This is a genomic window from Pseudoalteromonas sp. APC 3250 (assembly GCF_030407915.1).
GTDB classification, from domain to species: Bacteria; Pseudomonadota; Gammaproteobacteria; order Enterobacterales; family Alteromonadaceae; genus Pseudoalteromonas; species Pseudoalteromonas tetraodonis.
On record NZ_JASDCM010000012.1, the window covers coordinates 57,672 to 115,342 of the forward strand.

Annotated in this window: 46 protein-coding genes (2 of these 46 cut by a window edge); 17 read left to right on the forward strand and 29 right to left on the reverse strand. The window is 40.7% G+C overall.

Annotated features, from left to right (window positions below; all coding sequences use genetic code 11):
* On the reverse strand, positions 1–193 hold the beginning of the coding sequence (locus tag QL986_RS12950) for a Dps family protein (RefSeq protein WP_008112861.1). 281 nt of this gene lie to the left of the window's left edge; 193 of the gene's 474 nt are visible here — the first part of the coding sequence; the start codon lies at positions 191–193; its stop codon lies beyond the left edge, outside the window.
* 399 nt (positions 194–592) lie between these two features.
* Here QL986_RS12950 and QL986_RS12955 point away from each other — a divergent pair, with 399 nt between their 5' ends.
* A complete protein-coding gene (locus tag QL986_RS12955; protein WP_016899028.1) occupies positions 593–802 on the forward strand; it encodes a hypothetical protein in 210 nt (69 codons plus the stop codon).
* On the opposite strand, the gene QL986_RS12960 is transcribed toward QL986_RS12955, so the two are convergent.
* Both QL986_RS12960 and QL986_RS12965 read right to left on the reverse strand, forming a co-directional pair.
* Positions 799–1,404, reverse strand: a complete 606-nt coding sequence (locus QL986_RS12960) for an alpha/beta hydrolase (protein ID WP_028834704.1) — start codon at positions 1,402–1,404, stop codon at positions 799–801. The genes QL986_RS12955 and QL986_RS12960 overlap by 4 nt on opposite strands.
* A gap of 184 nt (positions 1,405–1,588) precedes the next feature.
* Positions 1,589–2,125 (reverse strand): YaeQ family protein, encoded by a 537-nt coding sequence (locus tag QL986_RS12965; protein ID WP_090495108.1) that lies wholly within the window; start codon positions 2,123–2,125, stop codon positions 1,589–1,591.
* A gap of 91 nt (positions 2,126–2,216) precedes the next feature.
* On the opposite strand from QL986_RS12965, the gene ylqF reads away from it, so the two are divergent.
* On the forward strand, positions 2,217–3,161 hold the full coding sequence (gene ylqF / locus QL986_RS12970) for a ribosome biogenesis GTPase YlqF (RefSeq protein ID WP_008465001.1): 945 nt from the start codon (positions 2,217–2,219) through the stop codon (positions 3,159–3,161).
* Positions 3,162–3,586: 425 nt separating this feature from the next.
* The gene (locus QL986_RS12975; RefSeq protein WP_138686759.1) at positions 3,587–7,042 is read left to right on the forward strand and encodes a PAS domain-containing hybrid sensor histidine kinase/response regulator; all 3,456 of its coding nucleotides are present in this window, start codon (positions 3,587–3,589) and stop codon (positions 7,040–7,042) included.
* A gap of 104 nt (positions 7,043–7,146) precedes the next feature.
* On the opposite strand, the gene QL986_RS12980 is transcribed toward QL986_RS12975, so the two are convergent.
* The 4 genes from QL986_RS12980 to QL986_RS12995 form a co-directional block, all read right to left on the reverse strand.
* Entirely contained in the window at positions 7,147–8,691 is a 1,545-nt protein-coding gene (locus tag QL986_RS12980) for a sulfotransferase (RefSeq protein ID WP_138686760.1), read from the reverse strand.
* Positions 8,692–8,762: 71 nt separating this feature from the next.
* Positions 8,763–11,159 carry a TonB-dependent receptor gene (locus QL986_RS12985; protein ID WP_138686761.1) on the reverse strand — a complete coding sequence of 799 codons (2,397 nt, stop codon included), beginning with the start codon at positions 11,157–11,159 and terminating at the stop codon, positions 8,763–8,765.
* Between the two features lie 370 nt (positions 11,160–11,529).
* A complete protein-coding gene (locus tag QL986_RS12990; protein WP_010392247.1) occupies positions 11,530–12,192 on the reverse strand; it encodes a response regulator transcription factor in 663 nt (220 codons plus the stop codon).
* Positions 12,193–12,558: 366 nt separating this feature from the next.
* Entirely contained in the window at positions 12,559–14,847 is a 2,289-nt protein-coding gene (locus QL986_RS12995) for a TonB-dependent receptor (protein ID WP_290191615.1), read from the reverse strand.
* A 256-nt stretch (positions 14,848–15,103) separates the two neighbouring features.
* On the opposite strand from QL986_RS12995, the gene QL986_RS13000 reads away from it, so the two are divergent.
* From QL986_RS13000 to fusA, 6 genes are all read left to right on the forward strand, one after another.
* The gene (locus QL986_RS13000) at positions 15,104–16,405 is read left to right on the forward strand and encodes a GntP family permease (protein WP_024602249.1); all 1,302 of its coding nucleotides are present in this window, start codon (positions 15,104–15,106) and stop codon (positions 16,403–16,405) included.
* A gap of 9 nt (positions 16,406–16,414) precedes the next feature.
* The gene (locus QL986_RS13005) at positions 16,415–17,596 is read left to right on the forward strand and encodes a homoserine O-acetyltransferase (RefSeq protein ID WP_013466215.1); all 1,182 of its coding nucleotides are present in this window, start codon (positions 16,415–16,417) and stop codon (positions 17,594–17,596) included.
* Between the two features lie 4 nt (positions 17,597–17,600).
* On the forward strand, positions 17,601–18,362 hold the full coding sequence (locus QL986_RS13010) for a 3-hydroxybutyrate dehydrogenase (RefSeq protein ID WP_024602248.1): 762 nt from the start codon (positions 17,601–17,603) through the stop codon (positions 18,360–18,362).
* Positions 18,363–18,372: 10 nt separating this feature from the next.
* Positions 18,373–19,080 (forward strand): CoA transferase subunit A, encoded by a 708-nt coding sequence (locus tag QL986_RS13015; protein WP_024602247.1) that lies wholly within the window; start codon positions 18,373–18,375, stop codon positions 19,078–19,080.
* Positions 19,081–19,090: 10 nt separating this feature from the next.
* Positions 19,091–19,750 carry a CoA transferase subunit B gene (locus tag QL986_RS13020; protein WP_024602246.1) on the forward strand — a complete coding sequence of 220 codons (660 nt, stop codon included), beginning with the start codon at positions 19,091–19,093 and terminating at the stop codon, positions 19,748–19,750.
* A gap of 278 nt (positions 19,751–20,028) precedes the next feature.
* Entirely contained in the window at positions 20,029–22,113 is a 2,085-nt protein-coding gene (gene fusA, locus QL986_RS13025; protein WP_013466210.1) for an elongation factor G, read from the forward strand.
* 182 nt (positions 22,114–22,295) lie between these two features.
* Here the strand turns inward: fusA and mdoH are convergent, their stop codons facing one another.
* The 14 genes from mdoH to QL986_RS13095 form a co-directional block, all read right to left on the reverse strand.
* Positions 22,296–24,260, reverse strand: a complete 1,965-nt coding sequence (gene mdoH, locus QL986_RS13030) for a glucans biosynthesis glucosyltransferase MdoH (protein WP_013466208.1) — start codon at positions 24,258–24,260, stop codon at positions 22,296–22,298.
* Positions 24,232–25,851: a glucan biosynthesis protein G gene (locus QL986_RS13035; RefSeq protein ID WP_016899060.1), complete on the reverse strand. Its 1,620-nt coding sequence runs from the start codon at positions 25,849–25,851 to the stop codon at positions 24,232–24,234. Before QL986_RS13035 ends, mdoH begins: the two co-directional genes overlap by 29 nt.
* A gap of 323 nt (positions 25,852–26,174) precedes the next feature.
* A complete protein-coding gene (locus QL986_RS13040) occupies positions 26,175–28,838 on the reverse strand; it encodes an ExeM/NucH family extracellular endonuclease (RefSeq protein WP_013466206.1) in 2,664 nt (887 codons plus the stop codon).
* Positions 28,839–29,111: 273 nt separating this feature from the next.
* Positions 29,112–30,119 carry a porphobilinogen synthase gene (hemB, locus tag QL986_RS13045; protein WP_008108557.1) on the reverse strand — a complete coding sequence of 336 codons (1,008 nt, stop codon included), beginning with the start codon at positions 30,117–30,119 and terminating at the stop codon, positions 29,112–29,114.
* Between the two features lie 13 nt (positions 30,120–30,132).
* On the reverse strand, positions 30,133–31,992 hold the full coding sequence (locus QL986_RS13050) for a diguanylate cyclase (protein WP_290191616.1): 1,860 nt from the start codon (positions 31,990–31,992) through the stop codon (positions 30,133–30,135).
* Positions 31,992–32,777 (reverse strand): TatD family hydrolase, encoded by a 786-nt coding sequence (locus QL986_RS13055; RefSeq protein WP_013466204.1) that lies wholly within the window; start codon positions 32,775–32,777, stop codon positions 31,992–31,994. The genes QL986_RS13050 and QL986_RS13055 overlap by 1 nt, the downstream gene beginning before the upstream one ends.
* A complete protein-coding gene (locus QL986_RS13060) occupies positions 32,777–33,286 on the reverse strand; it encodes a hypothetical protein (protein WP_028834691.1) in 510 nt (169 codons plus the stop codon). The genes QL986_RS13055 and QL986_RS13060 overlap by 1 nt, the downstream gene beginning before the upstream one ends.
* Before the next feature lies 1 nt (position 33,287).
* Positions 33,288–34,028 carry a twin-arginine translocase subunit TatC gene (tatC, locus tag QL986_RS13065; RefSeq protein ID WP_028834690.1) on the reverse strand — a complete coding sequence of 247 codons (741 nt, stop codon included), beginning with the start codon at positions 34,026–34,028 and terminating at the stop codon, positions 33,288–33,290.
* Positions 34,029–34,077: 49 nt separating this feature from the next.
* Positions 34,078–34,410: a Sec-independent protein translocase protein TatB gene (gene tatB / locus QL986_RS13070; protein ID WP_028834689.1), complete on the reverse strand. Its 333-nt coding sequence runs from the start codon at positions 34,408–34,410 to the stop codon at positions 34,078–34,080.
* A gap of 5 nt (positions 34,411–34,415) precedes the next feature.
* Complete coding sequence (gene tatA / locus QL986_RS13075) at positions 34,416–34,676, reverse strand: Sec-independent protein translocase subunit TatA (protein WP_290191617.1); 261 nt, start codon at positions 34,674–34,676, stop codon at positions 34,416–34,418.
* A gap of 79 nt (positions 34,677–34,755) precedes the next feature.
* A complete protein-coding gene (gene ubiB, locus QL986_RS13080; protein WP_290191618.1) occupies positions 34,756–36,357 on the reverse strand; it encodes a ubiquinone biosynthesis regulatory protein kinase UbiB in 1,602 nt (533 codons plus the stop codon).
* 17 nt (positions 36,358–36,374) lie between these two features.
* Positions 36,375–37,034: an SCP2 sterol-binding domain-containing protein gene (locus tag QL986_RS13085; RefSeq protein ID WP_290191619.1), complete on the reverse strand. Its 660-nt coding sequence runs from the start codon at positions 37,032–37,034 to the stop codon at positions 36,375–36,377.
* Positions 37,035–37,046: 12 nt separating this feature from the next.
* Entirely contained in the window at positions 37,047–37,802 is a 756-nt protein-coding gene (ubiE, locus tag QL986_RS13090; RefSeq protein ID WP_008108541.1) for a bifunctional demethylmenaquinone methyltransferase/2-methoxy-6-polyprenyl-1,4-benzoquinol methylase UbiE, read from the reverse strand.
* Positions 37,803–37,910: 108 nt separating this feature from the next.
* Entirely contained in the window at positions 37,911–38,870 is a 960-nt protein-coding gene (locus QL986_RS13095; protein ID WP_064662687.1) for a diguanylate cyclase, read from the reverse strand.
* A gap of 334 nt (positions 38,871–39,204) precedes the next feature.
* Between QL986_RS13095 and QL986_RS13100 the strand changes: the two genes are divergently transcribed.
* Both QL986_RS13100 and QL986_RS13105 read left to right on the forward strand, forming a co-directional pair.
* On the forward strand, positions 39,205–40,983 hold the full coding sequence (locus QL986_RS13100; protein WP_290191620.1) for a DUF885 domain-containing protein: 1,779 nt from the start codon (positions 39,205–39,207) through the stop codon (positions 40,981–40,983).
* A gap of 77 nt (positions 40,984–41,060) precedes the next feature.
* The gene (locus tag QL986_RS13105) at positions 41,061–42,542 is read left to right on the forward strand and encodes an FMN-binding glutamate synthase family protein (RefSeq protein ID WP_016899068.1); all 1,482 of its coding nucleotides are present in this window, start codon (positions 41,061–41,063) and stop codon (positions 42,540–42,542) included.
* Between the two features lie 70 nt (positions 42,543–42,612).
* Here QL986_RS13105 and mtnK read toward each other — a convergent pair whose 3' ends face one another.
* Positions 42,613–43,830: an S-methyl-5-thioribose kinase gene (mtnK, locus tag QL986_RS13110; RefSeq protein ID WP_290191621.1), complete on the reverse strand. Its 1,218-nt coding sequence runs from the start codon at positions 43,828–43,830 to the stop codon at positions 42,613–42,615.
* 130 nt (positions 43,831–43,960) lie between these two features.
* Between mtnK and mtnA the strand changes: the two genes are divergently transcribed.
* Positions 43,961–44,986, forward strand: a complete 1,026-nt coding sequence (gene mtnA, locus QL986_RS13115) for an S-methyl-5-thioribose-1-phosphate isomerase (RefSeq protein WP_290191622.1) — start codon at positions 43,961–43,963, stop codon at positions 44,984–44,986.
* 63 nt (positions 44,987–45,049) lie between these two features.
* On the opposite strand, the gene QL986_RS13120 is transcribed toward mtnA, so the two are convergent.
* From QL986_RS13120 to QL986_RS13130, 3 genes are read right to left on the reverse strand one after another with little or no spacing between them, the layout of a single operon-like run.
* Complete coding sequence (locus QL986_RS13120; RefSeq protein WP_290191623.1) at positions 45,050–45,592, reverse strand: acireductone dioxygenase; 543 nt, start codon at positions 45,590–45,592, stop codon at positions 45,050–45,052.
* Complete coding sequence (mtnC, locus tag QL986_RS13125) at positions 45,589–46,275, reverse strand: acireductone synthase (protein WP_290191624.1); 687 nt, start codon at positions 46,273–46,275, stop codon at positions 45,589–45,591. Before mtnC ends, QL986_RS13120 begins: the two co-directional genes overlap by 4 nt.
* The gene (locus QL986_RS13130) at positions 46,272–46,889 is read right to left on the reverse strand and encodes a methylthioribulose 1-phosphate dehydratase (protein ID WP_013466190.1); all 618 of its coding nucleotides are present in this window, start codon (positions 46,887–46,889) and stop codon (positions 46,272–46,274) included. Before QL986_RS13130 ends, mtnC begins: the two co-directional genes overlap by 4 nt.
* A 107-nt stretch (positions 46,890–46,996) precedes the next feature.
* Between QL986_RS13130 and QL986_RS13135 the strand changes: the two genes are divergently transcribed.
* Genes QL986_RS13135 through QL986_RS13145 form a run of 3 tightly spaced genes read left to right on the forward strand, consistent with a single transcriptional unit; the run spans position 46,997 to position 50,383 of the window.
* Entirely contained in the window at positions 46,997–48,139 is a 1,143-nt protein-coding gene (locus QL986_RS13135) for a methionine aminotransferase (RefSeq protein ID WP_290191625.1), read from the forward strand.
* A complete protein-coding gene (locus QL986_RS13140) occupies positions 48,127–48,900 on the forward strand; it encodes an amidohydrolase (RefSeq protein ID WP_290191626.1) in 774 nt (257 codons plus the stop codon). The genes QL986_RS13135 and QL986_RS13140 overlap by 13 nt, the downstream gene beginning before the upstream one ends.
* A gap of 58 nt (positions 48,901–48,958) precedes the next feature.
* Positions 48,959–50,383 (forward strand): mannose-1-phosphate guanylyltransferase/mannose-6-phosphate isomerase, encoded by a 1,425-nt coding sequence (locus QL986_RS13145; protein ID WP_090495071.1) that lies wholly within the window; start codon positions 48,959–48,961, stop codon positions 50,381–50,383.
* A gap of 96 nt (positions 50,384–50,479) precedes the next feature.
* Here QL986_RS13145 and QL986_RS13150 read toward each other — a convergent pair whose 3' ends face one another.
* The 3 genes from QL986_RS13150 to QL986_RS13160 form a co-directional block, all read right to left on the reverse strand.
* Positions 50,480–52,636: a response regulator gene (locus QL986_RS13150; protein ID WP_013466186.1), complete on the reverse strand. Its 2,157-nt coding sequence runs from the start codon at positions 52,634–52,636 to the stop codon at positions 50,480–50,482.
* A gap of 80 nt (positions 52,637–52,716) precedes the next feature.
* Entirely contained in the window at positions 52,717–53,373 is a 657-nt protein-coding gene (locus QL986_RS13155) for a response regulator transcription factor (protein WP_008108518.1), read from the reverse strand.
* Between the two features lie 213 nt (positions 53,374–53,586).
* Positions 53,587–53,958, reverse strand: a complete 372-nt coding sequence (locus QL986_RS13160; RefSeq protein WP_013466185.1) for a histidine triad nucleotide-binding protein — start codon at positions 53,956–53,958, stop codon at positions 53,587–53,589.
* A gap of 92 nt (positions 53,959–54,050) precedes the next feature.
* Here QL986_RS13160 and QL986_RS13165 point away from each other — a divergent pair, with 92 nt between their 5' ends.
* Positions 54,051–54,653: a DUF2057 domain-containing protein gene (locus tag QL986_RS13165; RefSeq protein ID WP_013466184.1), complete on the forward strand. Its 603-nt coding sequence runs from the start codon at positions 54,051–54,053 to the stop codon at positions 54,651–54,653.
* A gap of 57 nt (positions 54,654–54,710) precedes the next feature.
* On the opposite strand, the gene QL986_RS13170 is transcribed toward QL986_RS13165, so the two are convergent.
* On the reverse strand, positions 54,711–56,552 hold the full coding sequence (locus tag QL986_RS13170) for a M1 family metallopeptidase (RefSeq protein ID WP_290191627.1): 1,842 nt from the start codon (positions 56,550–56,552) through the stop codon (positions 54,711–54,713).
* Between the two features lie 142 nt (positions 56,553–56,694).
* Between QL986_RS13170 and murB the strand changes: the two genes are divergently transcribed.
* Positions 56,695–57,671 carry the 5' portion of a UDP-N-acetylmuramate dehydrogenase gene (murB, locus tag QL986_RS13175; protein ID WP_096038835.1) on the forward strand. Its footprint extends 34 nt past the window's final position, so the window shows 977 of its 1,011 coding nt (coding positions 1–977); it begins with the start codon at positions 56,695–56,697; its stop codon lies beyond the right edge, outside the window.

Sequence of the window (57,671 nt, forward strand, 5' to 3'; positions counted from 1 at the left end):
CTTTTAACAGTAGTAAGTTATAAATTTCTTCAAACTTTAAATGTAATTCAAAAAAGTTTCGGCCTTTAATATTCCAGTGAAAACCACGCGCATTCATATATTGAATTTGATAGCTGCTTAAAAGCGTATTCAGTGACTTAATAATATCTTCACTTTTTGTACTGTTTAAACCAATTGCATTTACTTGCGACATACTTTGCTCCTTAAATAACCGTTTTATGAATTTGTTTACACCTTGTTCAATACAGTCAGTATTACCTAAGATGGTGTATTAATAAAATCGTTTATACATATTGGTGTCATAGCTAAAAGCTATCACCGTAGCTCGACTTTTTAAATAAGTTAGCTAACGCTGTTCAATAGATATGGGTTGTGTTTATAAAAATACTACCTTGAGCAGCGAAATTGTTTATTTTGTGAGTACAAAATATGATCTAAAACAAGCTTTTGACAGGCGCAGCGCACACTTATTTTATTTATTGATGTAGGTCAAAAAACGCTCATAAGTAAAGCGCATAATCACTATAACCCAACTTGATAGGGATCACTTTATTGAGTTAAGGGGCTACTTGATTAGATGCGGAGAGAAATTATGGAAGCTAAAACACGTAAAGAAAATAAAGCTGAACTCATCGTTATTGGTATTGCTTTGCTAGGGTTTGTATTAGGGTTAGTTGCGCACTTAGCGGGTGCGAGTTTTGCAAACTCTGATGCCTTTGGCTATATTGCTGCACCAATGCCCTTAGTGCTAGGTATTATATTTTTGATCAGCTACAAAGTGGCGGCTGCAGCCGAGGACTAAATGTCCTCATTCAAGCGCTCAAGAATATAATTAACGACTTGGCGTGAGTAAATCATACTGGTATGGCTTAAGTGAAATACCTTATGTTCGGCCATACCCTTTAGCTTGGTTTCATCTAGTAATACGGTGCCATCAGAGCGGCTGCCTTTTACAATGAGTGGCATTAAGCCAATCGGTAAGTCGCCGGCAATGCTATATAGCTTGGCTTTAAAAGGCCAATCACCATTCTTAGAGAGTAAAAACTCAACGCTATTTTTTAATAATAGCTCGAACCCTTTTTGCTGCATTTTTTCAGCAATATGGCTGCCAGTATGTGGCGTTCCTAAGGTGATTACCTTTTCAACATGATGACTTGGCGCTGAGTTTGCCTCTAAATAGGCGCGAGCAACTAAGCCCCCCATAGAGTGACACACTAAAGCAGAAGGCTCGTTGCCAATAAATTCATCTATTTGCGAAAAAATAGCATCCCGATTAGGGTCACGCGTATTGTAGGTAAGGTTTAAAACTTTCACCCCCGACTCCTCCAAGCGTGAGCACAACGGGCGCATAACCAAGCCAGACATATATAAGCCATGTAAAACAATCACGTGTTTAACTTTCATACGCCCCCTAATACCAATTTTATTAAAAACATGATCATTCTAGCGTATTAAATAATCCGCTACCTACGTTAAAAATTATTTATATAGAACAACTATATGTCACAATTTTCGCCTTGTTACCGACTTATTTACTTGTCGCTATAATAGATAACTAATTTAATGCAATTGGTATAACCTATTCTAGTTACATTAATTGCTGAGGTTTTATCTCAATGTTAGTGGTGTCGGTATTAACCCAAACTTCACCATCTTGAATGGTAATTGCCAATTTAATATTACGATCAATCAACGCAGCTAATAGCTGAGTAGCAGCATAATCAAGACTAAAGATGCTTAAGTTTTTAAACTCATACAATTTAGGCTGATGCTTTTGCCACCAAATAGCTTGGTTATTCTCGCCATAGGTATATAAAATTACTTTTTTAGCTTTATTACAGGCTTTTTTAAGGCGCTTTTCATCTGGTAACCCCAGCTCAATCCACAGCTCTATTTCTTCACTGTAATTGACATGCCAAAGCTCCGGCTCATCATCAGCGCTTAACCCTTTGGTAAACTCTAAACCATCACAGCTATTAAGTGCAAAAGCGAGTAAGCGGATCATCAACCGCTGATCTGTTTCTGATGGGTGTTGTGCCAAGGTCAGGTTAAAGTCTTGGTATACGTGACGGTCCATATCGCTAAGCGATAACTGCGCCTTCATGATGGTAGATTTGAGAGCCATAGTGTCTTATATGAAAAAATTTGCGTCAGTATAGCGCAATTAAATGAATTGCCAGTTAAAATAGCTACAAATTATATGTTAGGAGTTAAAAATGGCTATCCAGTGGTTCCCTGGGCACATGAATAAAGCCCGAAATGAAATTAAAGAAATAATGCCACAAATGGATGTGATCATTGAAGTGCTAGATGCGCGCATTCCTTACAGTAGCGAAAACCCGATGGTGGCTACCTTACGAGAAGGTAAGCCGGTCATCAAAATTCTCAATAAAGCCGATTTAGCTGATCCTAAAATGACGCAAACCTGGAAAGACTATTTTGAGCAAGAAAATGGCGTAAAAGCCATTGCATTTGGTAACGATAAAGCCGCAGAAGTGCATCGTATTAATGAGCTGTGTAAAAAGTTAGTGCCGCATAAAGTCGGTGCCGATAAGCAAATTAAAGCCATGATCATGGGTATTCCTAACGTAGGTAAATCGACGCTCATAAATGTGCTTGCTGGGCGTATAGTGGCTAAAACGGGTAACGAGCCTGCAGTTACTAAGGCGCAGCAACGTATTAAACTTGATGATGGCATTATGCTTTACGATACGCCAGGGATGCTGTGGCCAAAAGTAGAGAACGAAAACTCAGGTTATCGTTTAGGCGCAACCGGTGCGATACGTGATACCGCTATTGAGTACGAAGAAGTGGCAAGTTACACCGCTGAGTATTTATTGCATGCTTATCCTGAGCTTTTAAAAGCGCGCTATAAATTAGATGAACTGCCAGAAAGCGATTGGGAGTTTGTTGAAATGGCGGGTAAAAAGCGCGGCTGTATTCGCGGTGGTAACCAAATCGATACGTATAAAATGTCGGAAATTCTAATTAATGAATTACGAGATGGCATTATCGGTCGTATTACCATGGAAACACCTGCCATGCGTGAAGAAGAAGAAATAATGGTGGCTGGATTGCGCGCGGCAGCAGAGGCGAAAAAGCAAGCCAAAGAAGAAGAGAAAAAACAACGCCGAGCACGTGCACGAAAAAACCGTCGTTAATTTATAAAAGCGCAGGTTAAGGCCTTACGCACTAAATTACAGACATAAAAAAAGCCCGTAAGGGCTTTTTTAGTTTCATATCTACCGTCACCGATATGAGCAATGTAGCAAGTAAATGAGTAGGGCGGAAACAGGTCATAAACAGCAAGGGGCGTTGTGGTTTATAACAGGTTTCCATAGCTGTTAACGTGCGCCACACGTTGTTTCAGGGTCGAGAAACAAATGAACTTTTCCGTCACAAGAAGTATGCTTCGTCTTGTTGATAGTGATTATCAATTAGATTTAAATAACTGTCAACACCTAAATGCAAATAATTCTTATTTTACCTTTTTGTTTATTTATAGCACTAAAGTAAGGGCTGCTTTTTGCTACACATCCCCTTATGCTAAGTTAAGTATTATAAAAATAATAACAAGAACAAAAATATGTTTTCAATTTGGTTTATTAGCCTTATTACTGTGGTGTATCTAGGGATATTATTTGCAGTTGCGGGCTGGGCGGATAGGCGTAAGGTACTTCCTTTCAAAGGTTTAACCTACGGGCTGTCATTGGGTGTTTATTGTACCTCATGGGCTTTTTACGGCACCACAGCACAAGCGGCTAGTAATGGCTGGTGGTTGGCGCCTACCTATGCGGGCACGATTATATTATTTATTTTTGGCTGGCAGTTGTATTGTCGTATTGCGCATATTTGTCGACAGCAAAAGCTTACTTCTATGGCTGACTTTATTGCCACTCGTTATGGGCAGTCGTCGAGTTTGTCAGGACTTATTTCACTTATTTCAGTGATAGCAATTGTACCGTATATTTCTTTACAACTTAGTGCGACCGCACAAAGTATTAATTTACTCACCGACCGAGCCCCCACTCAAAGTAACCAAGTATGGGCAGATAGTACGTTTTATATTACGTTATTGCTGGCTTTATTTGCTATTTTATTTGGCGCTCGCAGGCTTAAGCCTAGTGAGCATAACCCCGGGTTAATTGCCAGTATTGCCTTTGAATCAATTGTTAAGTTACTTGCCTTTATTGCGGTGGGCTTGTATGTGTGTTTTTCTATATTTGATAGCCCTATTGCTTTGTATGAACAGGCGCAAGCGCTAAATATACCAACACACGTTGCCGCGACTCAAAGCCCCGTTTATGTCTATGTTGCACATACCTTGTTGGGGATACTAGCAACGTTATGTTTGCCGCGTCAGTTTCATATGAGCTTTATTGAAAACAATAACAATAATGAACTGGCAACTGCTCGCTGGTTATTTCCGTTGTATTTATTACTGATCAACTTATTTATTTTACCTATAGCTTACGCTGGGCTGGTTTATTTTAGTGATAGTAGCGTTGGTCAAGATACCTTCGTATTAGCGCTGCCAATGGCGACAGATAATAGCGGGGTAACCTTACTGGCCTTTTTAGGTGGCTTTTCAGCGGCCACAAGTATGGTGATTGTGTCGGCAATTGTGCTGTCGGTGATGATCACTAATGATTTTATTAATCAGTTTATTTTGCGTCGCTCACAGTTAACGTCAAGCAGCCGAGGATTGGATAAAAACAACTTATTGCATGCGCGTAAAATTGTAATTGTACTTATTTTATTACTCAGCTATTTCACTCATAGAGTGCTGGCAGAAACCACCACTCTTGCAACCGTTGGGCTTATGTCGTTTACCTTAGTTGCGCAATTTGCTCCTGCGATGATTATTGGTTTATGGTGGCGCCACGCATCGTGTCGTGGTGCACAGCTCGGTATTTTAAGTGGCTTTGTAATTTGGGGTTACACTTTACTGCTACCTAATTTAGCCAGTGGTTTTGGCAGCCAAAGTAGTTGGTTAATAGAAGGGCCATGGCAAGTTGCTTGGTTAGCGCCCACTAATTTACTTTCATTGAATTTAGAAAGTATTAGCCAATCATTACTGTTGTCGTTAGGGGTTAATACGTTAGTGTATTTGCTTGTACCACTATTTAGTCGTGCAACACTTGCTGAGCGCCTGCAAAGCAATAAGTTCATATCTCAATTAAACGACTCGCGATTAAACACCACATTTCAGCCACTCAATTATGAAGATTTAGGGGCATTACTACAGCGTTTTGCTGAAAAAGACGCGAGCCATTCTTTAGTGCAGCAGTATTTTCCGCATGACAAAAGCCAATGGAAACGTATCGCTAATGTTGAGCTTGAGTTATTAGTTGAGCGTGAAATGTCAGCGGTTATTGGTGGTGCATCAGCACGGCTAATTTTAGATGTAGCGAAAAATGAGCAGCGCCAGCCTTTAGAGCAAGTTGCTGAGTTTGTAGATGAAGCTAGCCAAGTGCTTAAATTTAATCGTGATTTACTGCAATCTACCATTGAAAACATTCAACAAGGTATTAGCGTAGTAGATAGTGAGTTGCGTTTGGTCGCTTGGAATCAGGGCTATAAGCACATGTTTAATTACCCCGATAGTGCTTTATATATAGGCCGACCCGTTGCCGATATTATTCGCTTTAACGCTGAGCGAGGCTTATTTCGTGGTGAGGATATTAATACAGAAGTCGATAAGCGTTTAGCCTATTTAAAACAAGGCAGCGCGTATAAATATCAACGCGCACATAGTGATGGCCGAGTATTTGAAATGCAAGGTAACCCTTTACCTGGCGGTGGGTTTGTAACGACCTACACCGACATAAGTGAGTTTGTAAAACAACAAAAAGCACTCACCGAAGCGAATGTTAGTCTTGAAGAAAAAGTGGCTACGCGCACTGCCGCATTAACACAGGCTAACCAAGCGCTTTCTAAAGCTAAGCAAGTAGCAGAGCAGGCAACAGTAAGTAAAACACGTTTTTTTGCCGCAGCGAGTCACGATTTATTGCAGCCATTTAATGCTGCAAGTTTATTTTGTTCGCTAATGAACGAAAAAGCCCAAGATACTGAGCTTAAAGATCTAGCTATGAATATTAAAAATTCCTTAGCAAGTGCAGAAGAGCTACTTTCGAGTATTTTAGAGTTAACTAAACTCGATTCAGGTTCGTTTAAAGTACAGTTAACGGAATTTAATGTGAGTAGTTTAATAGAGCCACTGCGTAATGATTATTTAGCACTAGCCCAAGAAAAAGGCCTCGGTTTTATCGTTGAGTCGTGCGATGCGCGAATTTATACCGACAAAGCATTACTTAAGCGTGTACTAAGAAACTTACTTAGTAATGCTATACGCTACACAGAGTATGGTGAAGTACGTTTAAAAGTTTTACTTGATGAACATCATGTATCGTTTGTGATTGAAGATACAGGCATAGGCATTGCTACCAGTGATCAGCAGAGTATTTATCAAGAATTTAAGCAGCTGGGCGATAAACCTAACGCCGAGGGATTAGGATTGGGGCTTTCTATCACCAAACGTATTTGCGATTTATTAAATATTCCTTTGGTAATGGGCTCTCAGCTTAATAAAGGCACTCAATTTACTTTAACCATGCCATGCAAACCTAGTTTAAAAACACCAGCCACTGCGCATGTACCTGCCAATTCAGAAACTGAATTGGGTCGTTTATGTATTTGGCTTGTGGATAACGATCGTAATGTACTTGAAGCGCTGAAACAGTTGCTAGAAAACTGGGGCTGTGAAATTGCCACCGCCACTAACTTAATTGAACTTGAGCAACTCAAAGCAGAAAATACACTACCACAACTACTTATTGTTGATTATCAATTGGATGATGGTGTAACGGGGCTTGAGGTGATTGAACAAGCAGGATTAATGACGTTGCCTGCCATTGTTAATACTGCAAACCATGATGAGCAAATACGCGAGCGCGTACTCGATGCAGGTTATCCTTTATTGTACAAACCACTTAAAGCACCGGCATTAAAAAGAATGATAAAACGACTGACTTTACTTTAAGGCAAGTGGGTTAATAACACACCAGAGCCTTGTTTTTCATGATTTTTAGCTATGTTTAAATCACTAATTGCGGGTGAAAGGCATGACTTGCTAATTATTATCGATTAATTAAACTTATTCGATAACATATCACAGGTTTGCTGATAATGTTGCCAGTAGCCAATACTCTTGCTATTGAGTGGTTGGCGAATTTGCACTTTGCTAGCAGTAGCCGAGGCGCTGTTGCTTTTATAAAACGCTAAGCAGCTGGGCTGCCATTGTAAATTACAAAAATTAAATAATGTTTGAGTTTGCAAGGTGGCATCTGTTACTAGCTCTTCATAGTGTTGAATCATTACATTATTAGGATACTTTTTCTGAAAGTGGTTGATAAGTAACTTATAATCTTGATAAAAATGAGCAATATCTTGTAAGTCATAGCTGTAATGATGAAATGCACTGTGCGGGCTATATAGCTGCCTGTAATTTGCAATACAGCTATCCACAGGGTCGCGCAGCATACAGACTATTTTTGCCTCTGGAAACGCAGTTAAAATAAAATCAATAAAGTAAAAATTAAAGGGTTGCTTGTCACAGCTCCTAGATGAAGTCATCATGCCTTCGCAGCGCGATTGGTAGCCATTTAAGGGGTTATCAAGCGTAAACTTTTGAAATGCCTGCTCAATCATACGGATATCTAAAACATGTTTTGACGCCGCAGTGCTTTGAAGTAGCTGTGCAATGTCATTTAGCTCCCCAAGGCCGGTCACCTCGGTACTTTGATTAATAATTTTTTCTACTAATGTGGTACCAGAACGAGGCATACCCATGACAAATATGGGTGAGAAGTCAGCGTTTTTTGCTGTTAATTGAATCTTTTCACTTAATGCTATTAATTGTTGGCAAAATATTTGGTGTTTGCTGGCTTCATAGTTTATCTGATGTTTTATAGCCAATTTACTATCACGAAAGTAACTAAAAGCTTGTTCATAATCACCAATATGTTCGTGATTTAGTGCCAAACTGTGATAAATCATTTGCTGTTCTGTTGCAGCTAAGCTACTACTAAGTCGTTTTTTTAGCTCGGTAATATGTGTTTTTGCTTCAGTTGAGGTATTTAGTTCTGCAAGAGAGTAATGTGCTTGTAAGTAACTTGGCTCGCGTTTTATAAGCGCTAATAATAGCGTTTTTGCGTGATCTAATTGGCCATTTATTTTATAGGCAATGGCTAAGTTGTAATTAATTTTGGGGTGTGTAGGTGCGGCTTCATAAGCTATTTTTTGCCATGCTAAAGCATGTTTATAGTCACCAAGTCGAGTCGCTATATTAGCTAAGGTATCCCACTCTAGAGGCCCATAACCTTGATACTTGATAGCTTCCTGATAGTAACTGGTCGCCAATGTTACGTCACCCTTTAGTATCATTAGCTTAGATAAATGCAGCACATATAAAGGATGGTTATTGATTGTTAAGGCTTTTTCTATCAGTTGTATGGCTTTGTAGCTGTCGCCTGCAGCAATATTCACTTCGGCTAGTAGGTAATAGCAAAAATGGTCTGTCGCATCGTACTGTAATTGCTTAACTAGCAGTTGGTGAGCGGCGGATAACTGGTTATTGTTTATTGCTGTAAATACCTGTTTTTTTAACTGATGTTGATGTGCTGTTAGCATAAATAACCTTAACGAGAGGTAATAATAAAGCCTTGCTGATTATCAACAAGGCTTTTAACTATCGCTCAGTTTTATAGTTCAAAGTTATAAGTAAACTTCATACCAATAGTGCGAGGAGTTGTTGTATAGTGAGCGTATACGCGTTGTAATTCAGGTAACGCTTTATTAGCGCCAGAGGTCGACATACCAGCCCATGACTTATCACGGCGTACCGAAGTAAAAGCATACTTATCGAACAAGTTGTCGATATATAATGTAGCTGACCACATATCACCTGTTAACTTAGCTGATAAGTTGCTTAATGAATAGCCAGCTAATGTCTCACCATCGTCTCTTAAGCCCACTTTGGTAATCATATCGCTTTGTGCAGTCATACCGTAGTTAACGCTCAGTAGTTTATCGTCTAGCACATCTTGCTCATAACGAAGGCCGAATGAAAACTGATGCTCAGGGGCGCCGGGTAATCGATCCCCATTCATAGCGCCAATGCCAATACCAAATAAATCTGGTGCATCTTCAGTTAGTTCTGCTTTTGCATAAGCGTAAGTCGCGTAAGCTGTCCAGTGATCGCCAATGATTGCACGAGATGAAATTTCTACGCCTTTTGAGTTTGCTGAGCCTGCATTTGATGTAATAAGCTCTTGGCCATTAACAGTAGAGCTACCCACTTGGGCGTCATTCCAGTCAACATTAAAGAGTGCAGCATTAAAGTGCAATCGATTTCTGAGCCAGGTTGATTTAAAGCCAAGTTCATAGTTTACCGTAGTATCAGCCTTATAGTCTTCTTCACTTGGAAGAGCACAAACAATTTGCTGTTCTGGTAACATATCTGGACACGGCGCAATACCATTACCGCCACCAATTCGAAACCCTTCACTGACAGTAAAGTAAGCGAGTACACCAGAATCAAACGTATAGTTTGCATTAAATTTAAATAGATTACCGTTATCATTGGCGCTAACATTTTCCATCTCAATTTGGTCAAGAGACGAGAAATTGCCAGAATAAAGTGGTGTAGCTGACCCTGCATTGGTGGAGATATCATATTCATATAAACGCGCGCCCAAAGTGATATCAAACTGATCAGTAAAGCTATAGCCAGCCTCACCAAATAATGCTTTTTCTGTTATTTCTGAATTACTAAGGGCGATATATTCTAGATCTTTTTGTACGTTCGCAATACCACCGCCCCAAAAGTCAGTTAAGCCTGGGGTATATTCGCGGTCATCTGATAAGTTTTCTTGCTTATTATAGTAGCCGCCTACAATCCAACTTAATGGGCCCTCTGAAGCCGATACTAAACGCAATTCTTGAGTGAAGTTATCTTGATCTGAAGTATCTAAAGTTTGACCAACAAATGCAGGAAAATCAGCGTAACCAGTCCAAATATCATAAAGTAAGTCGGTTTGATCTCGCTGCCCAGACTGCTCATAGCTTGACCAACCAGAGGCTGATACAAGTTCAGCAAAGCCTAAATCAGCTTTGATTTCTAAGCTAAGTAAATCGTTTTCTTGCTCGCCCGGTTCAAGCACGCGAGCTGCGTTTTCATATTTACCTACAGTACCTTGAAGTGCGCTGCTATTTGCTAATGCGCCATATTGTGACGTTGAGTTGCCGCCATTTTCTTGTTTTTGATAAAAGTAATTGAGTGTTGCATCAATTGATGAGTTTGGCTGCCAACGAACAGAAAAGCGTCCCGTAGTGATTTGCTCATCGTTAACGTCATTAACGCGTTGTAAGTTTTCATCAATATCATCTTGGTTTGTAAAATCTGGATTAGGGTTTGAGACCCCTGGGTTTCGTACTACGTATTTATAATCAATATAACCAGGTCTGTCATAATGATTAACGCTGGCACGAACGGCTAATACGTCATCGATAAGCGGGGTATTAAATACCAGGCCAAACTCACCCCCAGTATCATCGCTTTCATTAATTGCGAATAAATCGCCACTCACGCTACCTTCAGTAATGTCTAATTGTGGTTGCTTTAATAAATAGCGTATAGCACCACCTAAAGTACCAGCACCATATAAGGTACCTTGCGGGCCAATTAATACTTCGACTCGATCAATATCAGTCAAGCGAAGATTAATATTAAGCGGTATTTCACCAACATAAGTAGCTACAGTGCCCCCATCAGAGCCACGATCTGACGAGTTAGTATTTAAACCTCGAACAATAATTGGAGAACCTTCACGACCACCTTGATCTGAAACTGTTAGGCCTGGGACCCAACGAGCTACATCTTCTAAATCACCAATGTTTTGATCCTTTATGACATCACTATTAAGCGCTGTAATATTTAAAGGAGCCTCTTGAATTGAACCTGAGCGACGTGTAGCAGTAACCTCAATCTGTTCAATTTCTTTATCAACTTTAGGCTTTTCTTCTGCTGAGGCATGATAAGAGGTGATTAATTGAGTTGTAATTGCGCAAGCAAGAATTTTTCTTTTAAACTTTTTCATTTTGACCCTGTGAATGTTTGTTTGATTATTGTTTTATATCAAGAAAGCATGTTAATGAGGTGTAATCAAGTGCGGTGGGTGTGGCTTTAAAATCAATATTCATTAATCTAGGGAGGTTATTCATTAAAAAGGTTTTTTTCGGTGTTTTTTAGTTTTTTATTGCATAAAAATATCAACATGAAATTTTTTAAATTTGGTTTGTTTTTTGCAATTTTACATCATTTGTTAACTTTTTGGTTGGCGCGTTTGGTGGGTAGTACAGTCCGCGTATGAGCCAGCTAGTTGCAGGTGCTAATGTATGTATTAACAATTTCAGCTAGACAGCCTTAAAAAAGATTATAAAGAAATACTTAAAGTGTATTAATTCATATTAGCTCGCCTCTAACTTACCAACTTGAGATAGCTGGTTAAACAAAATGCCTGCTTGGGTACGGTTATACACATTCAGCTTTCGCAAAATGGCCGATACATGTTGTTTTATGGTGGTTTCTTGAATCGACATTTCAAAGGCAATTTGTTTGTTCAAAAGCCCGTCGGCTATCATCGCGAGTACACGGTATTGCTGTGGAGTGAGTTTTTCTAGGTTGCGGGCAAAATTGCTCTGTTCGTCATTAACAACCACATCAGTTAAGTCAATATCTGTTGGCAACCAGGAGTCTCCATTGAGTACATGTTCAATGGCTTCACTGATCACATCAAGGGATGATGACTTTGGAATATAGCCTGCAGCACCTAAGCTCATGGCTTGTTTTATGATAGTGGGGGTTTCGTTAGCCGATACCATAATAATTAATATATCAGGGTATTGATTTCTTAGTTGCGAGAGCGCTTGTAAACCATTGGCGCCAGGAATTGTTAAATCTAAAAATATCAGCTCTATCTCGGGGTGTGATTTTAATAAGCTAAATAACCCATCGATATCGCTGGTTTCTTTTATATATTGTTCTGGTACAGAAGTCGCTGCTGCTTGACGTAGCGCACTTCTGAATAAAGGGTGATCATCAGCAATTATGGTATTCACAGCACAAGCCATTTCAAATAGTCTCCAATGCAATAAGTTATATGTGATTTTGCGATGTGAAACAAGGTTTGTCTGTGGGGATATACAGACAAACCCTAGGGTCTGTTCACCTTTCAAGATTGAATTTGCAGCAGTCTGTTTGATATTTAGGCAAGGTAGAGCCTATGTCATGTGGTTATTCCACATAAATAGGCGATAACGCAGCATCAATGCCAAACAGGCGCTGCCCTTCGGGTTCTTCCGAGGGGCGATTTACTCTTTGTTGCTCGGTTTTTACTTAGCCCACTAGGTTACAAACCTCGCGCCGCGATTAAAATAGCCCCTAGTTTGAACAAATTTCAATCCGCAAAGGTCAACAGGCCCTAGTGATATTAAATTTTAAAAACGATAGCCCACAGTGAGTGATATTGTGCGGGGGTCACCGTAATAACCAATTAAGGTATTATCGCCACCAAGACCGGGTGTGTATTTGCTGGTATCAGTTGGATCTAATGGGTCAGGAGCCACAAACTGATAACCACCAATCATGTATTCTTCATCGGTTAGATTTTTACCATAAATACCCGCAGTCCAATGGCCATCTGCGCTATACCAAGTAACACCAATATTTAATAATCCGTAGGCGTCTTGTGTTAAGAGGCTATCTTCTTCGAACAGTGCGTAATCACCTCGGTGATAATAATTACCGTTTATAACGAAGTCGCCCATATCAGTGTATAAACGATAGGTAGCACCTAAGTTGAAAGTTAGATCTGGGGTGTTTGAAACACTAAAACGGTTTGATTTATCAAATGTTTCACCGGTATCAGGATTGGTATCAATTACATTTTCAAAACTACTGTCGATGTAACCTATTGACGCGTCAATAGTTAGTGCATCGTTTGCAACATAGCTAAGTTCTAATTCAACGCCATCAGACTTAGACTCGCCAATATTACCTAAGCGCTGGTTTAAATCGGCGGCGCTGTCACCGGGTAATACCGATATGTATTGACGGTCTTTATGATCAAGTGTGAATACAGTTAAATTTGCGCGTAAATTATCATTCCATTCGCTTTTCATGCCTAACTCAATAGAGTCAACTACTTCGGGCCTTGCTGCAGGTTCTGCTGTTGTAGCTCGTGGATTAAATGTCCCTGACTTAAACCCTTGCGAGTAACTAGCAAAAAACATGACGTCGTTATTATATTGATATTCAACACCCGCACGAGGCGTAAAGCGTGACCAATCTTCGCTGTCATCTAGTACCGTAGGCACGAGTTGTCCTTCTGGGCGAACATAACCCGGGATCCAACCTGATTCAGGGTAAACAATGTCAAAAATAAGACCATTATTTACAATCGCTTCTTTGCTGTCTTTGGTATAGCGAGCGCCAAGTGTCATTGACCATTTTTCATCAAAGTCGTAGCTTCCTTGTATATAAGCCGCTTTACTGGTGGAATTGCTGCAACCGCTTACTTCACGCGTAAGTCCTGGGGCACCTAAACTTTGACCAAGCACACCTAATATTGCTTCAAACTGGCCACACGATTCGCCATCATAGTAATAAAGCCCTGAGACCATTTTATAGTTATCGCCACTGTGATTTAGCTGCAACTCATGCGTGGTTTGTTCATCGTCATAAATGGCTGGAACATCAAAAATAGGTAAAGAGGTATTATCAAAGTCGATGTTAGTTGGTGAATAGCTCTCTCTTGTTGCTGCAACGTATTTAATACTCGTGTTTGCACTCATATCCCAACGAGCAGTTAAGCTCATACCTTCAAGCTCTACTTTGTTCCATGTAGGTAAACTAGTATAAGAGTCATACACGCTATCGGGTACAGGCGCATTCGTTAACAAGCTTGGAAGTAAGCGATACCCGCCTTTCGCGTTGGAGTCATCATCAGTTTTATCCCACGCGAAACGAAAGAATAAGTCATCGGTAGGGGTGTACTCTAACGTAACCCGTGCTGCGGTAACATCTTTGTTATAGTTTTCGCGGTCTTGATTATCAAGCGCTGACGTTAAAAATTCACCATAGCCATCACGGTTCAATGTGGCAAAACCAAAACCAACATAGAGTTTTTCGTCAATAAGCGGGAGCTGCCCAGTGACTTTTAAATCTTTTTGGCTGTAGCTGCCTACGGTGCCTTGAATATTTAGCGTTGCATCTCCGCTCATTTCTTTGGTGACATACTTAACTGCACCACCAATAGTGTTTTTGCCATATAGCGTACCTTGTGGGCCACGTAACACCTCAATTTGTTGTACATCAAGTAAGTCGAGCACGGCACCTTGCGGGCGGGCGATGTATACATCATCAATGTAAATACCTACGCCAGGTTCATAGCCCCAAAGCGGATCTTGCTGACCTACACCGCGAATAAACGCAGTGATGGTAGAGTTAGTGCCTCGGCTTGATTGTAGCGTAGTGTTGGGTGAAAACTGCTGTACTTCAGTCATTACGCTGATGCCGTTTTCTGCTAATTCTTGTGCGCCAATTGAGGTTACGGCAACCGGAACTTCTTGTAAGTTTTCAACGGTTTTGCGAGCGGTTACTTCTATTCGCTCTAACTCTGCTTTTTTTACTTTAGGCGCTTGTTCAGCTGCCACACTTGTTGCACTTAATAAGGCGAGTGAAACAGCGAGTGTAACGGGTGTGATATTTTGTTTGAGCTTTATCATGGTGTGTTCCTGTTGTTATTAGTTGATTATTTGTTTGCTCATGTCACCTGCACTTAATGTAGAAGATAGTGTTAAAAAATGAATTAGTACCATAGTGCTATAAAAGCTTAACACCTTGACTTATATGATTTTTGTGTAAGTTTTATAACGTATAGTACCTTAGTGCTATGTCTTTATTTGCGCTGAGCGATAAAACTAACAACAGTTACTGCGATGTCACCTCATCTGGGTAATAACAATAATTATAGGAATGTCTATGCTGAGCATGATAGGGCTGTTAGGCGGTTTAATACTGCTAATAATTTTAACTTTGCGCGGGGTCAATTTATTTATTGCCGCGCCAATATGTGCATTGTTGGTGGCACTAACAAGCGGGATGGCTATATTCCCGGTGACTGCCGACAGTAATTTTATTAACGCGTACATGGATGGCTTTGCTGGATTTTTAAGTGCATGGTTTTTTATGTTTTTACTGGGCTCGTTGTTCGGTAAGTTTATGGAAGATACTGGTGCAGCAGATAGTGTAGCCAGTTACATTGTTGGCAAGTTAGGTATGAAGCATGCGGTGCTGGCGGTGGTGATTGCTTGTGCCGTGCTGACTTATGGCGGAGTCAGTGTATTTATTGTGGCGTTTTCGGTTTACCCGATGGCGCTCAGTTTATTTAAAGATGCAGATTTGCCGCGGCGCTTTATACCCGCAACATTAGCGTTTGGCTCAGTGACATTCACTATGACCTCTGCGGGCTCGCCTGAAATTCAAAATTGGATACCCGTAAAGCATTTAGGTACCTCACCCTATGCGGCATGGGAAGTAAGCTTAGTAGTGGCCATTTTTATGGCAACAGTCGGTTACTTTTGGCTAAATAAAATGATTAAAAAGGCGGTTGCCAAAGGTGAGCGTTTTGCTGCAAGAGACGATGACCCAATTATTTTAGAGCGTGAACGCCCTCATCCAATCACCGGCGTAATTCCTTTGCTGGTGGTGCTACTCTTATCATTTATGTTGCATGATGTTTTACAACAAACCGCACTAATTGTGGCGTTGCTTGGTGGTGTTTTAAGTATTGTGGTCATCAATTACAAGTATTTTCATAACATGGCAAATGCCATCAATATGGGTACCACTGGCGCCTTAGTTGCTATAGGTAACACTGCTGCTGTAGTAGGGTTTGGCGCAGTGGCTAAAGTATCACCGGCGTTTATTGCTGCTGTTGATGCTATGACTCATATGCCAGGTAATGAGTTAGTGGGGGCTGCTGTTGCCGTGAGCGTAATAGCCGGATTAACGGGTTCAGCATCCGGCGGGCAAGCGATTGCACTACCGCTTGTGGCTCCTGGATATTTGGATATGGGGGTTAATCCAGAGCAATTACACAGAGTGGTTGCTATTAGTTCTGGTGCATTAGACAGCCTGCCACATAATGGTTACGTGGTCACAACTATACGTGCCATTTGTAAAGAAACACATCAACGCGCTTATTGGCCATTAGCCGCATTGACGGTGGTTATCCCATTGGTTGGGGTGGCTCTTGCGCTGAGCTTATTCATCACTTTTTAAGGAATTGCAATGAAAACAATATTAATAATAGGGTTGCTGTTTTTATTTAGTAGTACGGTGTCTGGCGCTGATAAAGCCGAGCCGTTACTAGTAGAAAAGCAACATTTCAGCACAGAAAACTTCACAACGGTTTCTGGCACAACGTTGCCACAGGTTGATATTGGTTGGGAAAGTTATGGTGAGCTTAACAAAGCCAAAGATAATGTAATCTTGATCACTCATTATTTTTCAGGAACCTCTCATGCAGCAGGTAAATATTCAGCCGACGACGCCGCAGCAGGATACTGGGATGCGTTAATTGGCCCAGGAAAAGCCATAGATACTAACAAGTATTTTGTGATCAGCTCTGACACCTTAGTCAATGCTAATTGGCATGACCCACACGTAATCACTACGGGTCCTGCATCAATTAACCCTGCGACAGGTAAACCTTATGGCTTGGATTTTCCAGTGGTTACTATTACTGATTTTGTTAACGTACAAAAACGCTTATTAGAGAGTTTGGGCATTACTAAATTACATGCCGTGATGGGCGCATCTATGGGCTCTTTTCAGGCGCTAGAGTGGGCAACGCGTTATCCAGATCAGGTTGAACGCCTAATCCATGTTATTGGTGCAGCAACCATGGATGCATGGACTGTCGCTGCGCTTGAAAAATGGGCACTCCCCATTCGTTTAGATAAAAACTGGCAGCAAGGTAATTACTACGACAAGGAGCGCCCATTAGATGGACTTGCCGCAACCATGTTAAATATTACCCAAGATGCGATGCATCCAATTATTTATAACGCTAGCTTCCCTGACTTTAACGTACTTGATGAAGGTGCGTTAAAAGACATTCGTACCTTACCTAAGTTAAACCAAGTACTAGCACAGCGTGCAATGGCGCGTGCAAAAACCCAAGATGCAAATCATGTATTGTATTTGGTACGGGCATCACAACTGTTTACTGCCGGTATGGAAGGGAACTTAAGCGCAGCACTTAAAAAAATTAGCGCTAAAACACTGTTATTGCCTGCAACCAATGATTTACTGCTACGCCCTGAAAATATGCGCACTGTATATGAGTCAATGAAGTCGCTGGGGAAAGAGGTTCAGCTTTCTGAAATTGAAGGCGGCTGGGGGCATCTCGATGGAATTTTTTCAATCTCGCCTAAAGCGCAGCTGATCAGTGAATTTTTAGAGGAGTAGCAGTATGAGTAAAAACGTATTAATCACCGGCGCGGCTAGTGGTATAGGGCTACACATTGCTGAGCAGCTAGCCCGAGCTGGGCATAGCATTATTGTGACCGATCTTAATGAACAGGTAGCTCAACAAGCCGCGCAAAAAATAGTTAATCAGGGCGGTAACGCTCAGGGCTATGCATTGAATGTGGCAGATAGCCAAGCGATTGAAGATTTTTTTAGCACTTTTACGCTACCTGTGGATGTATTAATTAATAATGCAGGAATACAGCATGTAGCGAAATTAGAAGACTTTCCTGCAGATAAGTGGCTGCTTTTACAGCAAGTGATGTTGGTAGGTCCCGCAATGATGAGTAAAGCGGTACTGCCACGCATGCGTGAGCAAGATTTTGGCCGCATCATTAATATAGGTTCTATTCACGCCATGGTGGCCTCTAAGTATAAATCTGCTTATATCGCCGCGAAGCATGGCTTAATTGGCTTTGCTAAAACCATGGCATTAGAAACAGGTGATGCCAATATTACTATTAATACAGTGTGCCCAGCGTATGTAAAAACGCCATTAGTGGAGCAGCAAATTGCCGCACAAGCCAGAGAGCATGGTATTTCTGAGCAGCAAGTAATTGACACCATTATGCTGGCACCCATGCCGAAAAAGGCATTTATCGGCTTAGACGAAATCTTGCATACCGTGAGTTTTTTAATGGCAGATGCTGCACGCAACATTACCGCTCAAGCAATCGCCATTGATGGCGGTTGGACTGCACAATAAGGGGGAGCCAATGGCAGGTTTTGATAAAGTAGTAACAAGCTACAGTGACGCTATGACTGGGCTTGAAGATGGCATGACCGTGATTGCTGGTGGTTTTGGTTTGTGTGGTATTCCTGAAGGCTTGATTGCACAAATTAAACGCCAAGGGACACGTAATTTAACCGTAGTATCTAATAATTGTGGTGTTGATGGTTTTGGGCTTGGATTACTACTTGAAGATAAACAAATTAGTAAAATGGTCGCTTCTTACGTCGGTGAAAACGCACTTTTCGAGCAACAATTACTTAGTGGCGAGTTAGATGTTGAACTAACGCCACAAGGGACGCTAGCCGAAAAAATGCGCGCAGGCGGCGCCGGAATTCCAGCGTTTTATACCGCAACGGGTGTCGGTACGCCTGTGGCTGAAGGTAAAGAAACCCGTTCAATCAAGGGGCGCGAATATTTATTAGAGCCCAGTATAATCGGTGACTTTGCCATTGTTAAAGCATGGAAAGCGGATCGCTACGGTAATTGTATTTATCGTCATACAGCGATGAACTTTAATCCTATGGCAGCCACCGCTGGTAAAATTACCGTATTAGAGGTTGAAGAAATTGTCGAGCCCGGAGAGCTTGAGCCAAGCCAAATTCATACGCCAGGTATTTATATCGATCGCGTTATTAAAGGTGAGTTTGAAAAGCGTATTGAAAAAACCACTACTCGAGCGGCAAAGTCCTAAGGAGCACATAATGGCATTAACACGAGAGCAAATAGCAAAACGCGTGGCAATGGAATTACAAGATGGCTACTACGTTAACTTAGGAATAGGGATACCTACATTGGTGGCCAATTATGTGCCTAAGGGCATTGAGGTAATGCTGCAATCAGAAAATGGGTTACTGGGCATGGGGCCCTATCCTAGCGCTGAAAATGTAGATGCCGATATGATCAACGCAGGAAAAGAAACAGTAACCGCAGCTACGGGTGCCGCTATTTTTAGCTCTGCTGAAAGCTTTGCCATGATCCGTGGTGGCCACGTTGATTTAACCGTGCTGGGTGCGTTTGAAGTGGACCAAAACGGCAACATTGCCAGTTGGATGATCCCTAATAAATTGGTCAAAGGTATGGGCGGGGCGATGGATTTAGTGGCTGGGGCAAAAAACATTATTTGCACTATGACCCATGCTAATAAACACGGTGAATCAAAGCTACTGAATGAATGCAACCTACCGTTAACCGGTGTTGGGTGTATTAATAAAGTAATTACTGATTTGGCTCTATTAGAAATAAAAGATGGCGCTTTTCATTTATTAGAATGCGCACCCGGTGTGACTATTGATGAAATCAAAGCCAAAACTGCGGGTAATTTAGTTATTAGCGACAAAGTCAAAACTATGAGTTTTGAGTGATTTTACTAACGATTTACATGGAGCAAAATAATTGTGTTTGCTTCATGTCATCATCCGATTGCGCTTTTGATGTTCAACAATGACGCTGATAAAGACTTAAGTCGTTAAAATACAGTTTATAATATGCCTCTTTTAAGCCCATCTCATACCTCAAAATATCTTTAAAGCAAGTTTTTTATAAATTGATTGCATTTTAAGCGACTTCTATGGTGATGTTCGCTTTAAGTAATGCTATACTCCCGCCGAATAATTTATCGACTTTATTAAGAGTAAAATTAATGGCAGATTTATCGAAGTACAGAAACATTGGTATTTTCGCGCACGTTGATGCGGGTAAAACCACAACTACTGAGCGTATCCTAAAGCTTACAGGTACTATCCACAAAACAGGTGAGGTTCATGATGGTGAATCGACTACCGATTTCATGGATCAAGAAGCTGAGCGCGGTATTACTATCCAGTCTGCGGCAGTAAGCTGTTTCTGGAAAGATCACCGTTTTAACGTTATCGATACTCCTGGACACGTTGACTTCACCGTTGAAGTTTACCGTTCACTTAAAGTATTAGATGGCGGTGTGGGTGTATTCTGTGGTTCTGGTGGTGTTGAGCCACAATCAGAAACTAACTGGCGCTACGCGAATGAGTCAGGTGTTGCACGTATCATCTTCGTAAACAAATTAGACCGTATGGGTGCTGATTTTTTCCGTGTAACAGCGCAAGTACAAAAAGTACTTGGTGCTACTCCACTTATCATGACTTTACCAATCGGTATCGAAGATGAGTTCTGTGGTGTTGTTGATGTTTTAAACAAAAAAGCATACATCTGGGATGAGACAGGTCTTCCAGAAAACTACACTATTGAAGACGTTCCTGCAGACATGGTAGAGAAAACTGATGAATACCATGAAATGCTTATCGAAACTGCTGTAGAGCAAGACGATGACCTAATGGAAGCGTACATGGAAGGTGAAATCCCTTCAATCGAAGACATCAAGCGTTGTATCCGTAAAGGTACTCGTGACCTTGCGTTCTTCCCTACATTCTGTGGTTCTGCATTCAAAAACAAAGGTATGCAACTTGTACTTGACGCAGTAGTAGATTACCTACCTGCTCCTACAGAAGTTGATCCTCAACCTCTTATGGATGAAGAAGGTAACGAAAACGGCGAGCATGCAATCGTATCTGCTGACGAACCTTTCAAAGCGTTAGCATTTAAGATCATGGATGACCGTTTCGGTGCATTAACATTCGTACGTATCTACTCTGGTGTGCTTAACAAGGGTGACACTATCCTTAATGCATTTACTGGTAAAACTGAGCGTGTTGGCCGTATGGTTGAGATGCAAGCAGATGAGCGTAAAGAGCTTACTTCAGCGCAAGCGGGCGATATCATCGCTATCGTTGGTATGAAGAACGTGCAAACTGGTCACACTCTTTGTGATCCTAAGCACCCAGTAACACTTGAGCCAATGGTATTCCCAACTCCAGTAATCTCGATTGCTGTACAGCCTAAAGATAAAGGCGGTAATGAGAAAATGGGTGTTGCTATCGGTAAAATGGTTGCAGAAGATCCATCTTTCCAAGTTGAAACTGATGAAGATTCAGGTGAAACTATCCTTAAAGGTATGGGTGAGCTTCACTTAGATATCAAAGTAGATATCCTTAAGCGTACTTACGGTGTAGACCTTATCGTTGGTCAACCACAGGTTGCTTACCGTGAAACTATCACTCGTGAAATCGAAGATAGCTACACGCATAAGAAACAATCTGGTGGTTCTGGTCAATTCGGTAAAATCGATTACCGTATCAAGCCTGGCGAAGTGGGTTCTGGTTTCACGTTCACATCTTCAGTTGTTGGTGGTAACGTACCTAAAGAATTCTGGCCTGCAGTTGAGAAAGGCTTTAAGTCAATGATGAACGAAGGTGTTCTAGCTGGCTTCCCAGTACTTGACGTTGAAGTTGAACTTTTCGACGGTGGCTTCCACGCCGTGGATTCATCAGCAATCGCATTCGAAATCGCAGCTAAAGGCGCTTTCCGTCAGTCTATCCCTAAAGCGGGTGCACAACTTCTTGAGCCAATCATGAAAGTTGACGTGTTCACGCCAGAAGATCACGTAGGTGACGTAATCGGTGACCTTAACCGTCGTCGTGGTATGTTAAGCGACCAAGAAGCTGGTTTAACTGGCGTTCGCATTAAAGCAGACGTACCGTTATCAGAAATGTTCGGTTACATCGGTTCACTACGTACAATGACATCAGGTCGTGGTCAGTTCTCTATGGAGTTCTCACACTACGCACCATGTCCACAAAACGTAGCTGACACAGTAATCGCTGCAGAAAAAGAGAAAAAAGCAGCTAAGTAATTAGCACTTTAACTCTTTAAAAAAACCCGCACTTGTTGCGGGTTTTTTATTGTCTGAAGGTTATTAAGCTCGAAAATTAAAGCGTGCGGTCATAAAAAAGGAGCAACAGTTAGTTGCTCCTTTTTTATTTATTATGACTATACCAATCTTCAAAATAGCTGACTTAATTAAGCGAATTGGTATTAATTTAGCTTATTAGCTGTTTTTGTAATGAGTGCTTTAAACTTCTTACGATGTGATTCACTACTAAAGCTCTGAATAGGCATGGTTACTTTGTGTTCTTGTGGTAACAGCGGTATTGCTGTTGAATAACGCCCTGCAGGTGGAACGGTTATCTCTTTGAGGTGTACTTTAAGTGCCGCTAATGTTACATCATTATCGACTTCACTCGGGCAGAGAAAAATCCCCCATTGTCTGAGCTTAACGCCTAGCTTGATACTACTTGAATAGCGCACAATAGGTGCAGCGAGTATGAGTCCTAATAAAATAGGAGATAACCACCAAAAAAAGACTGGCGTAAAGTAATAAGCAACGCTACCCCATACAATGGCAATCAGCGAAGAAAGCAATGTATAACTAAACGCTTCTTTCCATGGCACCATTCTGCCTTCACGCGGTTGAGCGTCCCATTTTACTTTTTTACCTAAAAATACACAGACTACAAAATATGCATGAAAAACCATCATTAATGGTGCCACAATAATGGCAAATACGGTTTCAATTATAGACCCTAAAGTAAGTTTTAATGCACCACCAAAGCGCTGCTTACGGTGTACTAAGGTAACAATCACGCCCATGAGTTTAGGCAATAATAAAATAATGATAGTTAGGTAAAGTAATGAGTCAATGAGTTCTGTTTTGGCTATTTGCCAAGTTGGAAATAGTTGATAGGCGCGATTAAAATAGACATCACTATTTAAAGCGCGTGTTACCGCATCTATGGTACTTAACGCCAGCATAGATAACCAAATGAGTGATGATATATACGCGGTTGCACCCAGTAAAAAATGCAGCTTACTCATTAGCTTTAATTTTGCTGATGATAATAAGCCAAGGTGTTGAATATTACCTTGAACCCAGCGTCTATCGCGTACAGCATAATCTAATATGTTGCTCGGAACTTCCTCGTAACTGCCTTCAATATCGGCAAGTAATAATACGTCCCAATTCGCGCTATGTAATAAAGAGGCTTCCACAAAATCATGACTTAAAATTTCACCACCAAAAGGCGCTTTACCTTTTAGTGTTGGCAAGCCACAGCAATCAATAAATGCTTTGACGCGAATAATGGCATTATGGCCCCAGTAATTGGCTTTGTCGGTCTGCCAAAAAGCAGAGCCGGTAGCTAACATTGGACTATAAAGAATTGAAGCGAACTGTAAAAAGCGTCCAAAAAAGGTATCTTGGCGCACAGGAATAGGGATAGTCTGAATCAATCCCGCTTGTGGATTATTTAGCATACTGGTAGTGAGCTCTAGCATGCATTGGCCAGTCATTACACTATCGGCATCCAATACAATCATATGCTCGTATTGGCTACCCCAGCGCTCACAAAAGTCGGTTAAGTTACCCACTTTACGATGTTTGTTATCTTCACGGCGACGATAAAATACCTGCTTTGCAGTATCACCTAAGCGCTCACATAACGCATGCCATGCACTTAATTCATTACTAGCAATAGTTGCGTCTTGTGTATCGCTTAGTAAATAAAAATCAAAGTGTTTTAATTGCCCTGTCGCTTTTAATGATTGTAAGCTGACTTCAAAGCCTGCAATCACTCTGTGCGTATCTTCGTTATATATAGGCATAACCACAGCTGTTTTTTGCTGTGATAGTGCTTCACTGTTAATAGAGACCGGCTTTATTTTTTTAAGTGTGAGTGGATCTATCCGAAATAGCTGCAGTATAAAACCAATACAACCACTACAAAATGCGGTGACTATCCACGCAAAAGTAATAGAAAATAAAGCAAGAAGTGCATACTCAAGCAAGGTCATGCCATTTGAGTTTAAAATTTCAAACATAATTGAAATGCCATAGCCTGAAAGACCAATAGCAGCGATAGCAAATAACCACACACGAAGTGTTTTAAAAGGCATCGGCGTGCCTGCGCTTTGTTTACTTGATGTCATTTGGATACCAAACATAGCTCCATACCTCGCTCACTTCTTTATTACGTAGCTTTAGCGATAAACGCATATCTACAGGATCACTACCTTGGGGAGCGACTTTAAAAGCAACACGCCAACCTAATGATTTTGGTAATTTTTGCACTGTAATATCGCGGGCTTCACCGGTAGTAAGCTGAAGATCTGCGCTAAGTGCTAATTTTGCTGATAACTGATTGATATCAGGGCCGGTAAAGTCAACAGTAAATTGACGATGGCTTTTTGGCGGTGGATTATCTTCACCAGGTAATGCGGCACTACCAATACGCGTTCTAGCTACTTTGGCCAAATTATTTTGGCTTAGATAATCATTAAACGTCGTCATCTTATAGCTAAACTTTAATGCCTCTCCTGCTTTGAACGGCTTTTCAGGAACCCAATAACTTACAATATTATCGTTTGTTTCAGTATCTGTTGGAATTTCTACTAGCTCAACACGGCCATTGCCCCATTCACCTTGTGGTTCTATCCAAAGGCTAGGGCGGTCATGGTAATGCGCTTCTATATCAAAGTAGTTATTAAAGTCACGGTCACGCTGCACAAGGCCAAAGCCTTTTGGATTCTCATATGAAAAAGAGGTTACACTGAGTTGGGATGGATTATTAAGCGGACGCCATACCCAATTACTCTCTTGTGACTGCGTGAGCAAACCATCTGAATCATGTACTTCAGGGCGGTAATCATCAAAAAACTTAGTGCTATTTTCACCGTGATAAAACATGCTCGTTAATGGCGCTATACCTAGCTTTTTAACATCTTTACGCGCAAAAATTTGCATGTCGACGTTAACTCGTGTCTGTGTGTTTGGGTCTATTTCAAACTTGTAGGCTCCGGCTACCGATGGGCTATCGAGTAAAGCAAAAATAGTAATATTAGTTTGCTCTGGTGTTGGTTTTACTAACCAAAACTCTTTGAATGAAGGAAACTCTTCACCAGATGTTTGTGCGGTATCAATTGCCAATCCGCGTGCTGATAAGCCATAAACTTGATTAGGTCCAACTAGGCGAAAATAAGAAGCGCCCTGAAACACCACAATTTCATCTTTATAGTCATCGTTATTTAGTGGGTAATGCAATCTAAAACCAGCATGCCCTAACTGTGTACCTTCAACACTTTTTGCTATTTCATCTTTTAGGTGTGCTGCTGTTCCATCATATTGATAAAAGTCTGTGCTAAATGGGAGACGGCTAAGCTTGGCATCTTGATCAACGATATTGATTTTGACTGGGGTTTTATATAAAAAACCTGGGTGAAACAGTTGCAGCTCATAAAGCCCTTCATCTTTCCATACCGATTGATCGTGTTTGAAGCGGATTGAGCGGTAGTCTTGATAATCAATACTATTGAGCGCTTCTATTTGTATGTTTTTAGGTGCAATGTAATCTTGCTCAGCAAGCTTTTTAGCACGCGCACTTATCACATCAAATAAGCTGCCTTGTGGTATTGCCGCTTCTAATGAGGTTGCTGCAATGGCGTTGTTCGTTCCCCACAGTGAAAAAACTATCAACATCCCTACCAAAGGTTTAAAAGCCCTTTGACAAGTTGATATAAGGTGAATGCGTTCTTTCATTTTGAATCCTTTATAAAAATATATTTACAGCGAGAGTAACGTCTATCTCAATGGTTTTTATATGGGTTAGCAGGACTGGGCAATTATCGTTTTAGCGCAGGTGTAGTAACGCAGCTTCACACTTTGTATTTATTAAACAATAAATGAAAGGTGTGAAATTTGATAAAGGCCATATCAAGGTTTGCATAGATAGTAAGCAATGTTTGCTGAAGCTTGTCTGAATTACATTTGTATAAAAAATAAAAAAGCCGCGAAAGCGGCTTTTGAGTAACTATATAGATATTTTAGGTCACAATACCTAATTGTTAACCGACTAATTAAGCTTAATCAGCATACTTTGTTGCTTTGTACGTTAATTTAACATTACCAAAAGGAATGGCGCCGTTTACACGCACTCGCCACTTACCTTCTTTAGGGTTGGTAAATGAACAGCTTTCACTATTACCGAAGCTTATTGAGGCGCAATCTTTTCTGAAAAGAGTCGGGTTTCTTTTATGGCGTACAAATAAGTTTGCATCACCCCAGCCACCGTCAAGGCTAACCGTTAGCTCGTCATAACCTTGTGGGATTTCAAAGCTGTAGCTTTTCCACCAAAACCACCCGCCAATATTATTAATTTCGCCAATAATTACTTCAGGTTCTGGCTCAGGTGGCGCGATAATGGTCGAGCGAATATCGACAATAACAGGGTCATGATCTGACGCTCTGTAAGGACCTTGAGCATATAAGGTTGATTGTTGTGCGTCAGATTTAAACTCAACGTTATAATCAAGCGAGATAGGCTCATCGGCATTAATGTGCCAATCGGTTGCACTGACTACTTTATTTAATAAGCTTGGACTGACTAGGGCGTGATCTAAACTACCCGCTCGGCCAGAAAAGCTATAAGAGTAACCTAAAGTGTTGCCATCTAGCTCAGCAACCACATTTTTAAGGCCTTTATCAGCAAATGCACGGATAGGATCTTCCATTGCATAGGCGTTCATGTCGCCAACAAGAATGATATCTTCATCATCAACCCCTGTTGGTTTGCTATTTAACCAATCAGCAAATGCATTGGCGCCAGCAGTTCGAATTTCGTTCCAACATGCTTGGCCGTCATTTTGATCAGCGTTTCCACCAGTTGCACTTCCACAACCACCTTTAGATTTTAAGTGAGCAACGGCAACAGTAAAGACTTCTTCTGTCTCTAAAGACTTAAAGCTTTGCGCAATAGGTGCGCGATTGCTGTAGTCAAAAGGCGCGTCAGTTGTAATCGCTGCTGTTCCTACTTGCTGTACTTTATCAGCACGATAAATAAGCGCGGTAGTAATAGCGTCGGTGCCGATTTTATCAACGCCAAAGTCCACAAATGCATATTGATTTTGACTGTCGGCATCATTAAGTGCATTTACTAAGCTTGCAACTGCGCTAAATTCGCCAAAGCCGTCATTTTCAATTTCCATTAAGCCAATCACATCAGCTTGCATAGCACTGATAGCACTAACTAGTTTGGCCTGTTGACGAATTAATTCTACTTCTGAGTCAGCGCCTCGGCTAGTTGGGAAACCGCTGCCTTGGCCGTCGCCATTAAAGTAGTTAAGTACGTTAAAGCTGGCAACACGTAAATCAGCGTCAGGGTTTAACTCTGGTGCATCGGTACGCGGATTCGTTGCTATAAACTGAGGTGTGACCGTTGGGTGAATACGGTAAGTGCTAAAACTGTACGCTAGGGCGCCAGTAACGGTATTTACTGTATCGCCAGTACGCAGCGTATTCTCTGCTGATAATCCAGGTACAGGGTAAGCAATAGGGTCGCGATTTTGACGAGTTGAGCCATCATCTACGAGTATTTTTTTAGTTAGATTTTGCGCTTCAACCGCATTTGCTGCCGCACCAGGAAGTGCAACTTGTGTCCCTTGATATAAACGTTCGGTGGCAAGCTCTAATTCACCGTAACGACCTAAACCATAGTTATTCGTGACAACTAATGGCTGCTCTAGGGTCACCAACATACCTTCAAATGCTTCTAACTCACTTTGATCGATAACGGGTAAAGTGATTTTAGTCGGATAAGCTGAAAGGCCGGTATCACAAATAGCAACTTGGCTAACATTACCAATTTGGGTGGCATCAAAGTACTCTTCAACAGTACCTTGTACGCGAACATGGTCGCCAACATTAACATCAGTATTGGTAAAGTAAACAAATACACCTTCAGAAGTAAGGGGATTTGCATCTTCATCACTATTAAGTGAATTTACAAAAAAGCCTTTGAGCTGATCATCTGCTTGGAAATCAGCTGTCACAACGCCTTCAAATTCAACCACAGTGTTAACCAGTGGACTGCTTGCGCCTTCACCTTGAATACTGCTAATTAATGTTTTATCAGCGCCACATAGTAAAGGATTTTCAGGTTCTGGCTCAGGATCTGGATTAGGTGAAGAATTCCCTGCAAAGATACCTAGATCACTAAAATCATCTTGATCAAATTGCAGCCATAGCTCACTTGGATTAAAAGCGCCATCGGCATCAGTGCGTCCGTTTAATTGAGTTTCTTTACGGCGCAGTGTTTTATTTTGTGTTTGTACGCCACCTTCAGACCAAAATGAACCTGGATCTACGCCGCGTTGACCAAAGCTATCAATAACGGTTGAGCCTTGCGTAAGTACCAGTGCGTCATCACCATTAAAGTTAGTGACGGCGCTGAGTTGATCCGCTTTTTCTTTTAATTCAACTGAAGCATTACCATTAACAATGACATAAGTGCTATTAGCAGCAAGTTCACCGGTTAAATCGAGCGTATTGTTTGCCTCTGTATTGCCATTTGAATAGAGACTTAGGGTGTAGCCATCCAATGACAGTGGGGTTGTCGAATTATTAAATAGTTCTACTGCTTTATTATAGCTACTGCCCTCTACGTATTCTGATATAACGAGGTTAGCGGTAGCGGGTGCACTGAGGCTTGCTAACACAAGCGCCAATGGCGTTATTTTTGTTTTCAACATTATTATTTTTTCCCGTGTTTTTGTTTCCCCAAATGGGACGCTTAGTGTAATGAAAAATGATTACAAATAGAATACAGAATGTTAACAATATTAGGTTTTGTTATTTTTTGAGGTAGAACGTACAGTTGTGTGTTTAGTTTTAGGTAAGACAGAGCCTGTGTAGTGTGATTACTATCTATAAAAATAGGGGGTAACGCTGCATAAATGCCAACTATGTGTTGTTCTTAAACATAAAAAAGGGCAATAAAGCCCTTTTATATCAATATGCTTTTATTACTTATTTAAATAGCGGGCTGCCTGCTTTGCAAAGTAAGTCAGAATGCCATCAGCACCTGCACGTTTAAATGCTAATAAAGATTCCATAATAGTGGCTTCCTCACTCAGCCAGCCGTTATCAATAGCGGCTTTATGCATCGCGTACTCACCACTTACCTGATAAGCAAATGTTGGTACACCAAATTCATCTTTAACGCGGCGTACAATGTCTAAATAAGGCATACCTGGCTTAACCATTACCATATCGGCGCCTTCTTGCAAATCAAGAGCCACTTCGCGAATAGCTTCATCAGAGTTGGCAGGATCCATTTGGTAAGTTTTTTTATCAGCGCCTTTTAAGTTTCCTGCTGAACCGACAGCATCTCTAAATGGGCCATAGTAGCTTGATGCATACTTTGCTGAATAGGCCATAATGCGAGTGTGAATAAAGCCATCGGCTTCAAGGGCTTCACGAATTGCACCAATACGCCCGTCCATCATGTCTGATGGGGCAACAACATCAGCACCTGCATGTGCGTGTGATAGCGCCTGCTTAACTAAAATTTCGGTAGTGACGTCATTAATTACATAACCTGCATCATCAATAATGCCGTCTTGACCATGCACAGTAAATGGGTCAAGTGCAACATCGGTGATCACGCCAAGCTCTGGAAAGGTTTCTTTTAATGCGCGTACAGTTCTTTGTGCTAAGCCATCATCGTTATACGCTTCTTCAGCGAGTAGAGACTTTTTATCTGCAGGGGTAACAGGGAAAATAGCAAGCGCAGGGACGCCTAAATCAACTAATTCTTTAGCTTCTTCTAGCAGTAAATCAATTGATAAACGTTCAATGCCGGGCATCGATTCAATGCTTTCACGACGGTTTTTACCTTCAAGCACAAAAACAGGATAAATAAGATCATTAACACTCAGCTGGTTTTCAGCCATAAGGCGACGAGAGAAATCATTACGGCGCATTCTACGCATGCGAGTATATGGGAAAAGGTCTAGTCCAGATTGGGCCATAAGTTATACGCTCCTACTGTGAGATTGGAAAATTAACCACTTGATTGCGGCCATGTTGTTTTGCTAGATAGAGTGCCTTATCGGCACACTCAGTAAATGTTTCAGGGTTATGAACATCATCGGCAATATGAGTATAAACACCGGCACTAATGGTGTATTTAATCGTAGTACCTGCAACACTGACAGTGTTTTTTTCTATTGCGCACCGTATTTGCTCGGCAATAGCTAACGCACCTTGATTATTAGTATTGGGTAGCAGGACGACAAATTCTTCACCACCATAACGCGCCACTTCATCAAGAGGACGTTTTAATTGTTGTTTAATAACATCACAGACTGCTCGAATTACCTGATCGCCGGTTAAGTGGCCATACGTATCGTTGATTGCTTTAAACTTATCTATATCAAGCATAATGATGCTCAAGGGTGTTTGCTCACGGCGTGAACGGCGAATTTCCATGATTATTTTTTTATCAAAAAAGCGTCTATTTTTTACCCCTGTTAGAGCATCTTCCATATTGAGTTGTTCAAGCTCGCGGTTTTTATCTTCAAGTTCCCTAAGTGTGACTTGTAACTCAAAGGTGCGCTCATCAACTTGGTTTTCAAGTTCATGACGAGTGCGCTCTTGTAATTCAATCCGCTCATTTAAGAGCGCATCTTGCGCTGCACTTTTTGCAATCAATGCCTGTTGCGTTGTGACTTGCTCATCGCGTTGTAATATAAATAATTTTATGACGGTGTAGCTTAAACAAAATGAGCAGCTTAATGAGGCCGCGAAGGTGAGTATTAAGCTGGATCTAGTGACTGTATACAGGCCTGTTAACGCAACGGAAAAATGAATGACTACAATTAAAAAGAACCCGAGTGCCATTAATAGAGATTTATTGGGGCTCGTGGGGTTTTTTCGTAGATAAAATAATGTTGTGACAACATGATAACTTAAAATGACAGGAATGCTTAAAATAGCAAACAAAGCCACGCTTGGAGTAGGCAGCAACCCTATAAGTACAATAACCAATGCATATAAGGTGGTAATTATTGTTTGCCCTTTAACTAAGTTGGATTTAATGGGTATGCAAACATGGCGCTGTAAAGGAAGAAACAATACCGTGATCAGCATTAGCAAAATAGGCAGCATTAATTGCTGTAAGGCTGCTATGCTTGGAGGGGCATAACGAAACCCAAATCCGCCTAAATATGCTAAAAATAGGCTAAGCATCAGTGTAATCACACCGGCATAGGCAAAATAATGTTTACGTGAAAAAGCAAATAAAACCAAGCTACTGATAGCCAAAGAAAAAATAAATCCAATCAGTAATCCATAGTGCAAGTTAAGCATACTTTTATGGGCTAATAATGCATCTTGTTGCCATAAGGTGAGGGGGACGCGAAGCCCGATTCCCGCATTATTATTAACGTTAAGATAAACGGTGGTTTCGCTGTTAGCGGGAAGTGTTAATTTAACCAACAAAGACTCACTTTTAATCGCTCTATCAGATAAAGGAAGAGCATCACCAAGATGTTCCGATTTTAGTTGCTTCTCACCCATAAAGTGGTACAGGTATACATTGTTTAGAAGTGGGTTATCTAACGATAAAATTGGCTCTGTTGGCTTATTAAGATAATTATTTAGTTGAAATTGAATCCACACAGGGCGAGTTTCTAGGCCTAAATTAAGCGGTTTATTATTAAGTGACTGCCATTGTTGTAAGTTGCTTTGTTGTGCATCTTCTAATGAATTTGGGGTAAATGAATAATGAATAGACTCTATTTTTTTTGAACTAAATTCGCTATTTATATCGATTGCAGTTGCAGGGAAACAGGATGTAAAAAACACCATGATGAATGCCAGCAAGGTGCTAAAGATGCGCATTATTTTTTCTCTAATCCAAATAAGCGATTAAAGTTTTCACGAGTATGTTTTGCCACTTCAGATGCTGGAATGCCATAAAGCTGAGCAAGCGTGTCACACACATAATGCAGCAATGCTGGCTCGTTTCGTCTTGATTTTGGCTTTGGTTTAACTGTACGAGGAATTAAAAAAGGCGAATCGGTTTCTATTAATAAACGTTCAATAGGAATACTCGGTATAAGTTGTTGTAACTCCTCGCCACGTCTTTCGTCACATACCCAGCCGGTAATACCAATATAAAGTCCTAAGTTTAAGTAACCTGAGAGTGCTTGTGCATTACCTGTAAAGCAGTGCAGTACACCGCGAACAGTAAATTCTTTTAAAATAGTGAGCATATCTTCACTGGCATCACGTTCATGCAAATAAACAGGCAAGTTGAGTTTTTCAGCTAATGCGAGCTGACGACGCAAAACAGCACGTTGTATATCTCTAGGGGAAAAGTCGCGATTGTAATCTAGTCCGCATTCACCTATGGCAATAACCTGCTCATTTTGAGCGAGCTGAGTAAGTTGTTGCTCAAGCTCAGGGGTTGCTGTTTTAGCGTCATGAGGGTGAATACCAGCGGTAGCATATTGATTATAGTGCGCAGCAAGTGCTAATGATTCTTCACTGGAGCTGATATCACAGCCAATAATCAGCATTTGGTTTACGCCCGCATCTTTTGCTCTGGCGAGCACCTCTTGATGCTGACCATCAAATTGATGATTAGTTAAATTTACGCCAGCATCAATTAACGTGTATTGCATTACTGAGTACGTTTTACACGAATTGAACGGTTTTGATCTGCTTTTTTAAGTAAAAAAGAGTTGAATACGCCACGGCTAATAATAACGGTATCACCTTCGTCTAATCTTAAGCTATCTGAACCAATTTGACGCCATTGCTGGTTATTTTCTAAGGTAATGATTAGCTCACCATAAGGTGCTTTTTTAACAGATGAAATCTTTGAAGTAATAGACTCTTCACCATTTTCCGCAATTTCTTTATGCTCTAAACCAAACTCTTTTGCTTTAGTGGCCACAGGCGCTGTTGCAGCGGGAGCCTCAGCTTTTACATTTGTTTGTGCCGATTTGCTTAGCTGGCTTTGTGCTGGTTGTGTTAATGACTTTCCGGCAATGGTGTTGTCGTAGCATAGTAAACGATTAAAGTCGTTTTCAATAAAACTACAGGCTTGCAAAGCTTGCTCATTAATAGGAGTAGCGGCTAAAACCGGTACGCTGACTAAAGCGAGTAAAGAAAGTAAATGCTTGTTCATATTATTCCTCAGATTCTTGTTGTGGTTTTGCGGTATAAAATTTAGCTAAAATTAAACCAAGCTCAAATAAAAGCAGCATAGGTAGTGCCAATAGGGTTTGTGAGAGCACATCAGGTGGCGTTAAAAACATTGCCACTACAAATACGCCAACCACTATATAGGGACGCTTTTCTTTTAGACTTTGTGTGGTTGTTGCACCGCTCCAGCAGAGCAACATAATTGCAACTGGGATTTCAAATGCGATCCCAAAAGCAAAAAACAGCTTGAGCACAAAGCCTAAATAACTACTTATATCGGGCGCAAGCGTCATCATTTGCGGCCCTACACTGGTGAAAAACCCTAAAATTATAGGTAGCACCACAAAGTAACAAAAAGCAATGCCACTATAAAATAAGATAATACTGGAAGCCAATATGGGCATCAGCATTTTCTTTTCATGTTGATATAAACCCGGGGCTATAAACCCCCAAATTTGATGCAAAATCCAAGGAATGGCAGCAAATAAAGCAACAAACAACGTCAGCTTAAAAGGGGCAAAAAACGGTGCAGTAACATCCGTTGCAATCATAGTGGCTGTACTAGGTAAATGAGCAACTAACGGAGCGGCTACAAAGGTATAAATATCGTTTGCAAAGTAAATTAAGCCAATAAAAATCACTAAAATACTTAATAACGATTTAATTAGCCGGTCACGCAATTCAATTAAATGAGCGACAAACCCTGATTTTACTTCCTCAGTCATTGTGTTTTATACCGTGTATTAAGTGCATGAAAAAAAGAGAGTGCTATGTTCACTTTGAGTCATCTGTTTGTTGGCTATTTGATGCTGGCGTTTGATTTTTTTTATAGCTATGGGTGACTGATTGCGCCGCTTGTTGTAGCTCAGAAACAGAGTTTTGTAGGTCAGGACTTAAATCTTTAAGGCCTTGTTGCTCTGCTTTTTTTAGATTTTCGTGTAGTTCATGCACACGAAGCTCCTCGCTCACCTCCGCTTTTACGGAATTGGCCATTGCTTTAGCTGTTTTAACCCAACGGCTCACAGTTCTAATAGCGACAGGTAAACGCTCAGGACCAAGCACCACCAAACCGACAATAAATACAACAACAAGCTCCCACATTCCCATGCTGGTTAAACCTTGTCGTTGTCTTTAGTTTTGCTAGTTGTACTTGAATCGATTGGTGTTGATTCTGATGATTTTTCAATGTGTTCTGTTTTATCTTCGCTAGCTTGTTTTTCAGCATTTTGGTCATCAGACATAGCTTTTTTAAAGCCTTTAACTGCGCCACCTAAATCACCACCCATACCGCGTAGTTTTTTTGTACCAAATAAAAGTACAATGATTGCAAGTACAATTAATAATTGCCAAATACTAATACCACCAAAACCCATGGTTTTCTCCTGCTTTTAAGCCATAAAATAATAAGGTTAAGTGCTGATTATACGCCCAAAGTGGCAAATAGCACTTAGTTTATGAGCGGCGCCAAGCCGCTATAAAGCCAATAACAGCACAGCTTAAGACAACGCCAGCAGCGATTAAGTTGTGTTGTAAATAAAATAAAGCTGAGACAATCATCGCAGCACTACTAAACAGTCCTAAAACCAATGGTTTATGTGAAACCTTAATTTCAGGTGCGTGAGAGTGTGGTGCTCGCTTTAAATTTTGATAAATTAAATCGGGTAGTTCAGGCATTTTTTCTGCCCAAAACGGTAAGTTTGCATACATTTGCTTTAGCACAGACAGCGGGCCCACTTGTTGTTTAACCCAGTCTTCTAAAAATGGTTTTGCTGTTTTCCACAAGTCCAGTTGTGGGTATAGCTGACGACCTAAGCCCTCAACATACAACAAGGTTTTTTGTAATAATACGAGTTGCGGTTGAACCTGCATATTAAAACGACGTGCGGTATTAAATAAGTTAACCAATACATGACCAAATGATATTTCAGCTAGTGGTTTATTAAAAATAGGCTCGCACACGGTGCGAATAGCAAATTCAAACTCTTCAATGCTGGTATCAGGTGGTACCCAGCCTGAATCAACATGTAGCTGTGCTACTTGGCGGTAGTCGCGGTTAAAAAAGGCAATGAAATTTTCAGCTAAATAGCGTTTATCTTCTTTGTTAAGAGTTCCAACAATACCGCAATCTATACCAATATATTTAGGATTATGCGGGTTTTCGCGTGACACAAAAATATTACCCGGGTGCATGTCAGCATGAAAAAAACTGTCGCGGAATACTTGAGTAAAAAACACTTCCACTCCGCGTTCTGCTAATAACTTCATGTTGGTGTTTTGTGCCATCAACGCTTCAGTGTCCGAAACCGGAATACCGTAAATACGCTCCATAACCAGTACATTACTGCGGCTATAATCACTATATACTGTTGGAATGTATAACGATTCTGAACCTTCAAAGTTACGCTTTAATTGAATACCATTAGCGCCCTCACGCATTAAGTCGAGCTCATCGAGCAATGTTTTTTTATACTCTTTAACCACTTCCACTGGGCGTAATCGCTTGGCTTCGTTAATTAACTTACCGACAACCTTAGCCAATTTTTCCATTAGTGCTAAGTCAGCGTTGATTTGTTGCTCAATATTAGGGCGAATAACTTTAATAACAACATCTTGCGATTCACCTTGAGGATCAACAAGGGTAGCAGTATGCACTTGAGCAATTGAGGCCGATGCCAAAGGTATTTGTGAAAATTCACTAAATAGCTGGCTAATATCATCTATTTCTAATGCTTTTTCGATGATTCTCTGGGCTAGTTCACCTTCGAACGGTTCTACCTGATCTTGTAAAAAGGCTAATTCTAAGGCGATATCATGAGGCAGTAAATCGCGCCGAGTTGAAAGCATTTGGCCAAACTTTATCCACACAGGGCCAAGTTGTTGTAGTGCTAAACGAAGTCTTAAGCCAGGAGGTTTATTTTTGTGTTGGTTGCGCAACCAAAACAAACTGCCACGAGCAAGTTTAGCAAACCAAGGTACTTTATGTTTGGGTACAAGCTCATCAAGTCCGTAGCTAAGCAGGGTTTTAGTTATGTAATACAGTCGGGCAGTTGACACAAAAAATCCTTAGCGCGTTAAAGTGCTTTAATTAGGGCGTTAATGCGTTGCTCAATGGCAGCAACTTGGCTTTTTAGTGCTCTATTTTGTTGTTTAAATTGCGCAAGCTCTAATGGGTGAATTGTAATTGCCAATTCATCTTGGAACAGGCTAATCAAGATGCTATCGAGCTGTGATTTTGCTTTTTTACCTTGCTGCTTAAACGACTGAAAGTGCAAATAAAGTTGCTGTGCAGGTGCATCCCCAACATACTTTGCTAGTTGCTCTGGCCAATCAATGTCTAAACTTGAAAAGGCGGAACTATAATTTTGAGCTATGTTTAAATCCCCTTGCAAATCAAGTTTGTCTTGACGTATAAGCTGGGTAAGCATGGCTGGATTTTTAAGAGCTAACAAAGTGTTTATATTGGCACTGATCATACAGTCAGCGTCAGCATGTGCTAATGCAGTGTAAAGATGTAGCTGCTGATTGGCATAAGTAATGGCTATTTTTTGCTGCCAATCTCTAACTTCAACTAATAAACGCTGATGTTCTACCGCTTTTAGCTTATCGATTAAGCTCGGGTCGAGTTTAAGCGCTTGATTTAATACTTGTTCAATAAGCGAAAGCACAAAGCTCGGTAGCATAAAAAAACTGCTTTCAGCCGATTGTTCTTTATTGTTTTCTTCAAGCGCCATAAATTACTAACCTTAGTATTTAAACCCACGGTGAAGTGCAACAATGCCGCCTGTAAGGTTTTGATAAGTTGCTTGTTCAAATCCTGCTTCGACCATCATCGCTTTTAGCGTTTCTTGATCTGGATGCATACGAATTGACTCAGCTAAATATTGGTATGATTCACTGTCGTTAGCAACCAACTTACCCATAGTAGGTAAAATGTTGAAAGAGTAAAAATCATACGCTTTGCTCAACAATTCTTGCTCTGGTTTTGAAAACTCAAGAATGAGTAAACGACCACCTGGCTTTAAAATACGATACATAGAGCGCAGCGCTTTATTTTGATCCGTCACATTACGTAAACCAAAAGCAATCGTAATTAAATCAAAGCTATTATCAGGGAAAGGCAAGGCTTCGGCATTCATTTGTACGTAATCAATGTTGCCTACAAGGCCTAAGTTATGCAGCTTTTCGCGGCCTACTTTTAACATTGAAGAGTTTATATCACCTAAAACAACCTGACCGGTTTCGCCAACAAGCTGGCTAAACTTTGCAGTTAAATCGCCAGTACCACCGGCTAAATCTAATACATGATGACCTTTACGAATACCTGAGCTGGCAATTGTTTGACGTTTCCATAAACGATGAATACCAAAAGACATGAGATCATTCATAACATCGTACTTTGTCGCAACAGAATGAAATACATCAGCAACCATAGAAGCTTTTTCGGTTTCGGCAACAGTTTTATAGCCAAAATGCGTGGTCTTTTCAGGGTTCTCGTTCATGATTAATCTCTATCGTGGTAATAAAGACTAGTGTACTTGATTGTGCACCAAGGGTGCAATTTGAATATGATTTATCAGTTAATTTTATTGTTTGAACAGTGTACTGGGTTATTGAGAAGAGCGTGACTTAAAAGCGGCGTTTGAGGCACTTTTAACCAGCTGGTTAAAGTCGCCTTGTTGTTGCTCAGTGATCCCTAGTGAGAGAGAAATGGGGGGTAGTTTTAGATCGCTTTTTGAACTAATAAAACGTAGCTTTTCAACTCCGCTTATAACTTTTTGTGCAATAAGGTTAGCGGTTTCGGGCTCTATGTTAGCAAGTAAAACGATGAATTGATCTTTTGCAGAGCGCCCAGCTAAGCCACTTTGCGAAACATATTTTTGCACTTGCTTAGCCACTTTATTTAAAATCACTTCGCCAATGGCATCGCCAAAATTATTAATAAAATGCTCTAAATTATCAATTTGAATGGCAATAGCTGAGATTGATTTGTCTTGTTTTAACCATAACTGTGTTTGTTTGGTTAAATAATGGCGTTTATATAAGCCAGTTTGTGGGTCAATCACATGTTGTTTGCGTAAGGTATTAAGTTGTTTTTTAGTTGCTTCGTGTAGTTTTTTGGCCTGACTTAGTTGGTGTTTAAATTGTGCTTGTTGCGTTAATAAAAGCTGAGTTTGTTCATTAAGCCTTTCTAAAGCAATACGGCTGTTGCCAATATTATTTTCATCTAGAGAGTGCATACAGTCATTAACATGACCTGCAAAGTCATTTAGCTTTTTTTCGGTCTGTTGAGCATTTTGCGATAGTGAATTGATCACGCCATTGACGTTTTCAATCATTGCTACTTCGGTTTTATGCCCTTGATTTAAATATTCAAAATAGAGTTGTTCAATAAACAGCTCATCAATATTTTGATGGGCATCTATGGCATCATCAATGGCATTATTAAGCGCAAAATGGATTTTACTAATGTATGTATACACAACTTGAAAATTTAAGGGGGTAGGAGGCAAAACATGATGCTCTAAAAACATACATACTTTTGTCATTTTTTCTTGTGCTAAAGCCATGGAATCATGGAACATCATTTGCAATTACCAACCAAATACGCATAAATGCTGATTTATAAAACTCGTCCAATGAGGCAATTTGCTTCCAAGCAACGATACAATAATCATTATATCCGTTATTTAAAAGTAAAATGAGTCGTAGTTGGCTAAAATAGCACTATAATTTCAATAACCGTTGTTTTTCTGAGCAATTACTCTAATTGTTAAGTATTAACTTAAGTTAATACAATGTCTCACGGGCGTATATTTTGCGCAGTTGGTCGTATATCTATTTGCTATTTATCTAGGCTACGATAGGTTTATCACATCTGTAATATTACTAAGATCAATCACTATGAATTTATCTCTTTCAAAACAAATGCGTCTTTCCTTATTAAGTGTCACTTTAATGTGCTCACTAAGCGCGTGTCAGCTCACCGCAATTAATGCGGATCAACAATTTACGCAAGCGGCTGAAAATATAGTACAGCATCGCCAAAATGTTAGCCCGTATAGTAACCCCGAAGGAGTTGATGGCTACTTATTACCTAATTTGTCAGCTGAATTTTTAGCGCAGCAATATCAAAAAAACACGCAGCTATTAGCAGATTTAGATGCCATAGATATAAGTAAGCTCAGTGATGAAAACCAAATTAACTACAGTATTATTCGAGCGCAAGTGCAAAATAGTGTTGATGAATATGTATTTAACGCACATTACATGCCTTTAACGTCAGAGTATGGCTTTCATTCAAGCCTATCGTTTATTGTTAATAGCTCTGATTATAAAACTGCACAAGATTATCAACACTATTTAAAGCGATTACAGCAAGTGCCGCGCTTTTTTGAGCAAAACATAGCATGGATGCGTAAAGGATTAGAGGTTGGTTTAACTCAACCCAAAGCGGTGTTAATTGGTTATCAAGACTCGATTACTGCTTACATTGTTGATGACGTTACACAATCTGAATTTTATAAGCCATTTTTAAACAATACCGCGGGTTTAAGTGATAGTGAATTTGCAGATTTGCAACAACAAGCTAAAGCAATTATCAGTAGCCAAGTTATTAATGCCTACAAAGACTACTTAACTTTTTTTAATAACGAATACTTACCAGGCGCACGTAGTGATATTGGTATTTCGTCAACACCGAATGGTGAGGCCTTTTATGCAAATCGTGCTAAATATTACACCACCACACAAATGACCCCAAAAGAAATACATGAGCTGGGTTTAGCGGAGGTTGCGCGCATTCGTAGTGAAATGGAAGCGGTTATTAAAGAAGTAGGTTTTAAAGGCACGTTTGCAGAATTTATCCACTTTTTACGAACAGATCCGCAGTTTTACGCCACAACGCCTGAGCAATTATTAAAAGAGGCCGCGTATATTGCCAAAAAAATGGATGCGCAGTTGCCTAAATTATTTCATACCTTACCGCGCAAACCTTATGGCGTAGCGCCGGTGCCTGCCAATATTGCTCCTAAGTACACTACTGGGCGCTATTCAGGTTCGAGCCGTGATGATCAAGCCGGCTTTTATTGGGTGAATACCTACGCTTTAGATAAACGACCACTCTATGCTTTAGAAGCATTAACTTTGCACGAAGCTGTTCCGGGTCATCATTTACAAATATCACTCAATGCAGAACTTGAAAGTTTACCTAGCTATCGCCGTGATGCGTATTTATCAGCGTTTGGTGAGGGCTGGGGACTGTATTCAGAGTACTTAGGCGTTGAAGCGGGTTTTTATCAAGACCCGTACAGCAACTTTGGTCGTTTAACCTACGAAATGTGGCGTGCTGCACGTTTAGTGGTTGATACGGGTATGCACATGTACGGCTGGAGTCGTGAGCGTGCAATGAATTTTATGGCCGATAATACGGCGCTTTCATTACATAATGTAAAAACAGAAACCGATCGTTATATTTCATGGCCAGCTCAAGCGTTGTCATACAAAATTGGTGAGTTAACAATTAAACGTCTGCGTGCAGAGGCCGAGCAATCATTAGGTCAGCAGTTTGATATTCGTGAGTTTCATCATCAAATATTGCGCCATGGTTCAGTGCCTTTGTCGGTGCTTGAGCAGCAAATACGTTTGTATATACAAGCAGAATTAGCAAAAACAGATAGCTAATAGCGCATTATTTTGAAACTATAAAAGCGTGGTGTTATTTAATGACATCACGCTTTTTTAGCATTTAAGGATAAGTAATGAGTCAATTTATAATGTTCAGTATCGATGTGTTTGCCAGCTTATTTATTGTTGTATTTGGATTGCTGGTTATATTAATTGCTATTTTTTATGTTCGAGATGTTACCCAAACAAAGCATGCTATTAGGCGTAATTATCCAGTAATTGGACGTTTTCGGTACTTTTTTGAACGCCAAGGTGAGTTTTTTCGTCAGTATTTTTTTGCTCTCGACCGTGAAGAAATGCCCTTTAATCGCGCCGAACGCAGTTGGGTATATCGGGCTGCTAAAGATGTTGATCATACGGCTGCTTTTGGTTCAACCCAAAGCTTAGAAACGACAGGCACCGTAATGTTTATGAACTGCGCATTTCCTACCTTAGATGAAGAAGCCCTAGCGCCTAGCAACGTAACGCTTGGGCCTTATTGTAAATTTCCTTACACCACAAATTCGTTATTTAATATATCGGGCATGAGCTTTGGCGCGTTATCCAGTCCTGCTGTACGTGCACTCTCAAAGGGGGCAAAATTAGCCGGTTGTTGGATGAACACGGGAGAAGGCGGACTTAGTCCGTATCACTTAGAAGGTGGTGCCGATATCGTGTTTCAAATTGGTACGGCTAAATATGGTGTACGCGACGAGCAGGGAAATTTAAGCACAGAAAAACTAAAAGCCGTTGCTGCACACCCAGCAGTTAAAATGTTTGAGCTGAAAATGAGCCAAGGTGCCAAGCCAGGTAAAGGCGGTATGTTACCTGGGCGAAAAGTGAATGCTGAAATTGCTAAAATAAGAGGCATACCTGAGGGGCAGGATTCAATTAGCCCAAATGGGCACCCAGAAATAAAAAATCCAAACGATATTTTAGACATGCTCACCACGATAAGAAGTACAACCGGTAAACCGACAGGCTTTAAAGCGGTAATTGGTGAACATGCTTGGTTAGAAAGTTTATTTGCCGAGATAAATCATCGTGGTATTGAGTCTGCACCCGACTTCATTACCATAGATAGTGCTGATGGTGGTACCGGCGCTGCGCCTCAGTCTTTACTCGATTCGGTGGGGTTACCGCTAAAAGAAAGTCTTCCTTTAGTTATTCAGTTACTAAAAAAGCATGGCCTTAGAGAGCGAGTTAAAATTATTGTCTCTGGCAAATTAATTGTGCCCTCAAAAGTTGCGTGGGCATTAGCACTAGGTGCCGACTTTGTTGTGTCTGCACGTGGACATATGTTTGCACTAGGCTGCATTCAGGCTATGCAATGTAATAAAGATACCTGCCCCACAGGAATTACTACGCATAATGAACGTTTACAGCGTGGTTTAAATGTTGAGGATAAAGCGCAGCGGGTCGCAAATTATAATAAATACATTCATTACGGTGCGGGGCTTATTGCACATTCTTGTGGCGTTACCAGTGCTCGCGAATTAAAACGCAAACATGTGCGTATAGTGCAAGAGAGCGGTCTTTCTGAGCCACTAGATAAAATGTACGAGCACTATCATTAAATATAGCTTAAAAGGCGCTTAAAGCGCCTTTTTTAATAAAATAAAGACTTAGTTTAGGGTCAAACAGACCCTAATTTAAATGGCTTATTAGCAAGCTGAAAAACGCGTCTTTAGTATCGCAAGTGTGGGCATTTAAAATCAATTGCTCACCCAGTGCTAATGTTTGTTTTTGTACGTTTAACCGTGCGGCCTCATCGGTAATGCCTTCTATATCAATTACATTAGCAAGGCCTATAGTGCGTCTAATTAGCTCTATGCCACAGTAGCCAATAGCATCTTGTAAAACATGTTTCATAAAATACTCTGCGTAGCCTGAAGCTTTAAGTGTCTCATCAGTTGTTTGCTTATTTATGAGCTCAAACCACTGTTGTTCAAATGTGGCGTAGCATTCAACCAATGTACTTAATAAATGGGTTTGATAATTACGACGTGCTACAAAGTCGTCAATGCGACCGTGCTGAGCACAGTAATTTAGTAGTAAGTTACCGATAAAAGATCCAATATCAAAGCCAATAGGGCCAAAAAAGCCAAACTCAGGGTCGATCATTTTAGTGGTAGTTTGATTAACAAAAATACTTCCGCTGTGCATATCGCCATGCAACAAGGTTTGTGGGTTCGATAAAAAGTTAGCTTTTAGCTTTGCTACTTCAAGTTTTAATGCCCCGTTTTTACGAATAGCCTCAACTTCAGTTTGTAATTGTGCCGGATAGTTGTTGCGTTCATGCTCTGTGTACGGATCGCTAAAAAATAAATCTTCAGTAATTTGGCACAATTCAGGGTTAGTAAATTGGCTAATACGTGCTTTTTTATCTTGCGCTAATAAATAAAAGTCAGAGTTATAAAAGCCCGTTTGGCTTAAATACACAGCTACGTGGTGAGCAAGGTTTGAAAATTGTTCAGCATTATTTTGCGCTGTTCGCAAAATTTGCATATCACCTAAATCTTCTAAAATGGTCAGGGCTAAGTCTTTATTGTAATGTAAAACAGTAACCGTATGCGCAGGGCAAATAGCCCCATGATTAAGTAAAACTTCTGCCTCAATGCGTGCTCTATCAAGTGTTAATGGCCACGACTCACCTACACAACGCGCATACGGTAAAGCTTGCTTTAATATAATACTGTTGTTTTGCTCATCCGTAATTCTAAATACTAAGTTGAGATTACCGTCACCAAATTCATAAGCGGTAAGCGCTTGCCCCGGCTTAAAAAAGTCGTATTGATTAGATTCAATTAACGAATTGATGTAATTAATAGCGTGCTGTGCATTAAAAGCAACATAGTTAGTCATGGTTTTATTCTCAATAAAGATGCATTTAAGCATTCTATACTTTTAAATGTTTAGATGTCTATAAGTCCAACTTGAGAGTTCTTCAAAGTGGTGTAAAATAACCCTACGCACTTCTAATCTTTTAAGCCTTATGCAAAATTTAATCGCAAGCAGTTTAAAATATGAAAATAGTACGCTGAGCGTACTTGATCAATATTTGCTTCCTCATCAACAAGTGTGGCATGAATGCCACACTGTAGAGACAATGAAAGAGCTGATCATCAGCTTAAAAGTGCGTGGTGCGCCACTTATAGGCTTAGGGGCCAGTTTATTAATTGCTTATTTAGCTGAGCAAGGTATGACTAGAGACGCGCTTGCAACCGCCATAAATGAGCTAGAAGCCACTCGCCCAACAGCGGTTAACTTAATGCATTGTATGGCGGCGTTGCGCCAAGCGCTTAAACAAACTGATTATGTTGCCAGTATTGTTGCAACGGCTGAGCAGTTATTTATTGAAGACATTGAGCTATGTGAGCGTATGGCAACACGTGGTGCCGAGCTAATAAATAGCGGCGACAATATATTAACTCACTGTAATACCGGCGCTTTAGCCACTGCGGGCATAGGTACGGCATTGGGTGTTATTTATAAAGCACAACAAGTCCATGGCAATGTCCATGTGTGGGTGGATGAAACACGCCCCTTACTGCAAGGCGGGCGTTTGACCGCGTTTGAATTGGAGCGTTGGCAAATACCTTACACGCTAATTTGCGATAATATGGCGGCCAGTTTAATGGCTGCAGGTAAGGTAGATAAAATTGTTGTAGGGGCTGATCGTATTGCTGCTAATGGCGACTTTGCCAATAAAGTCGGTACTTATAATTTAGCGGTGCTTGCGCATTTTCATAATATTCCATTTTATGTGGTGGCACCGGTTACTACGCTTGACGTAAATACTGCCCAAGGTAGCGATATAGAAATAGAGCAACGTAATCCACAAGAAGTGCGTGGTGTTAGTGGTAGTTTTGGCGAGGCATTGTGGGCTCCCACTAATGCTAATGTATATAACCCCGCATTTGACGTAACACCCGCAAACTTGGTTACTGGGTGGGTGTTAGATACCGGTGTTTATAACCAAAGTCAGGTAGAAAGTGGCGTGCTTTTAAAGCTGAAGTAATTTTGCGATGCGTTTGGTCCACGTTATGTTTATTAGTGTGGACCAGGGTTTTGAATGATTAAATTACGGTAATAATGGAAATTGCTCTGCAATCGGTGATTCCGTGCTTTGTGCTACCCAACCTTGTGTATTGTTAAATAGACGAATAGCGGTAAATTCTGGGTCGCTACCCATATCAAACCAATGAGGGGTCAGCTTAGGTACTGAGATCAAATCGCCTTGTTGACAAAGTACTTGGTACACTTTACTGCCAATGTGTAAGCAAAATAACCCTTGGCCTTTGACAAAAAAGCGTACTTCGTCTTCGCTGTGAGTGTGTTCAAATAAAAATTTTTTGCGCAATTCTGAAGCATCAGGGTTGCCTTTAGCTAGTGATATAACGTCAACAGTTTGATAGCCGCCTTGCTGTTTTAAGCGTTCAATATCGCCGCTGTAGGCAGTTAAAATATCATTATTGCTGGTGCTTTCAGTGATCTCGGTATTTGCCTGCCATTGCTCAAAACGCACATTAACCTTAGCAAGTTCAGCGGCAATATTTTGAACGTCGCTACTGGTCAGCAGTGCATTATTGGCGTCAGAATCTGCAAAAATAGTGAGTTGGCTCATGCTAAATGCTCCGCTTTAAATTGGCTAAAATCGTTAATGTAGCTGTGCTTTGATGAGCTTTCTTGCCCATCGCGAATTAAATGTAAAGTTTTAAGCCCAACGGTTTTTGCAGCATCAAGCTCTGCAACTACATCACTTAAAAACAATACTTCGTCTGGGTTAAAAGGCAATTGCGTTATTATGTTTTCATAGGCGCTTGGCGCTTGTTTAGCGCCTACTTTGGTATCAAAGTAATCACTAAATAGTGAGCGAATATCGCCAAAGTCAGAATACTGAAAAATTAAATGCTGTGCTTTCACAGAGCCCGACGAATAAACGTATAACTGTTGGCCAGCTTGCTTTTGTTGTTGTAAAAATTGATAAGCATCTGGGTATAAGTGACCAGTAAAATCACCGTTTTCATAGCCTGTTTGCCAAATTAAACCTTGTAATTGTTTAAGTGGCGTTATTTTTTTATCTTCTTCAATCCAAGTAAGTAAAGTGCTAATAACGGTGTCGATATCGGCATTAGGCTCGTTAATTTCAGCTTTTACAGCGCTAATTTGTTCTGCTACTTCAGGCTGTTCTGTGTGACCGCGCACAAATGCAGGCAGTTGTTGTGCGGCATAAGGAAATAGCACATCTTTTACAAACGAAATACGCGTAATAGTGCCTTCAATATCAGTTAGCAATGCTTTGATCATAGTGCGGTTCCTGTTATTTTTAAGCGTTCTAGCTCGCAACTAAATAAAAACTCTAATGCCTCTAAATGGCGGCGAACTTCATCAATGTTACGGCCAACAGCATATAAACCATGACCTCTGATCAATACGGCATGCTTAATTGGTGAGTGTAAGTGATGGTCGCTCACAAGTAGGCTTAAACGGTCTATATCTTGATCGTTATCGAAAATAGGGATGGCCAGTGATTCTAAGTGCGATGTAATACCGCTGAGCGCTTTTTGCATCTCGTAGCCGGTTAGTTCAAGCTGATGGCGTTGAATAATATTTGAAAGTACAGTTGCCGCTACCGAGTGAGTATGCAAAACATATTGCGCGTCAGGAATAAGTTGATACAAGCTCAAATGCAGTTGTGTTTCGGCTGAGGGTTTTATTGCCCCTGCAACACGCTCACCTAAATGATTTAATTGTAGAAAATGCTCAGGCATTAACGCGCCTTTGTCGTGGCCACTGGCTGTGACTACAAAGCCCGTACTGGTGCGAGCTGAAAAGTTTCCACCTGTTGCGGGTACCCAACCTTTTTGACTGACCCATTTTCCGGCTTCAATAAGTTCTGAAATAGCGGTATTGTTTTGCATACATTCCTCACTAATGAGCATAAAGCTATTTGTTTTAGACGGCTATACTTCTGTTTTAAGCAATGATAGCATCGCTTTGGGCGTAAAACCATCATTAAGGGTAACCAGTGTTTGAAAGTAAATTGCCAAATTTAGGCACCAGTATTTTTAGTCAAATGACTGCTTTAGCAAATCAATTCGAAGCGATTAATTTATCGCAGGGTTTTCCTGAGTTTGATGCGCCTGAGCTACTTAAAAAACAGCTTAATCATTATGTGCTTGAAGGAGTTAATCAATATTCACCTTCATCTGGTGTACCGCGCCTGCAGCAACAAATTGCCCAGTTAGCAAAACGAAAATATGCGGTTGAAATAGATGCCGCGCAGCAAGTAACGGTAACCTCAGGGGCAACCGAGGCGCTGTTTGTTGCCATTCAAGCGCTAGTGCGCGAAGGTGATGAAGTCATTGTATTTGACCCTGCTTATGACTCTTACCAGCCAGCGATTGAATTGGCCGGTGGTAAGTCAGTTAATATTGCTCTGCATGCTCCGAGTTATGTAATTGACTGGCAAACGGTGGCTGCGGCTATTAATAGCAAAACGCGGGCTATTATTATCAACACTCCACATAACCCAAGTGGTAAAACGTTAAAACAGCACGATATTAATGCCCTAAAAGCCTTAGTCATCGAGCATGATTTATACCTGATAAGTGATGAAGTATACGAGCATATTACTTTTGATCAGCAACCACATTTAAGTGTGTTACGAGATGAGGAATTGTTTGCTCGCAGCTTTGTGATCTCAAGCTTTGGCAAGACTTTTCATAGCACTGGTTGGAAAATGGGTTACTGCATCGCACCCGCTACACTTGCGGTCGAGTTTCGTAAAATTCACCAATATGTGACTTTTTCAAGCTTCACGCCTGCGCAACATGCACTCGCCGATATGTTAGAACAGCAAGGTGAGCATGTGGATGCGCTAAGTGAGTTTTATCAACAAAAACGCGATGTGCTCAGTAATGCTCTACAAGATAGCCGCTTTAGCATTTTACCAAGTGAAGGCACCTACTTTTTACTGCTTGATTACAGTGATGTATCGGATTTAAATGACGTAGAATTTTGCCAATGGTTAGCAGAACAAGCAGGCGTTGCAGCCATTCCACTGAGCGTGTTTTATCAGCAACCAAGCAATGATAAAGTTATTCGTTTATGTTTTGCTAAAAATGATCAAACCTTAATAGAGGCGGCACATATTTTATGTCAACTCTAACCTTCGCATTATTACAAAGCTCGCTGCATTGGCTCGATAAAAAAGCCAATTTAGCTATGTTTGAAAAACAGCTTGCTAATATCACCAATCAACCTGATTTAATTGTACTTCCTGAAACCTTTGCCACTGGATTTGCGGTTAACCTTGACTGTGGCGAAGCTGAAAATGGCTCAGTACTGAGTTGGCTCAAGGCACAGGCAAAGCACTATAATGCGGTAATTGCAGGCTCGGTATTGGTAACCCAAGGAAGTAAAAAAGCGAATCGGTTTTACTGGGTACAACCAAATGGAGAAGTGAGCTATTACGATAAACGGCACTTATTTTGTTTAGGTAACGAAGGCGAGTTTGTAGTGGCAGGACAAACGCGTGAAGTGTTTGAACTCAATGGGTTTAAAATATTGCCACAAGTATGCTACGACTTACGGTTTCCGGTGTTTCAGCGCAATAACAATGACTACGACGTGATGATAAATATTGCCAATTGGCCAGCAGCAAGGCGCAATGTATGGGACACTTTATTAATGGCACGAGCAATGGAAAACCTATGCTACGTGGTTGGCGTAAACCGGGTTGGTGAAGATGGCAATGGTATTGACCACAGTGGTGGAACTGCAGTGTATGACTTTAAAGGTGAGCCACTGATTAAAGCGAATGACGACCAGCAAGCACTACTAACAATCATGTTAAATAAAGCGCCGCTTGATGAGTTTAGAGCTAAATTTCCGGCACATTTAGATGCTGATGCTTTTACATTGGTATAAATTAGCGCCCAGCCGATAAAGTGCTAAAATAGCCGCTGATATTTTTATTGGCGGCTTTATGAATACAACCCTTATTACACCGGTAATTTTAGCTGGCGGCATTGGCACACGGCTTTGGCCGCTGTCGCGCCAAGCAATGCCAAAGCAGTTTTTATCTTTGCTTGATAATAAAAACCAGCAGTCGTTATTGCAAAGCACGTTAGTGCGTGTTGCAACTGAGGACTTTAATCCCGCTATTTTGGTCTGTAATGAGCAGCATCGATTTATTGCCGCGCAGCAGGCAGCATTTGCAAAGCCCCATGCCATAGTACTTGAGCCAGAAGGCAAAAATACCGCACCAGCCATTGCCCTTGCCGCGCACTATGCATTAAAAAATAATATTACAGGTCCTTTGTTGGTGATGCCTGCCGATCATTATATTGAAGATTTTACGCCATTAACTGCTCAGTTATCTGATGCGGTGACACTGGCTGAGCAAGGTAAATTAGTTACATTTTCAATTACGCCAACAGAGCCGCATACCGGTTATGGCTATATCAAACAGGGCACAGCAATTATAGGTACTGCTTGCTTTGAGGTAGACCAGTTTAAAGAAAAACCTGATTTAGCAACTGCATCAACCTATTTAACTGAGGGCGGTTATAGTTGGAACAGTGGAATGTTTTTATTTACTCCCGCTGCATATCTAAAAGAGCTGGAACGCTTTGCGCCAAAAATAGCTAAAAGTGTTGCTAGTGCCACTGATTTTAAACAAGACTTAGCGTTTACAAGAGCAAATACTCATGCACTTGAATCTTGCCCAAGTGACTCGATTGATTATGCTATTTTAGAGCGTAGTAATAATGTGGTGGTAATGCCCGTTGCATTAAATTGGAGCGATGTGGGTAGTTTTTCTGCACTCGCAGCGTTGAGTAAAAAAGATCCACAGGGTAATAGCCCACACCAAGAACATATCGCCCAAAACAGTAGTAACAACTTAGTTATTAGCGAAGATGGACACACAATAGCGACGTTAGGGGTAAGCGATTTAGCGGTTATTCATACCCACGACGCCACTTTAATTGCTGATCAAAATGCGCTTGATGCCCTCCCGTTATTACTCAAGCAATTGACAACAACACATAATAACAAACTGACACACCATCAGGTGGTTTACCGCCCTTGGGGAAATTATCGTACGCTGGTAGAAAGTATCGGTTTTAAAGTAAAAAAAATAACCGTTAATAGTGGGGCTAGGCTCTCAACGCAGCGTCATCAGCATCGCGCTGAGCATTGGGTTGTGGTGTCGGGCACTGCAGATATATGTATTGACCAGCAAAGCTTAACGCTGACCCATGACCAGTCTTGTTATATTGCTGCAAAACAGCTGCACAGTTTAGCGAATAATCAGCCCGAGCCCTTAGTTGTTATTGAAGTGCAAACGGGTGCCATTTTAGATGAAAGCGATATAGAGCGATTTGACGATATATACGGCAGAAAATAACAGTATAAATAGTGAAAATGCTTGATTATTTGTCACTGCAGTAAAACTTGGTAGCCCGTAGCCCGTAGCCCGTAGCCCGTAGCCCGTAGCCCGTTTTTACCCTAGTCCTTGCCGTACATACTTTAAATACGCCTCTAAACTGTGTTGCCACAGTGTGCTGGCTTCATTTAACGAGTTATTTAATGGTTTTTTATCTAGTAAGCGTCGCTCAATTTTTTTTAGAGCTAGTCCATAGCTATTAAAACCAAGTTGCATAGCGGTGCTAGCTTGGCGATGTAATAACTTAATGCATTGCTCGGTGTCTTGCTCTAATAAAGCTTGGCAACGGCTCAGCTTATTACGAGCAGAAAGAATAAATTCATTATAGATAGAAGATACTTCATCAATACTAAAAGAGCTTGTCAGGGTGTCTGTTGCGGTTTCATCGTATAACGTATCAATCAGCTCGACAGCAATATTAGCTGTTTGTGTTGACTGTGAATCACTCAATGCTTGGCGTAGTTTCTCTTGCTTTAATGGCTTGCCAACAATGTCTTTAATACCCAGTGCTAAGTATTCTTTTATTTCATCAGGGCTCAAACTGGCAGTAAAGGCCAGCACCGGCGTTCGCTGATTTTTATGCTCCACCCGTTTGAGAGTTTTTAGTACCTGTTGCCCTGTTAAATCGGGTAAGTTCATATCAAGTAGCACCACATCAAAGTGGTATTTTTTCATCAACTCAATCGCACTTTTGCCATCTTTAGCGAGCTTAATTTTATGCTCGTCGTCAGCCATAAATTCAACGGCAATTTTTTGGTTCAGATCTAAATCTTCAACAAGTAATACATCGAGTCCGGTTAAATAGTCCTTACTTTGATGGCGTTGCTCTACGAGACTAAGCTCACCAATAGCTAACGTCATGTTAAAGCTAAATACACTGCCTACTCCCAGCTCACTGGTAATTTCTAGCTGGCTATTAATTTTATCGAGAAGGCGACTGGTTATAGCTAGTCCTAGACCTGTTCCGCCTTTTTCTTTACCGGCACTGCTTTGAATGTAGGGCTCAGTTAAATAATCAATTTCATCTTTTTCAATACCAGGGCCTGAATCGAGTACGCTTACTTTAAGGGTATGATCTAGCTGGGTTTCATTAATTAAGTCTATTTGTACTTTTACCATCCCCGTATCGGTAAATTTAATCGCATTACCGACAAGGTTAATAATAATTTGTCTGAGTTTTTGTTGGTCGCAGTAGTAACAGGCTTTGTCGGGGATATTACAGGCGAGCTCAAATTTAAGTTGTTTTTGTTCGGCCAGAGGGCTTAACAGCAAACATAAGTTTTGCAGCCACGTTTTAAACTCTATGTCTTCTTCGTACAGGGCTTCGTCGTGCTGATCTAAGCTTGCATATTCCAGCACTTTATCTACCAGTAAGTTGAGTGACTCAGCTGAGTTGATAATGGCCTCACAATAGGCTTTGTTACGGCTGTCGCTGGTTTGATTTAATACCAGTTGTGCACTGCCTAATATGCCGTTTAGTGGTGTGCGTATTTCATGGCTGATGGTGGATAAAAACAGTCCGCGAATTTCTAAATCTTTATGAGCTTTTTCGGTGAGTTTATTAAGTCGTAATTCCCTGCGCTCATTACATAACAACGCCATACCTGCAGCATAGAACATGGGGGCAATAACACTATTTAAAAATAACAGTGAGTTAAACCATGAATTTAAAATGGCATCCTGTTGTGCAATGTCATCCATAAATAGGCTTCGGGTAATAAAACTTGCTGCAACTAAAGTTAAAATAATTATGTAAACAATACTGGCGTTAGGGTAGGGTTTTCGCGCATATTTTATAAATATAAATAATAAAAAAGTGGCCTCTACAATATGCTGCAAATCAGAAATATATACCCGTGAGCGCATTGAGGGCTGTAAAAATGTGAAATAAACAAGCAGCAAAGCGCTGAGCGCTGTAAATAGGCAAACAAACTTAAGGCCACGACCATGATAATTTAAAAATTGACTCAGTGACAAACAATGCACAATAGAGGCTAAAAACATCATGTTATTAGCAAGGGTAATGGCAATCTGATCAGGAATTTTGCCTATTAGCGCAAAACTAACAATGGCAGCTAATAGCAGTAAAGGATAGAAAATATAAAGTAACGTGCCGGGAACATGCTTATTGGTACGCCAGGTTAAAAAGTTCAGTAGCGTCATCACTGTCATAACGGCGATACTGGCAAAATAAAGCGTAAATGAGTCGAGCATTAAGACCCCAATAGCGTTTTTTAAAGAAGATATAAAAACAGGCACTTAAAGTGCCTGTATGGTATTTATTCAAACAAACGTTAACGAATTTCGTCAGGAATGTTTTGTTGTGCCCAAGAAAGTAATTCAATACGGTTACGACATTTAGTTTTTCTAAATGCACTGTATAAATGAGTTTTAACCGTATGCGGGCTAATACTTAACTCTTCAGCAATTTCTTTATTTTTAGAACCATTACTCATTAACGAGATAATTGCTTTTTCACGCTTCGTTAGCTTTATTGGTTCAATATCACCATCAGTTAGCTTATGCAGGGCATCTTTATTAAATTGCAGCATGCGGTTAAGCGCATTACACATAATGTCACGACGATACCAAAGCTGATCTTCGAGTAATAAACGAATCCCTTTCATGAGTACATCGGCATTATCTGTGGTGTAAAATACACCACGAATACCGCTAAGTAATGCGCGATTAGCAAGCTCTGGGTTTTCATCTAAATTGAACAACACAATATCGCACTTGATGCGTAAATTAACGAGTTGCTCTTTTAGCTTTGTCCATGCGTCTTTACTTGATGTTTCAATGAACAATAAGCGAGTACCTACCGGAACATCTAAAATATTTGTACCCGTAGTTACGTCAAGGCCTTGCGTTTTTAACAATGGCTCTAAAACGTTAATACCAATAGTGTTAATTGGTTCTTCATCTAACAACAAAAAGGCTGAACTGCTCATGTTTTTTTACTCTTTTATAAAGCTGGCTAATTAATTTTACCACAATCCCTACACACCTTTTGTATTAGAAAATCATTATTTCACTGGAGAAAAGGTGCGATTTCCGATTATTTAAACATAAAATGTTGCAAATAAGTAATTGTTTTTTTTCGTGTAGTAAGAAAAACGCCGTATTTTTGATTTTTTTAAACTAATCTAAGATTTAACTAAGCACTATAGCGCCGTTTTTTTAGTTTCTTGGTATGGAGGCCAGCCCATTTCTTTACCTGCGAGCATATGTAAATGTATGTGATACACAGTTTGGCCACCATGTTCATTACAGTTCATCACAACGCGGTAGCCGTCATCGCTAAAGTTGTGTTGCTTGGCCAGTTTTGCGGCGACCGTGTATAAATTACCAACTAAATGTGAGTTTTCATTATTTATATCATTTATAGTGGCAATTGGTTGCTTGGGAATAATTAATACATGAAATGGCGCTTGAGGATTAATGTCTTTAAACGCTAGCGTGTCATCGTCTTCGTAAATAATATCTGCTGGAATTTCGCGATTAATAATTTTAGTAAAAATAGTCTCTTGGCTCATAACGATGACTCTAATTTATTTGATTAATATATGTGTCACTAATGACAAATTTTGCTAGCAGTGTCAAACTGAAATCAACTAAAGGAGTAATTATGCGTAAATCAATATTATTAGGCAGTGTAGCGGCGCTCTTAGTGAGTGCATCGAGTTTGGCAGAAAATATTCACTTTCCTGAGGAATTTGTTCCTTTGCAAGTGGGTGAACGAATAATTGAAAGTTCGCTTTTTAGTCGTGTTGATGATGTTGAATTAGCACCGGGTACTTATCAGCTAAAACTTAAATACACAGATTTATATGACTTAGGTTATGACGATCATGAAGTGATTGAGTCAGAACCTTTTTGGGTGAATGTAACCATTGAAGCGGGTAAAGATTACACCTTAGTATTTAATCGTGCTGAAAATGCGGTAGCGGCAAAAGTATTTGCTGAGGCACCGCAAGTGAGTTTAAAAGCAAAAGGCAGCACCTTAGCTAAGCCATTAAATATTATTGCCGAACGACAAGTTCAAAGCGCACAGTTTAACCAGCAAACAACAGCAACCCCAGCGGGCCCGCAAAAACCGAGTCGTCCCATTAAACCGATTACGCCAATTAATGGAAAAGGCATGCCAAGTGCGGCAAATATGCTCGACTTTTGGTGGCAACAAGCAACGCTCGCTGAAAGGCAGGCTTTTTTAGATAAAGTAACAAAATAATTAAGCATTAAAAAAGGGCCAAATTGGCCCTTTTTAGTTTATTGGTAACGCTATTATTTATTCAAATAACGCGTCAATGGTACCTTGTGCAAGTGGGTGATAACCCGGACGTGCTTTTAAGTACACGCTTTGTGCCCAGCCTTTTTTACCATGTGTAATAAGTGCTTTGTAAAGTGGCACTATTAGCTTACGACGACCAATACCCGATAAGTGTTTATCAAGCGCAGGGTAAATCGGTTGGTAACCGTTACCCACTGCTAGCATGTACCATGCAAATGCGCGTTCTGCGTTAGTTGATTGGGTTAAGTTAAACTCGCCGTCTAATTCAGTCATTTTTTCAATGCTTAAATCGCGCGGTAGGTTATTTAAAAAGTGCAGCCACTCATGCACTGTCCAATTTGCAGTAGGTAATTGTGCGGCAGTTGTATCCCCCTTTAACCATGCTTGTGTTGCAGCATCTACTTTATCGAACGCATCAGAGGTAGGGTTAGGTGCATCACTTGGTAAACCTGGCTCAAAAATCCACTCGTTCACTTTATCCATGCTCACTACACCAGGGTACTTTTCAATTAAGTTAGCTTTGATGTAAGTCACAAATTGCGCAGTGGTTAGCGATTTAAACGCAAATTCATTAAAGTAAGTTTTAACAAAGTCATCAAACTTATCACGGCCATATTTTTCTTCTAGGTAGATTAAAAATAGCTGACCCTTTGTGTAAGGCACTGAGCTAAACGCATCATCCGGATCGCGGCCATTAAGTTTTAAATTAAGGCGAGTGTCTGGTGCATCAATGGTTTTAAGTTGCGCACGCAGACCAGCAGCATCAAGCGCTTGCTCCATTACTGCACGGTCGCGACCAAATACTTCTTCCATAATGCGGTTTTCAACGTAAGAGGTAAATCCTTCGTTTAACCATAAGTCTTCCCATGTGGCATTGGTTACTAAGTTACCAGACCAAGAGTGAGCAAGCTCATGTGCAATCAGGTTAACTAGGCTTTTATCGCCAGCAACAACGGTTGGGGTAATAAATGATAGACGCGGGTTTTCCATGCCACCAAATGGGAAGCTAGGCGGTAGCATAAGTAAGTCATAGCGACCCCATGCATAGTCGCCGTACATCGCATTGGTTTTGTCGATCATCGCTTGGGTGTCATTAAACTCAGCAACTGAGGCATCCAAAATAGTCGGTTCAGCAAAAATACCGGTTTGTTTAGACATCGCTTTAAATTCTAAGTTACCAGCACCAATCGCAATTAGGTAAGGCGAAATTGCTTGTGGCATATTGAAGTGGTAATCACCGTCTTTATAAAGGGCATCTTTATTATCGGCACTCATTACCGCACGCACATCTTCAGGGGTATGAATACGTGCAGAATAAGTCACACGCATTGCTGGGGTATCTTGCACAGGGATCCAACTACGTGCATGTATCGCTTGCGATTGACTATACATAAACGGGTGCGTTTTACTGGCTGTTTGCTCTGGCGTTAACCACTGTAAGCCCGACGCTTCTGGGCGACTGTTGTAGTAAATACGGACTTTTTCAGCTTGGCTTTTAAATGTAATGGTTAGTTTTGAGCCTTTAACATCGTCGCGATTAGCAAGGTTAAAACTGGCTTTATGCCAATTGCCATTGGCTGTTTGATACATCACTTTATCAATATCAAGATCGCGGGTATCAAGTACTAGCTTTGTGCTTTTCGCGTTTTGCCACTGTAGCGTATGCTCAACAAAACCTTCCAATTGCTTATCAGCAAAGTCGATGTCTAAATCAAGGTTTAAATGCGTGGTGATAACATCATCAAGGTTGGCGTAGGAATTTTGATCAATAGCGCTAGCCATTACTTGCGAGCACATACCGGCCATAGCGAGGCTTAAAAAAAGAGGTTTGATTTTCATAATTACCTTGAGTACAAATAAAAAAGTACCCGTTTTATAACATGATTGCCACAGTGGGTTGAACAATTTTTACAAGCTGATGCGCAATTTGCGACGATGAGTTAAACTAGAGCGATTAATTACTGGTACCTTTAGGACCCTTGTGGCGCACTCATTACAACCCCTACATACATTTGCATTAAGTAGCCAATGCCAAAATTTTATTGAGATCACCGACTCAGCGCAGCTTCAAACTCAGAGCTTTAACGCGCCTTTTTGTCTGTTAGGGGAGGGCAGTAATACCATTTTTTTAAATGATTATGCTGGCACGGTTATTAAAATGGCGACCCAAGGAATTAATATTACTGAACGGGAAAATGATTTTTTAGTCAGTGCGGCTGCCGGTGAAAATTGGCATCAATTAGTGACTTACTTGCTTGAGCAAAGCATAGCAGGGTTTGAAAATTTAGCACTCATACCTGGCACAGTCGGTGCTGCGCCAGTGCAAAATATTGGTGCCTACGGTTTAGAAATAGCACAATTTATAGAAGCTGTTGACTATTTTGATATTAATAGCAACTGCTTCAAATCTTTAACTAATCAGCAATGCCACTTTGCTTATCGTGAATCGGTTTTTAAACACGCGTTAAAAAATAAAGCGGTGATCACCCAAGTGCACTTTAAACTGCCAAAAATATGGCAACCAGTACTCAGTTATGGACCGCTACAACAACTAAAAAACCCGACGCCACAGCAAGTATGTGAGCAGGTGATACAAACACGCAATAGCAAACTCCCAGACCCTTATAAACTAGCTAATGCTGGGAGTTTTTTTAAAAACCCCATTATTACGAATGCTGCGTTAGTGCCGTTACTTGCGCAGTTTCCTGAGTTACCTCATTACCCACACGGAGCCGGTCATCATAAAGTTGCAGCGGGGTGGTTAATAGAGCAAGCGGGATTAAAGGGATATAAGATTGCCGGTATTGAAGTGCATCAGCAGCAAGCTTTGGTGCTCGTTAACCATGGTCACAGTACAGGGGATGATTTGATCAGCATGATCACCCATATTCAAAACACTGTTTTAGCGCGCTATAACATAAACTTAGAACACGAAGTGCGGTTAATTGATCAACACAA

Bases quoted from the DNA above. Each gene is read 5' to 3' on its own strand.
- QL986_RS13050 (WP_290191616.1), bottom strand. From the start codon at position 31,992: ATGCGCATCTTTAGCACCTTGCTGGCATTCATCATGGTGTTTTTTACA.
- QL986_RS12960 (WP_028834704.1), bottom strand. From the start codon at position 1,404: ATGAAAGTTAAACACGTGATTGTTTTACATGGCTTATATATGTCTGGC.
- QL986_RS13040 (WP_013466206.1), bottom strand. From the start codon at position 28,838: ATGTTGAAAACAAAAATAACGCCATTGGCGCTTGTGTTAGCAAGCCTC.
- QL986_RS12965 (WP_090495108.1), bottom strand. From the start codon at position 2,125: ATGGCTCTCAAATCTACCATCATGAAGGCGCAGTTATCGCTTAGCGAT.
- QL986_RS13140 (WP_290191626.1), top strand. From the start codon at position 48,127: ATGTCAACTCTAACCTTCGCATTATTACAAAGCTCGCTGCATTGGCTC.
- QL986_RS13085 (WP_290191619.1), bottom strand. From the start codon at position 37,034: ATGGCGCTTGAAGAAAACAATAAAGAACAATCGGCTGAAAGCAGTTTT.
- tatC (WP_028834690.1), bottom strand. From the start codon at position 34,028: ATGACTGAGGAAGTAAAATCAGGGTTTGTCGCTCATTTAATTGAATTG.
- QL986_RS13035 (WP_016899060.1), bottom strand. From the start codon at position 25,851: ATGAAAGAACGCATTCACCTTATATCAACTTGTCAAAGGGCTTTTAAA.
- QL986_RS12980 (WP_138686760.1), bottom strand. From the start codon at position 8,691: ATGCTAACAGCACATCAACATCAGTTAAAAAAACAGGTATTTACAGCA.
- mtnK (WP_290191621.1), bottom strand. From the start codon at position 43,830: ATGACTAACTATGTTGCTTTTAATGCACAGCACGCTATTAATTACATC.
- QL986_RS12985 (WP_138686761.1), bottom strand. From the start codon at position 11,159: ATGAAAAAGTTTAAAAGAAAAATTCTTGCTTGCGCAATTACAACTCAA.
- mtnC (WP_290191624.1), bottom strand. From the start codon at position 46,275: ATGATCAAAGCATTGCTAACTGATATTGAAGGCACTATTACGCGTATT.
- QL986_RS13165 (WP_013466184.1), top strand. From the start codon at position 54,051: ATGCGTAAATCAATATTATTAGGCAGTGTAGCGGCGCTCTTAGTGAGT.
- fusA (WP_013466210.1), top strand. From the start codon at position 20,029: ATGGCAGATTTATCGAAGTACAGAAACATTGGTATTTTCGCGCACGTT.
- QL986_RS13095 (WP_064662687.1), bottom strand. From the start codon at position 38,870: ATGGCTTTAGCACAAGAAAAAATGACAAAAGTATGTATGTTTTTAGAG.
- QL986_RS13000 (WP_024602249.1), top strand. From the start codon at position 15,104: ATGCTGAGCATGATAGGGCTGTTAGGCGGTTTAATACTGCTAATAATT.
- ylqF (WP_008465001.1), top strand. From the start codon at position 2,217: ATGGCTATCCAGTGGTTCCCTGGGCACATGAATAAAGCCCGAAATGAA.
- QL986_RS13160 (WP_013466185.1), bottom strand. From the start codon at position 53,958: ATGAGCCAAGAGACTATTTTTACTAAAATTATTAATCGCGAAATTCCA.
- QL986_RS12955 (WP_016899028.1), top strand. From the start codon at position 593: ATGGAAGCTAAAACACGTAAAGAAAATAAAGCTGAACTCATCGTTATT.
- QL986_RS13120 (WP_290191623.1), bottom strand. From the start codon at position 45,592: ATGAGCCAACTCACTATTTTTGCAGATTCTGACGCCAATAATGCACTG.
- QL986_RS13155 (WP_008108518.1), bottom strand. From the start codon at position 53,373: ATGAGCAGTTCAGCCTTTTTGTTGTTAGATGAAGAACCAATTAACACT.
- mdoH (WP_013466208.1), bottom strand. From the start codon at position 24,260: ATGTTTGGTATCCAAATGACATCAAGTAAACAAAGCGCAGGCACGCCG.
- QL986_RS12990 (WP_010392247.1), bottom strand. From the start codon at position 12,192: ATGGCTTGTGCTGTGAATACCATAATTGCTGATGATCACCCTTTATTC.
- hemB (WP_008108557.1), bottom strand. From the start codon at position 30,119: ATGGCCCAATCTGGACTAGACCTTTTCCCATATACTCGCATGCGTAGA.
- mtnA (WP_290191622.1), top strand. From the start codon at position 43,961: ATGCAAAATTTAATCGCAAGCAGTTTAAAATATGAAAATAGTACGCTG.
- ubiE (WP_008108541.1), bottom strand. From the start codon at position 37,802: ATGAACGAGAACCCTGAAAAGACCACGCATTTTGGCTATAAAACTGTT.
- QL986_RS13170 (WP_290191627.1), bottom strand. From the start codon at position 56,552: ATGAAAATCAAACCTCTTTTTTTAAGCCTCGCTATGGCCGGTATGTGC.
- tatA (WP_290191617.1), bottom strand. From the start codon at position 34,676: ATGGGTTTTGGTGGTATTAGTATTTGGCAATTATTAATTGTACTTGCA.
- QL986_RS13060 (WP_028834691.1), bottom strand. From the start codon at position 33,286: ATGAACAAGCATTTACTTTCTTTACTCGCTTTAGTCAGCGTACCGGTT.
- QL986_RS13010 (WP_024602248.1), top strand. From the start codon at position 17,601: ATGAGTAAAAACGTATTAATCACCGGCGCGGCTAGTGGTATAGGGCTA.
- QL986_RS12975 (WP_138686759.1), top strand. From the start codon at position 3,587: ATGTTTTCAATTTGGTTTATTAGCCTTATTACTGTGGTGTATCTAGGG.
- tatB (WP_028834689.1), bottom strand. From the start codon at position 34,410: ATGGGAATGTGGGAGCTTGTTGTTGTATTTATTGTCGGTTTGGTGGTG.
- QL986_RS13150 (WP_013466186.1), bottom strand. From the start codon at position 52,636: ATGCTCGACTCATTTACGCTTTATTTTGCCAGTATCGCCGTTATGACA.
- QL986_RS13020 (WP_024602246.1), top strand. From the start codon at position 19,091: ATGGCATTAACACGAGAGCAAATAGCAAAACGCGTGGCAATGGAATTA.
- QL986_RS13100 (WP_290191620.1), top strand. From the start codon at position 39,205: ATGAATTTATCTCTTTCAAAACAAATGCGTCTTTCCTTATTAAGTGTC.
- QL986_RS13005 (WP_013466215.1), top strand. From the start codon at position 16,415: ATGAAAACAATATTAATAATAGGGTTGCTGTTTTTATTTAGTAGTACG.
- QL986_RS13105 (WP_016899068.1), top strand. From the start codon at position 41,061: ATGAGTCAATTTATAATGTTCAGTATCGATGTGTTTGCCAGCTTATTT.
- QL986_RS13145 (WP_090495071.1), top strand. From the start codon at position 48,959: ATGAATACAACCCTTATTACACCGGTAATTTTAGCTGGCGGCATTGGC.
- QL986_RS13055 (WP_013466204.1), bottom strand. From the start codon at position 32,777: ATGCAATACACGTTAATTGATGCTGGCGTAAATTTAACTAATCATCAA.
- QL986_RS12995 (WP_290191615.1), bottom strand. From the start codon at position 14,847: ATGATAAAGCTCAAACAAAATATCACACCCGTTACACTCGCTGTTTCA.
- QL986_RS13015 (WP_024602247.1), top strand. From the start codon at position 18,373: ATGGCAGGTTTTGATAAAGTAGTAACAAGCTACAGTGACGCTATGACT.
- QL986_RS13130 (WP_013466190.1), bottom strand. From the start codon at position 46,889: ATGCAAAACAATACCGCTATTTCAGAACTTATTGAAGCCGGAAAATGG.